Origin of the sequence: Paenibacillus sp. V4I7, from assembly GCF_030817275.1 — a bacterium.
GTDB lineage: Bacteria > Bacillota > Bacilli > Paenibacillales > NBRC-103111 > Paenibacillus_E.
The window spans coordinates 7,393,701-7,451,371 of the sequence record NZ_JAUSZD010000002.1 but is presented as its reverse complement, the minus strand read 5'-3'; the positions used below and the strand labels follow the sequence as shown (position 1 = coordinate 7,451,371).

Sequence of the window (57,671 nt, the reverse complement as noted above, 5' to 3'; positions counted from 1 at the left end):
CCCACATGAATACAGAAACGTTAGAGCTTTTTCGGACGCTGACGGAAATGCAAGCAGCGCCCGGTTTCGAACGAGAAATCCGCAAGTTTGTTCGCGGTGAATTGGAGAAATATACAGACGAGTTCGTACAGGATGGACTCGGCAGCTTGTTCGGTATCCTGCGCGGCGATGAAACAGGCCCTAAGATCATGGTGGCCGGCCATTTCGACGAGGTCGGCTTCCTTGTTAGCGGCATCACGGAGCATGGCACGATCAAGTTCCAGCCTCTCGGTGGCTGGTTCAGTCAAGTACTGCCCGCGCAGCGCGTGCAGATTATGACGGATCAAGGGCCGATCATCGGCGTGATCGGCTCGGTGCCCGTGCACTTGCTGGACGAAGCGGCACGCAGCAAGCCTGCAGACATCAAGACGATGTATGTTGACATCGGCGCTGAAGATAAAGCCGATGCGCAGCGCATAGGCGTTCGTCTCGGGCAGCAGATTGTTCCCATCTGCCCGTTCACACCCCTGGCCAATCCGAAACGGATTATGGCCAAGGCTTGGGACAATCGCTACGGCGTCGGCCTGGCGATTGAGCTGATGAAGGAGCTTCACGGCGGGCCGAAGCTCCCGAATGTCCTGTACGCCGGTGCAACCGTACAGGAAGAAGTTGGCGTGCGCGGCGGACGCACGGCTGCGCATCTCATCCAGCCGGACTTGTTCTACGCGCTGGATGCCAGCGCCGCCGGGGATATGACCGGCGACCGCAATGCCTTTGGGCAGCTAGGGCGCGGTGCGCTGCTGCGTATCTTTGATCCCACGATGATCACCCACCGTGGGATGGTCGAATTCATTCTCGATACGGCGGAGACGCATAAGATTCCGTATCAGTACTTCATCTCTGCGGGCGGAACAGACGCCGGACTGGTGCACGTGCAAGGCAGCGGCATTCCCTCTGCCGTCATCGGTGTCTGCGCGCGCTATATTCATACATCCGCGTCCATTCTTCACGTGGATGACTATGCCGCCGCGAAGGAACTTCTGATCAAGCTCGTGCAAGCGAGCGATCGCACAACATTGAATACGATCCACGCTCAAGCGTAATCGCATTCTTTATTACCTTTCCAATAAGTGTTAGCACGAAAAGTGGTTGAGCAGAATGTATTTCCTGCTCAACCACTTTTTTTGTTTTGTTTCATCGCTACTTTCACTTCAAGTAAATATAGAACTTATGTTCCAATATATGGTATAATTAGCAGAATCATTGGATTATAGAAAGAAGGACGACTATGACGTATACCATTCGTGAGGCTACATCCCAAGATACTAAACAAATTAGCCGGTTTGTTTCAGAGAGTACCGGCAAGGCCATTTCACCTTTACATATTGAAAATAGGCTGCATTTTATGCGTGAGAACCCGGATGAAGCCCTCTATGTGTATGAGGAGAAGAATCAAATTCTCGGTACATTAGGCTTTCGGATTCGCCATGGTGCCGATAAGATTTTGAAATTCAGTGAAATCTCCGTCATTTCTATGGATGAAACGAAGAGCCGGCAAGCAGCCGCAGATAAATTAAAAAGCTATGCCGAGCAGCTAACCAGTACGCATGCCTGCTCCGGTATGTGGTGGATCACTGGATCAGAGAAGAACGATGAGTCACGGACAGCCAATGAGCCATTAGGCTTTCATGAAACGGGTTACCGATTCGTTAAACGATTTCTCTAGAAAATTAGGAATATGCTTACACTAAGGAGTGAAAGACATGTCATCTGGGTTTAACATGGGGCCTTTTCCTGGTGGGAGCGGCGGAAATCTTTTTCTAATAATCTTTATAAGTGTATTCGTTCTCGTCATTGGCACTTTTATCATTCTGATTATTAAATCACTTATGACATGGTCATCCAATAATGCCTCCCCCATCCAAAGCCGGAACTGTAAGGTCGTAGCCAAAAGAATGCATGTCAGCGGTGGCTCCGGAGATTCAAGTGCAAGTACGAGTTATTATGCCACCTTTGAATTCGAAGATCGAAGTAGACTCGAGTTAAGGGTGGGACGGGAACAGTTTGGTTATATCGTAGAGGGTGACCAAGGAACATTAATGTATCAAGGCACAAGGTTCAAGGAATTCTCTCGTCCTCTAATATAAAATTCATAAGGAGTGCTTCATATGACACATCAGTTTGTAAGCATCAAAGGCTTAGAATTGGTCGCCAAAGTTAGGGCTTTCTGCATGGAACTGCCGGAAGCAGAAGAAAAGGTAGATGGCTTCGGTCATATCACCTTCCGAGTGAAAGATAAACCCTTCGTGATGATGGGCGAGACGGATGGTCAACCATCTACAGCTATTAAAACGAACCTGACAACACAAGAGTTCCTTCTTCATCAAGAGGGTACTCCCTTCCACAAAACGCCCTACATTGGACAGCATGGCTGGGTTTCGATTCTAGATACAGACAAGGTTCCTTGGAAGGAAATTGAAGATCTGATAATGGAAGGATATGCCCGGACAGCTCCGAAAAAACTTCTCAGTCAGCTGCAAGCAACTCGGAAATAGCTGCATTTTCGGGTTGTTTCTTGCCATTAACCCGGTTATTCAGCGTCTAGTGCACAAAGTTGACTCCCCAAGTAGCCTAGATCTCTAAGCCTCAGTCAATATTCAATGAGATTCATCGCTTATAAGCTGGAAAGTTCACATTAAAGAGCCGAGTAGATAGGAATGGCGTTAGTTGGATCATGCTGCGGTTGGAAGAAAAGGTTATGGAAGACAGCTTGGTAGAGCTCGCGATATCCACACTCACAAAGTGAGGTCCGCCCTGGATTTACCGGTTCACTTAGCGGCCATAAACAATAAATCAGGATTTCGCCTAAAAATAAAGTATACGGAAGGAATTCAACGAATAACCTGAATTTGTCGGCAAAAATTGGATTTTATCGAATAATCTGAATATTTACAATATTTTAATAATGGGCTATTATAAGAGCAGGCCCACTTGAAGGACAAGCCGCACAGACGGTACGGCACCCTGATAGGAGCCAGGATATTCTCAACTTAGGAAGGGGATAGTCCAATGGACCACGTTAGCGAAACATGCCCACTTTTACTTCAAACGACGGAAGAAAAGGTGCGGGAACGAACTTCGTTCATCGGGCATGTGGGAATCCAACACGGTAAATGTGAATAGCGTTTATTCGAGGAAAGGATCCGTTCGTAAGTAAAGTCGTAATTTGCAACGTTAGTTGATTGAATGGAGTTGTGTAGGTACAATTGAATACCATTATTGATCCTTAGGGACCTCCGGTTATCTTAGATAAGCGGGGGTCTCTATTTGCGTTCACTCCTTACTTTGGCAAAGGGAGCTGAACCGTAAATATGGTCTTCTTTTCCGGCGCACTGACTACGGAAATAGTTCCCTGATGCATTTCGGTAATTTTCTTCACGATAGATAGGCCAAGTCCATTACCGCCAGACGTTCGATTTCTGGATTTATCTGCTTTATAAAACCGTTCAAAAATATGCGCTCGATCCTCCTCCGAAATGCCCGCCCCATTATTCGAAATTCGGATAATCGCTTTTTCCCCGCTGCTTGTGAGATGAACGCCGATCGTTCCGCCATTAGGCGTGAATTTGATTGCGTTATGAATCAGATTGGTCCATACCTGGCTCAGCAGGTCTTCGTCAGCAATCAGTGTAATCTCCTCTAGTTCAACATCCATCTCTATGTCTTTATCCACCCACTGCGGTTCGCAGGCCAGAATATGATTGCGAATTTGCTTATCCAATCGATAACTTTTCGGCTCAAATGGGTGGTGTTGCGATTCTAACGAAGATAGCTTCAGTAAGTTATCGCTAAGTTTGGATAGCCGTGTACTCTCAGCTTCAATGATTTCTAGATAATGCTTACGCTCCGTAGCTGTAATCTGGTCATTCTGTAGAGCGCGGGAGAAGCCGCTAATCGAGGTCAAGGGCGACTGTATTTCGTGGGATACGTTGGAGATGAATTCCTGCCTCATTTTCTCTAACTGCCCTAATTCAACGGCCATGTTGTTGATCGAATCCACCAGCTCCACGAAAGGACCACCATGTGGATTATTATCAACGGACACGTTAAAATCCCCTCTCGACATACTTTGAATCGCCTGAACCATCGTTTGAAAGAAGAGCATTTGCTTACTGCGGAGAAACCTGCCTAGGAAGGCCATGGTTATTCCCCAAAGAAACATGCCACCGAGCGAGTTGATCAATTGGACAACAACCTCGGAAGGGCGCTTGTTTATAGATGTATATAGCCATTCTGTTCCGTAAAAGACTGCCAACCAATAAAGAATAATAAGCACAAAAATGCTTACAGCAGACAAAAAGCCACGTACTCGCTGAGTTTTTGTCATTTTGCTCTTCACTAACCTCTTTCGCTTCTTCATTCTCATGTTCGCAGCACCTCCATCCGGTAACCTAACCCACGAATTGTTGCGATCCGAAAAGCATGCCGCTCCTCGGGAAACCGCTCGCGCAATCGATTAATGTGAACATCTACGGTACGTTCGTTACCTTCGTAATCGAAGCCCCAAATCTGCTCGATCAACTGATCACGCGAGAAGGTTTTGCCCGGGTAGCTCGCCAACTTATAGAGCAGCTCGAATTCTTTAAGCGGTAAGGTGACGCTCTCGGAGCCAACGGTTACTTCGTAGGTTTTGCGGTTCATGCTCAGGTCTCCGACCTGAACCGTTTGGGAAGAAGCAATTTTGTAACGCTTCAGCAGCGCTTTCACTCGCATTGCCAGTTCCACAGGCTCGAATGGCTTGACGAGGTAATCGTCGGTGCCAAGCTCGAAGCCTTTGACCTTCTGCGAGGTTTCACCTTTGGCGGTGAGCATGAGCAGAGGGATATCATAATGCTCCCTGAGCTCTTTGCACAGCTCCCACCCGTCCATATTCGGCATCATGATATCCATGATCACCATGTCGACTTGGACGGTTTCGAGTTGTTTAAGCGCATCAGCGCCGTCCGAGGCTTCGATGACATCGAAGCCTTCTTTCAGCATGAAGACACGGACCAGCTCGCGTATATAAGGATCATCATCTACGATCATAATGGGTGCCATTTGCATCTAGCCTCGCTTTTGGAAATCTTCTTTATTCTTTCTAGCATACAACAGCAAACGGGATTTAGACGAATTCAGATTGCTGCAGCACCGAGTCTTTATTCGGTCGTACATCGTTATCGATGGGATTTGTCACTTGCGGCAGCATCCTTGCCTTACCTAAGAAGAAAGTGATGATGACTCCGGCAAAAACAATGAGACTCCCTACCAAGAATATGCCGCTCAAGCCATGAACAAATACCTGCTGCAGCTCTGCCAAAATGTCTGCAGGCAGCTTCGCTCGCGCATTCGCATCAAGCAGCAGCTGTGGATTGGCGAATTGCCCCAGCTGCTCCGCAGGGATTTGGCGGAACTTTTCGCCCATACCAGAAAGGCCTTCTGCCATTCGATTCGTCATCATGACCCCCATGATGCTCACCCCTACCGTTGCCCCAATAGAACGGAAAAACTGAATGAGCGATGTTACGATACCGCGACTAGTCGCCCCAACTTCACCTTGCACCGCAATGTTTAGTGTGGGCATAATGAGACCCATTCCTAGCCCAGCCACGATCATATAGAGGATGATGAGAAGCTTGGAAGTACCTGCATCCATGGTCGACATGAAGGTGAATCCGATACCTATGAGAATCATCCCCGTACCTATTAAGGTGCGATAAGAAACTTTGCTCGACATCCTTCCGCCCATAATGGCTGATGCCACAACGGATAACATAAGCGGCGTCAAGATATATCCAGCAATCGAAGGGCTGACGCCGATGACGCCTTGCACGAATAAAGGAATGTAAGTAATTGCACCGAACATGCCTACGCTCATCAAGACGGCAATCATGCTGGTGACGGAAATGACTTTATTTTTAAACAAATGCAGGGGGATCATTGGCTCCTTGGCTTTGGTTTCAACCCAGAGGAACAGACCTAGAAGAATGGCACACGCCGAGAAAAGACCGATTATTTGTGGAGAACTCCACGCATAATGCACGCTTCCTGCTGCCTCCGGATCTCCCCCTAGCACCAGACCGAGCAAACCTGAAACAATAGCTCCGCTTAATGTGAGTGCACCCAACCAATCTATGGAGCGTTTCTCGTTGTTCCGGCTTTCTTTAAGTGCTGAACCGATAATCACCATTGCTGCGATACCAAACGGAAGATTCACATAGAAAATCCAGCTCCAGTTCAAATGTTCCACGATAAAGCCGCCGATCGCTGGCCCAATTATACTAGACAAAGCCATTACACCGCCGAACAAACCTTGCATTTTTCCACGTTTCTCTACGGGCATAATATCGCCAATAATCGTCATTGCGATCGGCATCAATGCACCGGCGCCAATACCCTGCAGACCGCGGTAGATGATAAGCTCCGTCATGTTCGTCGCCAGCCCGCATAGCGCAGAGCCAATTACGAAAATACCAATCCCTACGAGGTAAATACGCTTCCTACCATACAGATCCGCCAATTTCCCAAAGATGGGCATACTAGTCGTCGAGGTTAACATGTAGATGGAGAACACCCAGCTGTACATCGCAATCCCGCCCAAATCTCGAATAACGGTTGGCATCGCCGTCGAGATGATCGTCTGATCCAGGGCTCCCAATAGCATTCCGAGCATCAATCCTACTATAATCCACGCTACTTTCTTTGGTTCACTACTCATTGCTAATCGCTCCTTTGCCATTTCAATCGGATGAAATTAGCATAAGGGACATTTATAAACTGAATTTAAACCAGTGTGGGCAATTTATTATGTAAAGGCTTTTATTGGAAAAATTTTTGTGATACATTTTGGGAAAAGGAACTGTTTGGGGGTATATACCTATATGGCCAATCATACATATGCAGATCTCAAAACGCTTCCCACCGGCGAAGCAGAAAAAGCGTTTCAAAATGAAGTCTTCTCCGAGGGATACTCCGGGTTTCGCCGACTGCTAGATGGCATAACGGAGGCGATCAAAACAGCCGGGGATACTGACATCGAAGGCATTGAGATGACCATCGCCAAAGCAAGCCGTCTGTTCCCTGAGCCCGTTATTTTCAGCCCCTCGTGGGAATGCATTTGGCCAGAACTGAATGCTACCTTAGCAGCGAAAAAGCATGTCTTATCTACCATATCCCCAACAGACCGCAAAGGCGAGTGGCAGGTTATTATGGATAACCCTCAAGTCGTACAAGAGGTTGTTTGCTACCCCGGTCTGGAATTCCATGACGCTGCCTATCTGTACGCCTACTTCCGGCCTCAGCTGGAAAAGTCCGAGTATATCCGGCTGCAGAAGATCCAAACGGTCATTCAGGAAATTGGCGGTTGATCTATCCAAAAGGAGAAATGCCATGATTATCATGATCAACGGAGCTTTCGGAGCAGGAAAGACGACAGCCGCCAATGGACTGTTTCCCCTAGTTCCAGGCAGCATGATTTTTGATCCAGAAGAAATCGGTTATATGCTCAGAAAGCTAGTTCCTGTAGAGGAGCGATTAGCCCATGAGCGAACGGATGATTTTCAAGACATGGAGCTGTGGAAAGTTCTCACGGTCAAGACTGCTGCTGAGTTGAAATCGATGTACAACAAGCATCTCATTGTGCCGATGACCATTTATAAACGCCAAAATTTCGACTATATCTATGATGGATTCAAAGGTGTGGACAAGGATGTCTTTCATTTCTGCCTTAGCGCTTCCGCGGAAACACTGCATAGACGTTTAACCAACCGTGGTGATGAGCCGGGGGGATGGCAATTTCAACAAGTGGACAAGTGTGTAGCCGCGTTAAAGGACCCTGTCTTTGAGGATCATATTATGACGGATGAATTGGAAACGGAAGATATTATTCGCATGATTTTAAAGAAAATATCCTACTAACATCTTACTTACGCGAACTTCAAAATGGGGGTTATCTCAGTGGTCGTTTCATTAATAGCAGCAGCATCAATTAACGGCGTGATAGGTATGGATGAGATTATTCCATGGCGCATACCAGGTGAGCAAAAGCGTTTCAAGGAGCTAACTCTCGGAAAATCCATCATTATGGGGAGAAAAACGTATGAGTCTATTGGCAAGCCTTTGCCCCAAAGGAAAACCGTTATCATTTCTAGAACTCAACAAATCACGGAAACGAATTGTATAACGGTAAAATCGCTGAATGAAGCTTATGAGCTGTTGAAAGACGAGGAAGAAATTTTCATCGCTGGCGGTGGAGAAATTTATAAAGAAGCGCTGCCCTCTGCCGACAAATTGTATCTTACGGTTGTTGAGCAAGAAATCGAAGGTAATATTTATTTCCCTGAATTCGAAAAGGAAGCCTTCGACCTGACCTATCATCAGAAAATGGATGGCACCATTCCGTATACCTACTACACGTATGAAAGAAAAAAGTGAATCTACTTACCTTTCCGAGGTTTTAGCAGGAACCATTCCACAACAATGAGATTGATAAGTAAACCGATCCAGATGTTTATTTCTAAAATATCAGCGACCATTTGCTCACGACCGCCTGCGGGAAGATGGAACCCCATCTTAGCGATATACAGCAAAATACAGATTGGGACAATCAACCTTGCCGAAGTGGCGACGAGTGTAACCGCGTAGCTGCGAATCATCCATACACGATGCTCATCGAATTGCCTTTTGACCGCGTATCGGAAGCCTTTCCAGGTTGTAAATAGCCAAAGTAGACTCAACGCGAAAAATGCCATGGCCTTCGTAAAGCTTTCGATATACAAGGTCATAACGAGTCCCAAGAGACCGCCCAGCATAACGCTGATGACATACACACGCCCCAAAGCCCGATGCCATGCCGGATAGTTGGTGCGGAAGCGGTTATGAAATTGAAATAGACCACTAACGAGCGCAACGAATGCGAATCCAATATGTAGAACAAGTACGGTATAGTGTAGGGAAAATGCCGTATTTAGCTTTACTCGGCTGTCGGCCGGATTCAAGGTGACGTAGGGAAATATCGCGGCAATCGCCACACCTATGATAATGATCACAAAGAAAATCCCTAGCTTTTTACTCATATACAGCCCCCGTTTATATTCATCACTCCTTCTGTTATCTTACCTCCCTGGTCTAAAACCCTTCTAAACTAATCCTTAAATAAAAATAAACTCGTAACATTTATTTGAGCTTAGACTTCATCCATTCGCACCAGACCAAGTCTGCGTCTACTTTGAGCGTTGCTTTCTGGATTAGCACATAAAGCCCGAATAGCGGATCATGGATCTCCAATTCCTCAAGAGGTTTAACAGCATCCTGTTTAATTCGTTCGTAAGATTGTGCGAACCGTTCTTTCTTTTCCTGGTAGTATACCTCACGCTCATGAAGTACTTTCCGTGCTTGTTCTTTGTCAACCAGGCCAATACAGAATACTTTCAGTGCCAACTCATCCCTTACAACGGGCTCATCTGTAGGCTCTGCAATCCATTGCTTGAGTGCCTCCCTGCCATTATCTGTTAAGGAATAGACCTTTTTATCCGGTTTATCCGACTGAGGAACATGCACAAATTCAACATACCCCTTCTGTTCTAATTGGGCGAGGAGAGGGTAGATTTGACTATGCTTCGCTTGCCAAAATGGCTGAATGTTTTGCGTTAGTTCATAGCCAGTTCGGGAATTTCTGGTTAAAAGGCTTAGTAAGCCATATGAAAGGGTATTCATAGCCACTCCTTTGTTATGTCATTATTGACATATAGATGCATTGGTAGTATGATGATTTTCATTCAAATTATAGAGAATACTACAGATAAGATCAATGGATAGAGTGGAGGCATTACTTTGAGCAAGGATGAATTACAGCAAGTGCGTTTCTGGCCGATCATGATTGCTATTTTCTTCGGGTCGTTCGTTGCGATCCTGAGTATGAGTACAATTAATATTGCGATACCGATTTTAAGTGATCATTTTCAAACTGACTTAAGCAAAATTCAATGGACAATTACCGGCTTCATGCTCGCTAGCGGAACGATTGCCCCAATTACAGGCTATTTGGGAGAGCGGTTCAGCTATAAGCTTCTATATGCAACGGCACTCGCAGGCTTCACAGTGTTTTCCTTTTTATGCGCGGTCGCTTGGGACGCTCCTTCCCTCATTGCCTTCCGCATTGCGCAAGGCGCCTTCAGCGGACTCATCATGCCGGCGACTATGACCATTGTGTATCAAGTGATACCGCGGGAAAAACAGCCGATTGCGATTTCCCTTTGGTCCTTGTCTGCCATGATGGCACCTGCTATTGGGCCTACCTTGGCCGGATGGCTTTTGCAAAATTGGAGCTGGCATTGGTTGTTCCTCATGAACGTGCCTGTCGGTGTCATTGCCATTTTTCTCGTATTTAAGTTGATTCCTTATTATCGTCTTTCTGTACCGAAAAAGTTTGATCTAATTGGCTTATTAACAGTCATCGTAAGCAGTCTTTCCTTACTCGTCGCTTTCTCTCAAGGTCATGCTTGGGGATGGACGTCAGGTAAAGTTGTTGGCTTGTTCGCGCTTGGTATCCTTGTACTTCTGCTCTTCATTTGGAGAGAGCTGCGCGTAGAGACACCGCTGCTGAATATTCGCGTATTAACGAATTCACGTTATACACTAACACTAATTATTTCTAGTATTGTTACGATTAGTTTGTACTCAGGCACTTTTTTGACTCCTATATTTCTGCAAAATATTCAGCACGTGACGCCGCTTGATACGGGCTTAATCCTGCTTCCTGCCTCACTTGTGATGGCATTAAGCATGCCAATTGTGGGCAAACTATATAGTATTGTAGGTCCGCGTATTCTCATATTTATTGGTATTTCATTAATCGCTATAGGAACATTAACGCTTAGCTGGCTAAGTGTCGATGTATCTCGCGGTTATATCGTGTTCTGGATGATCGTTCGGAACCTCGGGATCGCCTTTGCAACCATGCCCTCAAGTAATGCTGGGATGGAGCAAATTCCGAGAACGCTGTCCGGTCATGCGACCTCGATCAGCAACTGGGTGCGCAATGTGTTCGGCTCCTTTGCCATTGCCCTGTTCACTTCTGTCCTTACAACGCAAACCGCCACGCATGCCAAGAATTTGGCCAGCAGCGGCTTGTCGGATAAGGTACAGATCGGGATGCAGTCATTCACCATGAGTGTGAATGATGTTTACTTGCTTGCCACATTCATCGTGCTAGCCGCGCTGCCGCTCAGCTTGTTCATTGGCAAACAGACTGAGCCTACAGAGAAGCCTACTGCTGCTCCGACTCCCGTCGTTATTCAACCCAAACCAGCTGAATAAGAAGGTCTGTGGCTGACACAGTCTGCCTAGCAACACACTGAAAAAACCTACTGTATGTACATTTCAATAAAAAAAGCGTTACGGACATGGGGCTGCCGCCTCAAACGTCCGTAACGCTTTTTTTACTCAAGATTTATCGACGTAGTTATTCATTACTAACATGGCTGCGCCTACCACGATCGATTTGCTCTTCAATTCGGAAGTCAGGATTTTAAACGTGTCACGAAAAGGTTCCCACACTACCTGCCCGCACTGCTCTTCGATTAAAGGCACAATCTCACTGTAATTTTCCACCAAATCACCACACAGAATGACGGCATCGGGATTGTACATGCAGACGATATTGTTAATGGTTATACCAATGTAAAGCGAAGTTCTGGAAATAATATCTTGGGCCCAGTTCTCTTCGTTTTGTGCAGCAGCAAACAACTGCTGGATATCGGCGGTCTCCTTGATTCGGTTTGCTTCATGCAGAATGGCCGATTCGTCGATATACGTTTGCAGACATCCTCTTTTGCCACATTCGCACATGTTGCCATTCGGATCCAGCGTGGTATGTCCTAACTCCCCGGCACTGTTCGAACCCCCACGAAAAATGTCGCCATCTATAATCAAAGATGAACCGACGCCGGTGCCCAATTCAATCAATGCCGTCTTTCTCGATCCGCGGGCGGATCCTAATAAATACTCAGCAAGGATTTTCACTTTCAAGTCATTGTCAATGACCGTAAGAATGTGCAGCTTGTCCTGGATGAACTGGGCCAAAGGGATATTTCTCCAACCCAATGTCGACGAGTATTGGACGATTCCCCGTTCATGGTCGATCACACCAGGCACGCCGATGCCGATGCCAATGATTTTCGACTTGTCCAAATTTTTATGCGCAATAATCAAGTTGATTGTCTCGGAGATGATGGCGGCCGTAGCTTCAGGGGTTGTTTGCAAAGCGATATGCTCAACTCGCTCCTCATGGAGAAGTTCGCCGCTGAACTCCATGACTCCGAACTTAATCGCCTTTTTACCGATGTCCACCCCAATTGTATAAACCGCCTGGGGATCGATATCTAACATAATCGCCTTACGTCCAACGCCTACCGAGGTTAACGCAGTTTCCCTCACCAATCCTTGTTCACATAACTCACCTACGATACGCCCGACGGAAGTTGGACTCAACTTGGTGATTTTGGTGATTTCCGCACGGGAGATGGGCCGACTCTTTTTAATAATTTCCAAAATCATCTGCTTATTGTGCAGTCTGATAACATCTTGGTCATGCTTCTCAATTTTTTTCATTTGGATTCCTCTTCTTTATTCCACCCATGTTAATAAATCTAATGTTAACCATCCTATACACCGCAGTCAACCATTAGCAACATGATCCCTACCTATATTTTTTATATCTTTAATTTTTTCTATATCGATCTCATTTAACGGATTATGATCCACCCGTACCCCTCTGCCGAAATGAATCTCTTTAACACCAGTCGATTGAAGGAAGGAGGGAATTGCACTTACCGTCAATCCACTTCCGGCTAAAATTTGCAGGTGCGAATGTTCCGTTTGTTTAACAAGCCGGCTTATCTCTTCTTGCGCATCAAGCACGTTTGGCTTTCCTCCAGATGTAAGCACCCGATCAATTTGGCTATAAGATAGAAGTTCCTCTAAAGCTTTCTCCAGGTTGCTTACTTCGTCAAATGCACGATGAAAAGTCACGGATAATCCTTCCGCCTCATCTAACAATCGGCGCAGCGTCTCGTGATCAATCCTACGGTCTGGGGTAAGCGCCCCAAGCACAACGCCATGAGCCCCAATCCGTTTCACTGTCTGTATATCTTTCATCATCACGCCCAGATCTCTCTGGTCATAGCAAAAAGATTGGCTATGCGGGCGAATCATCACTTGAACAGGGATGATCGTGCTATGCATAACCTCGTCAATTAAGCCATAGCTAGGCGTTAACCCACCCTCTAGAATCCCAGTTATGAGTTCGATACGATCCGCACCGCTCTGTTCGGCCAATAAAGCATCCCTTACCGTAGTTGCAATAACTTCCAGCAGCATGATTCTCCTCCTAATATAGGGATCTTTGAGCGTAGCTCAAAGTCTCTCCGCTTAGGGATCTTTGAGCGTAGCTCAAAGTCTCTCCGCTTCACCAATTGAAGTCGTTATCCTTTGACTGCACCCTCTGTAAGACCTGATACAATGTATTTTTGAGCAAAAGCGAACATAATCACAACCGGAATCAAGGATAAAATACCCGCTGCGCTCATTTGTCCCCAGTTAATATCAAATTTTTGCACAAAGCTGCTTAGTCCTACAGGGACTGTTTTGGTGCTTTCACTATTCGTAAACATAACTCCGAAAAACAAATCGTTCCATGCTCCAGTAAATGCGAATACAAGGGTAGCAACAATTCCCGGCCGCATAATAGGCAGAATAATTTTGGTCATCGTTTGAAATTTATTACACCCGTCAATAAGAGCCGCTTCCTCGAGAGATACGGGAATTCTCTGAAAGAAACTGGACATCGTCAGTAAACAAAAAGGAATGTTCATAGCCGTATAGGTAATGATCAACGAAGGCAGCTTATTTAACAAGTGTAACTGACTGAAAGTAATGAAGAGTGGAACTAAAATGACCATCACAGGAATCATCTGAGTAGCCAAAAAGGAAATTAGAAATAACTTCTTGCCTCGAAATGAATATCTGGCCATACTATAGCCACCTAGAATGGATACAAACAACACAAGAATAGAGCTACTCATACTCACAATAAAGCTATTCATAAAATACAGCGGAAAGTTAGAATTCTGGAAAGTGTCTATATAGTTCGAAAAAGTTAAATTTTGGGGCCAAAGCGTTAGCTTCCCGCTATAAATTTCCTGTCTATCTTTTAAAGAAGTAACTAGCATCCAATAAAAAGGAAACAAAGCACCGATTAGGAACAATGTTAACGTAATGACTCGAGAAACCGTCGGGGTTACATTCCGAACATAGGAGATCATTAGAAATCACCTGCATCATCATATTTAGTCGTTTTCAAGAAAATTAACGTATAAAGAATAAGTATCACTAGCATCATAATTCCTAAAGCGGAGGCTTGCCCGTAGTCCGTCGTATAAAAGATTTTATTAAATATATAGGAAGGCAAGTTATGGGAAGTATTCGCTGGACCCCCATTGGTCATGATGTAGATCAAATCGGCTGAATTGAATACCCAAATCACTCGAAGCAGCAATGTAATAATAATCGTCGGTTTGATATAAGGAATCGTAACCCGAAACAGTTTGGTCATTCGGCCTGCTCCATCCATATCAGCAGATTCATAGATGTCTTTAGGTACATTTTGTAGAGCAGCAAGAATCATAATCCCGAAAAAAGGCACTCCATACCAAACCATCGCAGCGATGACTGGGAAAATAGAGACATGTGGAATAGCCAAAAAGGGGATGCCTTTTTCCAGAATTCCGAGGTTCACCAATAAGTAATTAATAAGCCCATTCTGTTCATTAAACAACCATTTAAAAATCATCCCGATTAGAAAAGCAGACACAGCCCAAGGCAGGAAAACAATAGATTGGTAGATATTTTTCCCTTTAAACTGTTTATTTAGCGCTAGTGCCAAAATAAATCCAAGAATGAATTGCAAACCTACCGTTAAGATGACCCAAAGTAACGAATTGCCTAATATTTGAGGGAGATTCTTATCTATCAGCAAAGATCTAAAATTTTCAAAACCTGAAAAGTGGATATTACCCGGTTCAAATAAGACATAATGCATAAAAGCAAGCTTAAGTCCTGATAGTAACGGATAAGCAAAAAAAGCTAGAATAATTAGAACAGCAGGAGTGATTAATAAATAGGGCTCGAATGATTTCCATCGAATTGCTTTTAGCATGCTTTCTCTCCCCGCCTTTTCAATACTTAGAATAGATAACCGGGGATTCATTCGTGTCCCCGGTTATCTGCTTTCTTTTTTATGGATTTTCTTTCATATAAGCTTGTTGTTCTTTTGTTAGAAAATCTGCAAGATGCTTAACAGTATCTTCGAGCGATTGCGCTTTTGTCAAATATTTTTGCGTCTCTTCTACTGCGAACGTTCCCGTGAATTGACCAAGCTTCGTTAAATGGCTCGGAGGGCCTGCAAACACAATGTTGGAATCCGCCATGGAACCAGCATACCCAGCAATAGGACCTTTGCTGAAGAACGGATCTTTCAGGTTTTCTTTGTAAATAGGAATCGTAGAGTTTTTAATGCTGTACGCTAGGTTATTCTCAGGAGAGCTTAAGAATTCGATAAGCTTCCAGGAAGCCTCTTTATTTTGTGATTTGGAAGACATCGCGTAAGCGGCTGTGTAACCCCAGAAAATATAACGTTTTCCGTCATCGGCTTTTGGCATTGGAACTACATTCCATGTGCCTTCTTTCATATTTTTCTGAGCTGTAATAATGACTTCAGGCGTTTGATTTAAAATAGCAGTTTGACCGTTTAAGAATCCTTGAACCATTTCGTTGAAGCCCCAATTGACAGACTCTTTAGGAGCATTTCCGTTTAAGTAAACATCATAAAATTTCTTAAAGGCCGCAGCGCCTTCAGGTTTATACAAAATCGATTTGCCATCCTTATCAAACCAACTGTCAGAGTGGACCGCCGCCATGACATATTCCATTGCTCGAATAACGCCGTTGGCTCCTCCCCTAAAGGAAATACCGTATCTGTTTTTCGCAGAGTCTGTGAATTTTTGCGCTAAATTAAAGTAATCATCCCATGTCGCAATGGTCTCGGGCATATTCAGTTCTTTAAACCAATCGCTTCTGATAAATAAGCCCTGCAGCAAGAATCCATCTGGAATCGCATAGACATTCCCTTTGAATTTGTTTCTCGCTTGTTTGGTTGCTTCCGTCAAATTATTTAATTGATCCCATTTGTCATAAAAGGGCTGCAGGTTCTCGATATACCCAGCTGAAGCCATGGCGACTAAGGAAGTATCATCAATACTCAATACGTCGGGAAGAATCCCAGCTGCACCCATGGTCATCCATTTCTTATTCGCATCATCCCAAGGGACAGACGTATATTCAACTTCAATATTCGGGTTTTTCTCTTTGAAATTGCTTCAGAAGCCCCTGCATAAGCGCTGTTCTTTCCGGGCTTGGAAGCGGATCGAGATACGAGATTTTCGCTTTCTTGCCTGTGGCTTCTTTGGCTCCTGCGGCTCCAGTGGCTTTTGCCGCATCATTCTGCCCGCCATTTGTAGAACATCCTGCTAAGGCAAAAGTAAGTACAAGACTGGTGCATAAGGCTAGAATCGTAGCTTTTTTCTTCATTTTATAACCCCTCCTGTAATTTGATCTATGTTATAAAATCTTGCTGAAGATCGTTTCCTCAACATAATTTAGTAACTAAGCCTGGGTTTCTATATGGTTTCTAAGGTAAACACTGCTTTGTTCGTTCCGATAATCTTACGATTGTCGTTAATCATGTCCGTTGGCGTGAGTTGATACATACGGTCAATCGTCTCTTGGTTACTATAACCAATCTGTTCAAGGATGGATGCCGTAATGAGGGGCCACTCATCCTCAGAACCATCCATCACTTTAAGCGCGACAACCTAGCTGTTCTTTTTTCAATCCAAAGCAGTACACACCTTTAGCTCCGCCCTTAGCGACAATATTGGGATCCATAAGTAAGCTGGAGCAGATTCGATCTGAACCGGCGATCATCTCGTAATGCTCGTTCATAAGAGCGGTAATTCGGATGACGGCGGCTCGAATTTCTAGATCTTCAATCACCTCTGGACAGGCCAGCTTCATGAAGGCAGTTGCTAAATGCTTAAGAGGAATAGCGAACACCGGAAAACCGCAACCATCTGTACCTATGTGGATGTGTTCTCTTGGACATTCAGATAAGTAAGCGAGCGTGTCCACGATCTCGATCTGAGCAGGATGTTCAGGTTCAAAGTAGCCTTCGGTCGGATATCCCATTGTTTTACACAAAGCAAGAATACCAAGATGTTTTCCAGAACAATTATGATAAATCGAACGTTTAGGCTTCTGTGCTCTAAGCATGGCTTCTGAAGCAGGTACACTTAAGGGATAAGTGGGATGACAGACAAGTGCTTCCTCTCCCACTCCAATTTTGGTCAGCATGGATTCCAATGCTTCAACATGGAAGGTCTCCGCACGATGGGACCCGATCATAATAGCCGTTTCTTTATCAGATAGGCCAAACCTTCTATCCGCGCCATGCTTAATGACAGGAATAGCTTGAAACGGTTTTCCGGATGACCTTAAATATGTTAATGATTCTACATCCCCGACTGCATACTTAACTGCACCCGAGATGGAGACTCCGCAAATATGCCCGCTATGCACGCATTCCAACGCACCTCCACGATACTCTTCAACTAATGTTTTATCCATTTTGTCTTCCCCTCTTTTGCGTTTAATTTCATAGTTTACTGTTGTTGCGAGGCTAATTATTCCAATGATGTTATTAAATATTGAATAAAAACAATGAAATAAACAAATTTACAGAAATAATTGATTAATAGTATGATATTTATCTTTTATTTATTCCAGTGATGTTAATAATTAAATATTAACAACTCACCCAATCTATTGTCAAACATTTTTTATTTTTTTGTTATGTTAACTAACAGGTAGCGCTTTCGTAGTGAAGTTTTACAGAATATGACACAATTAAAAAATCAACTCATGTTAACTAAGTTAACTCTAGTATTAATAAGAGTAGACCTAGTTTGTAATATTGATTTAAATCAACTAGGATTCTTGCTATATTAGAAGTAGAAATCCGGCGTAACCTTTTGCCGCCGTTTCAATTTACTTCGAAGAGGATGAGAACATGCGGTGGATTCCCTTTATTGCTTCCCTACCTATCATTTTCCTGCTAGGGGCTGAATCCTCTTCAGAAACCCGTAGTCCAGATATAGAATTGCTGCAATTCCGATCGCAAATGCAAATTAGTTCAAACATTGAACCTATTAACGCCTCTCTTCAGGGTGCAGACCAATTTGAGGTCGCTTGGCGATTGCAGGACTCTTCTCCTCAAAAGCTGTTTATTGCTAATGACAGCTCGGCCTATTACCAGTCCGATGGTCAGTGGAAATCTGTCCTTCCAAGCGGAGAACGGCTGCCGTTTAAGCAAAGCGCTAAGCTCCCGGAGGCATGGGTACCACAGATTTCGCTAAATTTGAAAGCAACCGAGCGCAGCCTGACCCTGCTCGAAGATCAAAAAGCACTCTGGACCTACTCACTTCCTGAGACAAGCCAAATTCGTCCAAGTACCCTTCAATACGATGCGGCTGAGCATATCTATTTTCAAGATAACAGCGGCAGTTGGTATTCGCTTGACCGGAACGGGAAAGAGCGCTACAAGCTGCTTCTGCAAGCTCAGGACAATCAGCTTGTATGTAAGGCTGCACCCTCAGGAGACGCTTTCTGCACATCACCAAGCCTCGGCGTTCTTGCCGTACGCGAAAAAACAAACGCCCCTCGCCTCATCATAGATGGCAAGGAGCGCTTTTTCCCACAACGTCCAGAAATTATTAACGATCACACATTCGTTCCGCTTCGTTCTATCTTCGAGGCTATGAATACAAAGGTAGTCTGGAATCAGGAGACTCAAACGGTAACAGCCGTAAAAGGAAGTCGGACCATCAGCCTGACTCTGGATAGCGAGAAGGCACTGTTAAACGGCAAGAAGATTCAACTTGATGCTCCACCGGTCCTCTATCAAGGAAGCATGTACGTACCGCTACGCTTCGTTGGAGAAGCGCTAGGCGCGACCGTGATATGGGAGAATGCGACTCGAACCATCCAGATTATCAGCTAGACACACATGCGAGTCTGAGGCCATATATAGTTATTGTGCATAGTCTCCAGTATAGTTAATAAGAGACACATCCTACACCCCTTCAATTCTAGACAACTCATTCACAAAAGCCGTATTATCATCCCGCAGACGCATCTCTAGCGTCAATTCCGTGAAATTTTTACGGACCGTTTTCGATTTCACCTGATAGTTCATTTGTCTTAACCTTGTACGCAGCTCTCCTATGGATTCGTCTGTATGACGAATAATCAATAGGTAGGGCTGTTCTCTTATTTTGCACCTGGACAGGAATAGAAGAGCTGCCCCCACAGCGACAGACCCTAGCAGTGAAACCGGGTAGAGCTTCGCCCCAGTCGCAATACCAACCGAAATCGCCCAGAACATGTAGACAATATCCAGCGGATCTTTCACCGCCGTTCGGAATCGTACAGATGCGCTGCCAATATCTGTATTGTAACGTCATTCCCTGTCTGATAATATTTCAAAGATAGATCATGGAGGAGGTATATCTCATGCATTTCCGTCTTCATCGTGTGCTCATTACTATAAGCCTTATTCTGGGGATATTTTGCGTATTCGGCTACCGGAAACTTATGGCAACTGAAGTAATAAACCGAGTATCTTACTTTCCCGCGGAAACGAATCAAGTTCTGAATAACCCTTTTATGGGGTTTGTCATAGATGCAAGATATAATGAAGCCAAGCAACCCTTTCGGCTTGCTTATGCAAATTTGACATGGGCTGACCTGGAACCAGAAAAAGGGAAGTATGCATTTGATGCAATTGAAAAAAAGTTTAAATTTGCATTATGGAAGGACAAGGGAGTATCCCTTATTCTCAGAGTGGTTCTCGATTATCCGAGTCATACACCGCATAAAGATATTCCGGACTGGCTATATAAAGAAATCGGCGAAAAGGGGGTTCAGTACGATTCTGACTACGGGAAGGGATTTAGTCCCGACTATAATGATCTTGTTCTGATCAAAAATCACGAGCGCCTGATCCAAGCATTAGGTAATCGATACAATAATGATCCCCAAATTGCCTTTATCGAGCTAGGCAGCGTAGGACACTGGGGCGAGTGGCATACCAACAATGAAGGAAACTCACCAATCGAATTTCCTAAAGAAGAAGTTACTGATCAATATGTTGAGCATTATTTGCAAAATTTCAAACAAAAACGTTTGATGATGAGAAGACCTCATGAAATTGCATTGAACAACGGGCTTGGTTTATTTAATGACACTTTCGGCTCACATAGCTCAACGATAGACGAATTCCTGAAATGGTATACCTACGGCTATAAGTCTTGGCTTACTCAAAATAATCAGCCGGCCATGCCGGACTTCTGGAAATCGGCGCCCAGCGGCGGAGAGTTTGCGTCTGGTGGAAACTACTTCAATGACGCTCATATTGAGGAAACCCTGTTACAGTCGAAGCTGACTCATGTAAGCTGGCTCGGTCCCAGCGCTCCTTCTCAAGAGCCACCCGGCGGCAGCCTTCAGTCGAATATTGACCGATTTTTGAAAACCATTGGTTATCGGTTTGTTATTGCAAAGGAGTCTCACGAAAAGGAAATTCATGCGGGAAACTCGCTGCATATCAAACTTACCATGATCAACAGAGGGGTAGCCCCCTTTTACTTTGCTTGGCCCTTGGAGCTATCACTAACTGATGAACAGGGAGCCATCGTCTCCCAAATGCGATCAGCAATAGATATTCGCGAATGGCTTCCAGGAGAAAAAGAGGTATCAGGCACATTGCCAATTCCTACGAACCTTGCGCCTGGAAACTATAAGGTCAACGCTGCGATCCTCAACCCGCAAACTGGCAAACCGGAAGTGGACTTCGCTAACGACGGCAGGAGAAGTGACGGCCGTTATTCGCTTGGAACAGTCAGGGTACTTGATTAATTGCATTCATAGAAAATAATCGGCAAACTGTATCGGATTCTGTTTGCAAAGGATTTCATAAATGCGCATAAAATGGCTACGCTGCCCCTGAACGAGAGTGGTTGCAAGGTAATGTCGGGTTTGAACGTCCCCATGCGGTGCTATCTTGCGCGCTCAGGATTCGCGCGCGTTGGATGCAAAGCAAGGTTCGCCGCCCAAGACGTGTTTGTTTGAACATTCGCAGTTGATTTAGCACTACATTTTTGTAGAATTTTTAAAAAAAAGGAAACAGCCTCACCCAAGGTAATAACCTAGGCAAGGCTGCTCTATTCATCCTCATATTCCCAGATGATATGAGGATCAAATAATGTAATGAATTGCCACGCCGTAGCAGCAACTGATGGCCAAGCATGAAACTCATACGGTTCTGGTGCATACCCCTCATTCGTATATACCAAACCGCCGTTTGGATCAGCGTCCTGCAAGGTAAACATCGATTGTAGAAGATTATCCGTATTTACACTTTCTCTCATGAAGAGATTGATGACTCCCCATGTTCCTTCCGTCCAAACGATAGAAGGTGCACCAGGATAAGATTCATCATCTAAATAAGGTTTATACCCTGAAATTGAAGAAGATGTCTGATATGTCATGTTGAACCGATTCCGATCATCACTGAGCACCATTTCTCCATCATCCACTTTAAATTTTGCAAGATATTTTATTGCCGATAACTGGAGATCTTTTCTCCCGATGGAACCAAGAAAGATACCTCCCCAAGAGTTCGTATCCAAAGCCCCTGCGGGATCGTTGATCCCCTGATTAAACCGTTGTTCGTCCGCGTTCCAATGATATTTTAACAAAGCCTCTTCTATTTCTTTAGCTGCGGTTATATAACGTGAATCTCCTGTCAAAGTACCAAGTTTCCTCATAAAAAAGTAACTATCGATGTTATGTTCCGTGGAATACCACTTCACTTCCGGACCGCCGCGAATACTGCCGGTCTTCTTATCTTGTAGTGAGAGTAAGTATTCAGCTATGTGTACTGCAAATTGTCGATACTTTGGATCCTCAAGCCTTTGTTCATACACCAACGTTGAATAACCGACCCATGCCAAGGAACCGCTTCTGATCATTGGGCCAGTCTCACCCACATATGTATCGTAAGACATGTTTAGCGAACCATCCGGCTTTTGCAATTGCTGAAGTGTATTCAATATGGTTGAGGCCCGCTTCCGATCATCTCCCAAAGTAAATGCAATGACAGCCAAGGCATCGTCATAAATCCAACTACGCCTGTGTATTCCGAAAGTATACATGGGATCTTTCATGGGTACATCATAGGATCTGACCAGCGGAAATGCCGGATTATCGGTAGTTCCTACCACTTATCCATCATGAACTCGAACCACTTTGGCTACTTTCTGTCCTTTCCTGACTGGAGGAAAAAATCCGGATAGATCGATACCGAGAAATTCGACAGAATCCCGAGTGGAAAAAGTCCCATCCGCATAAATCGGTACTTTCGTTTGAAGATATGGAATATCAGTAACCGAATAAATCCAAACCTCATACTCTTTTATTTTCTTTTTGGAGGCTGATTTTGTGTAGGAAATGATTTGCTGGTCACCTTGCATCAATGCAATAATAGGCTCTCCGCGAAACGTGACGGTGCCGCTCGTTTCCCAGGTTCCATTCTCTTTTAAAGTGGCAGCGGCTATCTTATACCCCCTGTCTGTTTTGTCGAAAATAGCAATGGAGTAGCTGTTGATCTGACCAGACGATAGTCCTCCCCATTGACCCTTGACCGTTCCTTTATATCCCCGTTTGTATGTTTCGGATGTCGAAACGTAGGGATCCATTTCTTCTGTATAAGGAAGAGTATTTATAGCTACCGTCCCAAAAACATTCCCGACATAATCGTCAAGATAGGTTTGGTTAAATGCTACCTCAGTTGGCTGAGCTTCAGTGTCAAACTGTTTCTTTAACCAATTTAGCGCCTGTTGCTTGGCTGCAGATTCCCTGTCTCCAATAATCGCCGCCTTGCCTTTCACTATTTGAGTTGGGAGAGACGGAAGCATGATCATGAAACATCCAATAAGAAGCATGATCTTGAATGCCAATTGCTTCAACCATTCTCCCTCCCTGCTCATTCAGATACTTGATTCAAAACTAATGGTTTATAGAGATTCTCCCAAAAAGGTCTTTCATAATATAGTACGATTTCTTTAATCTCTCATGATATTGCGGGATATCCCAGTCTGCCCATTGATAACGATACATATCGGAGGAACTGATCTTACTATCGCTTACTTGTGGATATGTATAGACAGATGCTCCACTTCCAAGACTTTCTTTTTGTTGCGTCCTATCTTGTTTATAGGTAACTACCGCCATCTTGATTTCTTTTATAATTTCCGAAGCACCTAGTCCTTTACCCCAGATGTCCCCGATAGTCTCGTGTTTGCTTGGGTCTCTAAAATTAAGCAATTGCCATGGAATTCGTAATTCTAACACATGATCCTTGGCATTCAGAGACACATCCGTTAACGAATTAAAGTTCGGATGATTCGGATTTCCATCCCCTGAACGTAATAACCCAGTTTCATAGCTTTCCAACGGCAATACAATGGACTTCCCGTTTACATTGGGGATCGTCAGCGGTTTGTTTAAGACCAGCTGCATGGTATGGAAAATGCCATTACCCTTATTCTTGGGATAGTCCAGCTTAGGCATCATACCTAGCGTATGCCCATAGGTAAAATAATTCGTATCATAGTAGCTGTCTACCCAAATTCTTGAAGTTTTATCCCCCTTCAGATCAATCACGAAATCTATACCCTCTTCCATCGTGAGATCTGAATCTCCCGGAACACGGTGCTGCCCTTGGTTTGGAATTGTACTGAGCAGCAGCATCGTATTTATTTGTGACCAATCTAACGGCTGTTCAGTTCTATTGAAATCCAAACGGAAATAAACATATCCTTCGTCGCTTGTGACATAAAATTTCTTTAGGGACGCTTGCCCATCGACTTGATTATTAGTTGAACTAGCGGAAGAGCCATTTAATTGGATCGGATTTATTTTCTTGGAGTCCCAGTCGCTAGTCTCACCATCCACATAAATCGACTTATCAACTGGACCCGGTTCAAAACTTAGCAGTCCAAAATGCTGCTCTCCGGTTTGCATATTAGACCAGAATGGACGACGGTCGCTATTATCCAGTTCTTGCGTATTCCATGTTCGCTTAAACCATTCATTCTGCCAACTGAAGAGCAATCCACCGGCCAAACCTTCGTGATTTATATCCTCAAAAAGTCTCGCATCGATATTTCCTTGTTCCGTTTCATCAAGATTCCCCTGATTCCAACCGGCTACATTTCGGTGGGCCATCCCCCGGGAAGAGGGTACTCCAAATTCTGCGATTAAAACAGGTATTTGGTGATTTTGTTTCAGATCGTTTAAATAACCGGAATAATTATTCTTCTCACCGCGAAAATCGATGTAATTGGTATATTTAGGCTCATAATTGAGAAAATCAGGATAATAAGGATAAACGTGATAGGAAGCGAAATATCCCCCTTTATAGCTTGGATTTTCTTTAATGAGATTCGGGTTTATGACAGCCATATCTTCCGTTTCACTAGGTTCCGTGGGGTGTTGCATCAGATCGGTTGTTACCCAATTGGTGAAGCTGATTGGTCTTTGCCACTGATAACGATCCGATTCATACACGGCGATTGATTCCATTTTATCCGCGAGCCAGATCTCAAAAGGTTGTGCGTTTTCTGTCCGAAAAAATCGTCCGTTATAATTCTCCATTCCCTTATGCTTGTTGTTGGTAGAGTCCACTACTGTCGGGTCCCACTCAACACCCAAGATCCAGCCTACGACATAAGGGGAGACATCGGCTTTGTATGCACCGGCGGCATGCCCCGCCCGTTCAGGCAGATTGATTTGTCCATGAATGACATCCACTATATTCTGCATGTCTTTCTTAAAGTCATCCGCTGTATTTCCGATAAATACATCCTTCGACGCAACCATATCCTCTTCATCGACCCATATGCCATGAAACAAATAAATGGGCTGGTTCGCTTTCGAATTGTACTCTAGCAAAGCCTCGTAAAATGCTGGTGGATGCAAGGTGTAAATCCTTATGGAATTTACATTCATATCCCCCATTTGTTTGAACCATCGCAAGTAATCAGCCTTGGCAATCCCCATTTCCCCAGGGAATAATCCCGGTTTGGTAGCCCCTAAATTCACACCTTTAATCATCATATCCTGCCACTCGCCATTATGGTTAATCTGTATGTAGGAACCCCCGACTTTAGCGGGAACTTTAACTCCATCTATGGTTACTGGTGTTATCGTCGATACTGGCTGAACTGATGTTTCAGGTGCTATTGGTCCTGCATATTTATCTCCTCGCAGCACAATATAAGCAAGAACCCCCAGAACAAGAACCAACATAATGACTACCAGTGCATTTTTTCCTTTAAACAACCCCATACCTAAACTTTCCCCTACTTTCTTTTCTCTTTCGATCGTTCAACAAGTCCAGATACCTATGATGAAACGCCCTTTCGCTTCATTTCGCCCCAACCCTGTTTTTTTCCCATTATCGCTGACATGAGTGCTTTTACCCGCCAATATGTCATAATCGGCCGATACCAAAACGCCTCCGACAAAGCAAAGAAAAATAAGCAATTGAGTTCGGATACCCGCTTATGTTTTCCTAGCCTCCATTCCTCAAGAAGCACGGAGCCCATGGACAGGAAAGACCCGTACATAACCATGAACAGAAGTAAAGCCAACGAATATTGAATATTGACTTCCCCCAAGATCCAACCGATAAATACGACAAGATAACCTATCATTTCAATGAGAGGACCAAATAATTCCACGAAAAGGAAATACGGAATAGCAATTAATCCGATCCTCCCATACTTTGGATTCAGAGCCATTTTTCGATGAGCCCACAAGCTTTCGAATAACCCCCGGTGCCACCTTACCCGCTGGTTCCTCAATATTTTTATTTCCTCAGGCACTTCGGTATAACACACTGGATCCGCGACGTATTCAATTTTGGCTCCCCATTTATTCTCGATGTTCATTCTGTGAAGACGAATAACAAGCTCCATATCCTCGCCAATTGTTCCCAGCTTATAGCCACCCGCTTGAATGACTCTTGCTGTTTTGAATACCCCGAATGCGCCGGAAATGATGAGAAGAAGATTATTTTTGCTCAATCCGATTCTCCCCATAAGGAAAGCGCGCATATATTCGATTGTTTGCATAATGACCCAAGGATTCCTGGAAAGCCTCATTTCCTTCATCTGCCCATGAACGATCGTGCTTCCGTTCGCAATCAGCACATTGCCTCCCGCAGCGAGAATTTCCTGTTCGGTATTTTCTATGATCGGCTTCATAATCTTGAGGAAAGAATCCGGTTCCAATATGGTATCTCCGTCAATAGAAGCAAAATACGGATATTTAGAAAGATTAATGCCCGCGTTCAATGCATCCGATTTTCCACCATTTGCTTTGTCAACAAGCAATAATTGAGGATAAATTTCCGACTTATAGACCGCTTTGATCGGTTTGGTTTCGATTCCGTTGCGTTTTTGAAATACTTTATCTTTCAAGGGTACCATTTTAAACCGTTCAATCATTTTTTGCATAGTTTGGTCCTTAGATCCATCATTGACCACGATGACCTCATATTCGGGATAGTCCAATCGTCCGCTTCCTGTGACTAGTGATAGTACAGTACCGATAATTCCAATCTCTTCATTGTAAGCCGAAACCAGAACTGATAAGGGAGGAGTGAACGCAGATTTTTTGACTTTCTTATAAGGCTCTACATTATGAAGGCCACGTTCTCGCTTTAACCGATTGAAAGCTAGAAAGAAAAGGATAAAATAAAAAAAACAAACGAATACAAGATAAAAAAAGATTACTTGATTCACGATCCGGAAGAGAAAAACAGCAAGATCCCAATAATTATTCATAATCCATGCTCCTCTCTAACCATTCCTTAGCAATGTTTCTGGCATAACTGTCAGGGTGTCTCGTGTTAATAGAGTGAAGGATATCCCTTCCATTCTTGTATTTTCGAATGGATTTGGCAGCCTCTGATCTTATGACATAACTTCTATCGCTGATGAACAGCTCTAGGTACTGCAAAAAACGTTCTGTTTTTATATTTCCCATGAGCCTGACATACATCAGTTTTTCCCCCGTGTACTGCGGGCTCTGCCATTCTTCCATTTGGGACTGCTCATCAATAATCTGCGTAATTACGTCAGGAGAGCTAATATAACCAAGGCTCGCAATTGTTTTGGTTGCCCGCACCCTCTTCTCCTGATCGGTTGCATTTAACAAGCTTTCCAGCAATTCTTGAAGTTTCAACGAGCGGAAATTTTTATCTCTAAATACGTCTAACATACTTAACTGCCATTCATAAGGGAGATCATAGAAAATATCTACATAGCTCTCAAAATTATCTGTAGTAATAACCAGGCTAATCATCTCGTTTAACAGAAAAGGAGGAAGCCCCTTCGATTCCTTAAACAGGTCCTGAAGATGGATGTATCCGAAATCGGCCAAAAGGAGATAAATCTGATATCTCTCTTCCGATGAACACTTCTTGCTCTCTAACAGCTTCAATAAATCGTCCTGCATCCTATCAATCTTTAAAAGATCGATAAAATACAGCGTATTCATTCGGGTACTCCATTTGGAATGAAAAAGCCTTTTTCTGTACCACGGAACAAAATATTCCTCGACAAACGGTTTTACCGGATTAAAACTAGGCTCGATTTTGAAATTACTCAGAAAATCGCCGAAAAAGTCTTCAAGGGCTTCAAACTGATAAAGTTCAATTGGGCGACACCGACGGCTTATTAAGGAATAATTCCTCTTCCCAGCGACAAAGTATCCTTGAAGCTCGTTCATGATCTGTTCCAGCCATGCCTTTTTCCGTTTCTGAAACAGGTTGGTCCTTATTTTTCTCAAAACCAAATATATATAAACAAAGCATAGCAGCAGAAAGAAAACGACCGTGAGTGCTATGACAGTGAAGAGATTAATCATCGCGTCCCCCGGATTAATCGTCTTATTCGGGCGCGCAGCTCTTTAATGCTGAATGGCTTGACCATATAATCATTGGCGCCTCTTTGAATCGCCATTGAGATTTCCTCTTCGGAATCCCTGCTGGTTAACATCATGCACAAATACCTGCGTCGGTCGTATTGCGTCCGGATCTTCTGCAGAACCTCCAAACCATCCATCTTAGGCATGATTCTGTCAATAATGAGAAGAAATCGTTCATTCTGGCGATGCCAAGGGTCGTTGAAAAATTCCTCTCCGTCCGGATACGCTCTAATCTCTACCTCAAAATCTTGATCCGCGATATCCTCTAATTGATGCTTCAACATTTCACGAATTAACCTGTCGTCATCAATAATTCCGACTTTCAGCTTCCTCAATGTGATGGAGGTGAAAGTCGCCGTTCCGTCCATAACCCACGCTTTCCTGTCGGCAACAGCCTGATCCTTCGGAAAAGTCATAAGTGTTAAACATTGTTCAATGGTCTGTAAGGGATCCATAAAGTCCAACACCCTAGCCGAGAAGGTACCGCTGATCTCTCCTGCTGTTGTCTGGAAACGGAGCTGAGCAAATCTTTCGATCAACCGGTGCATTAATTTCATAGCGTCTTCTTTGACGGTTTTCGGAAGAACGAGAACAAATCCTTCTCTATGAAATCGATATAAGGAATCCGCAGGTCGGATGCTTTTTTGGATAAATTTCCCTAGTTCCTTCACCAACTGATGTCCTATAGCATAGCCATATGTTTCCTGAACGATAGGGAGATCATCCACCTGTACATAGACCATTGCGAACGGCTCATGGGAGCGTTTCAAATCATTAAGTTGATGCTCGACTTCTTGTTGAAGATTATTGTAATTTTTTATTCCGGTCATCGGATCAATAAGAATCTGATCTAAGATTCGGTTTCGTTTCCTCAAGTTTCTGATCACCCTTGTGACTAATTCAACGGGATCAACGCAGGAACCTATAACATCATCTGCCAAGGCCATACATGCGTAACGTAGCTTCAAATCTTCCTTATCCAAAGATATCAGGATCGGAACATGGTTATCTTGACACAGTTGAACGAATCCATTTAATACATGAACGCCATCATCTGCTATTAGGCTTGCGTTAATAATGACATAATCAGGGTATAACTGATAGAAGAGTTCCGCGGCTTTCGGCTGGTTATCCGATTCGAAAATAACCATCCCGTTTTCTTTCTCCAGATGTTCTTTGTAAAAGGAAAGAAATTCTGGGTCATCATTAAGAACTAGTAAAAGAGGCTGGTTTTCAAATGTTGAATGACTACGGTCTTTTGCTTCATAATTTAGGTTGACATCATTCATGTTTCATTGACTCCTTGACTGGCTCATAATTTTCTCCTAAATACGAAGTACTGTACGATAAATTTATGCCTTTAAATTAAATTTGGAAAGCGGTAAATTTCTCCGACGCTACTACTCGTTCACAGTCAACCCGAACGTAGTCCTTTAGAACTAGTATAACCTATAGAAATGTCGAAAAATAGTGAATTTTGCGTAAGTCTCGCAAAAAAATGACGTTAAAGAAATTTGCTGTGCTGCAAGTTCCTTCCACCAGTATGATTCGATTTTCATAAAAAAAAGCCTTCGGCTCAGGGAATCCATCCCTTTTGCCGAAGGCTTTTCTTTCTTTAACCCAGCACCACGCGGTCATCCGACAACTTGTTACCGCTGATGTGCTCGAACTCACCGAGCAGCTGCTCCACGGTGAGGACCTTCTTCCGTTCCTCGCTCACATCAAGGATGATGCGGCCTTTATCCATCATGATCAGGCGGTTGCCGAGACGAATCGCCTGCTCCATGTTGTGCGTGACCATCAAGGTGGTCAGCTTCATTTCGCGCACGATGTCCTCGGTCAATCGTGTGATGAGCTCCGCGCGCGAAGGATCCAGCGCGGCGGTGTGCTCATCAAGCAGCAGAATCTGCGGCTTGGTGAACGTCGCCATCAGCAAGCTGAGGGCTTGGCGCTCTCCGCCGGAGAGCAGGCCCACCTTCGCGCGCAGACGGCCCTCCAGGCCGATGCCGAGGCGCTGCAGCTGTTCCAGGAACAGCGCGCGCTTGCGCGTGGTGACGCCGAAGCTTAGCCCGCGCTTCTTGCCGCGGGCATACGCCATGGCGAGATTCTCCTCGATGGTCATTCGAGGAGCGGTCCCCGCCATGGGGTCTTGAAAGACGCGGCCGATCCAGCGGCTGCGTTCGTATTCCGGCAGGTGGTGGATCACCTCGCCGTCAATGCGCACTTCGCCGGCATCCGGCGTCATGACGCCAGAGATGATGTTCATCAGCGTCGATTTACCGGCGCCGTTACTGCCAATGACCGTGACGAAGTCACCGGGCTTGAGGGTCAGGTTAATACCGATTAGCGCGATTTTCTCATCCGCTGAACCGGGGTTAAATAACTTAGAAACGTTCGAGAGCTGAAGCATTAACGATCGCCTCCCTTGTTCATTTTCACAGCAAGGGCGATAAGTTCAGCTGAGCGCCGTTTAGCTGTTGCTTTTTGCTTAATGGCTCGTTGCACGGAAGGTAGAACGAGCGCGATAATAACGATAATAGCGGTGATTAACTTCAAGTCTGATGCTTTTAGCCATTCGACTCGCAGTGCCAATGCGACAACGATACGGTACACGATGGAACCTAGTACAGCAGCCAGTGTCGCTTGAAAAACCGTACGAGCGCCAAAAATCGCTTCCCCAATAATAACGGAAGCCAGTCCAATGACGATCATCCCGATCCCCATCGAGATGTCGGCAAAGCCCGACTGCTGCGCGATGAGAGCTCCAGATAACGCCACTAATCCGTTCGATAAGCTAAGGCCTAGAATCGTGGTATTGTCCGTATTTGCGCCGAAGCTGCGGATCATTCGCGCATTGTCGCCCGTTGCTCGCAGAGCAAGTCCCAGATCCGTATGCAGGAACGCATCCAGCAGCAATTTGAATACGATGACAATAATGAGCACAACGGCAATCGGCGACATCGAGGTGAACAACGTATCCACCCCAAGAAGCGAGATGTTAGGTTTGCCCATAATGCGCATATTGATAGAATACAAGGCAATCATCATGAGAATGCCTGATAAAAGCCCATTAATTTTACCCTTCGTATGGAGCAGTCCTGTACAAGCTCCAGCCACAAGCCCGCCTGCAAAAGCAGCCAAACAAGCTAGCAGCGGCGAATAGCCATGAGCAATCATGATAGCTGCAATAGCGCCGCCTGTTGTAAAACTCCCGTCCACCGTAAGATCAGGGAAATCGAGAATGCGAAACGTGATATAAACACCAAGCGCCATCAGGGCATAGAGAAGACCTAGCTCGACGGCACCATTCATTGAATCCATCATGTGAATAACCTCCTACTTTGAAAAAAAGGGGTGAACGAAAGCGACGTTCACCCCTTTTGTGTCTTAATCCTTACTGAATGATGTTTTTCTCTTTATCTTTTACTGCATTTTTCATAGCGTCTGTTACATCAATGCCTTGAGCTTTTGCTGCCTTCAGGTTTAAGATCAGATCCATTTTTTCAGGAACAGTTACTTTCATATCTGCTGGTTTTTTGCCATTCTTGAGAATGTCGACAGCCATTTGGCCAACTTGGTAGCCATGATCATAGTATTTGAAGCCAACTGTTGCAAAAGCACCTTTTTCCACCGTATCACGGTCACTGGAGAAGAACGGAATGTGTTTTTCGTTTGCAATTTGAATGATACCATCCACACCGCTAACGACCGTGTTATCAAGGGTAATCAAGAAAGCATCTGCGCGGCCAACGAGGGATTGTGCAGCTTGTTTTACTTCAGATGTATTAGTAACCGGCGCTTTAATGAGCTTAATACCATGTTTCGTTAAGGTTTGCTCTGCATTTTTGGCCATGATAACAGCGTTAGGCTCCCCTTCGTTAATAACAAGACCAACTGTTTTCACTTTAGGCATGTTCGCAGCAACGAAATCCATCAATTGCGCAACAGCCATTGGGTTCGTGTCCGAAGCTCCGGAAACATTACCGCCCGGCTTGTCCACATTGTTAACAATTTTGGCTGCAAGCGGGTCAGTAACAGCTGCGAAAAGAATTGGAGATTTCTTCACTTGCTGTACAAGAGCTTGTGCGGATGGTGTTGCGATACCAAGCACCAAATCGTAGTCAGCGGAAGCAATTTTTTGAGCAATGGATAAGTTATTCGGTTGATCGCCTTGCGCATTGTTGAAATCGACTTTCAAGTTGGTACCTTCTACGATACCGCCCTCTTTAAGTGCTGCTAGGAAACCTTGACGTGTTGCATCCAGAGATGGATGTTCCACAATTTGGGAAATTGCTACTTTATAAGACTTTTGCGCGGCTGCCGTAGCTGCCGGAGTTGCTGTAGCCGCAGCACTTGCTGCCGGAGCCGGAGCTGCCTTCTGCCCACAACCTGCTACGACCATAAGAGCTGCTGATAAAACGAATGATACGAGTGCTTTCTTCTTCAACATAATTACCCCTCTCTAAGTTCCCATTTATCGCTTGGACTCATTGCTCACTCACCACTTTAACGCTTTTGCGGGACAAAGTTTGAGGATATGAAATACCCAAGGCTCCATATTAATTAACCATAGTTTAAAGGGCTCTTGGGTTTCCGTCAATTGTTTTATCCGTATTTATATGTTTTCTGTAAAGATCTGGAGAAGATTGCTCAGGACTGCTGATGAACATAAAAATCACGAAGCAATTCATCCATCACCCGATTCGTTCGCGCTGCAGTCCGACCGGTACTAGGACTTGTACCAATACCACGCAGCTCGTCAACCACCGATTGAATAAGAGGCTGTTGAACATGATCCGGATACGGAATAGCATACTCCTCGATCTGACCATCTGCCATCACCAAGCGAATATCATCGCTAAACGTCGAAAATGCAATTTTACCAAGATTCCCAGTAATTTCAGTTACGTCGCTGCGCTTGAAAGCATTGAAACTCCAAATCCCAGTACCCATAACACCAGACTCAAATGCATAGGTCGTTGTCACGATATCTTCAACTTGATACTGCCCCGACTGATTTCTGGCAAAACCTTTCACTTCGCCGATTGGGCCAAGTAAATAATCAAGAACATCCAGCGTATGACTCGCCAAATCAACGAATAAACCGCCTCCGGAAAGCTCCGGCCGTATCCGCCACGGCTGCTCCTGTCCATCATCTTCCCTCATGGTTTGGAGAAAAGTCGTCTGCACAAATCGAACCTCACCAAGGATACCGCTGTCAATCAATCTCTTGATCTCAACAAATTTCGGCAAGCCTCTGCGATAATAGGCCACGAATAAAGGTACCTTTGCTTCTTCGCAAGCAGCTATCATTTCCAAACATTCCGCATGATTCCTTGCCATCGGCTTTTCTACATAAACAGGCTTCCCCGCCCGTGCTGCCAGCAGCGCATATTCTCGATGAAAACCTGGTGGTGTCGCCACATAGATCGCATTGACATCCGGATCGTTGACCAGCGCTTCCGCATCATCGTACCAAGCAGCAACTCCGTGCCTTTTGGCGTAATCCTCAGCTAGCGCTCCATCTCTTCGCATTACAGCGACAAGCTCCGAGCCCTCCGCCTTTTGTAAAGCAGGACCGCTCTTGACCTCAGTCACATCCCCACAACCAATAATGCCCCATCGCACCTTATCCATCTTTCTTCCAGACCTCCCAACAGGTCACAGTGATACAAGATTTTATCATACATATTCGACACGAGATCGCCTCCTCCTTGTGACCTTTTCTTATAAAATGCAGCTGACAACATCATTGGTCCAATCGATTTATTATAAATTGGCACTTCTTCTAAGCCATTTGAATGGCTATAATTTATTAAAACCAATTAGGCAGGTGAATATATATGTACATTCCATCACACTTCGAAATAAATGATGACTTAATTACTTACGATATTATCGAGCAAAATAGCTTTGCTACACTGATTTCTCTTCATCAAGGCGGTCCATTCGCAACTCACCTCCCCTTATCATTGGATAAGAATAGAGAATACTTATTTGGACATTTTGCACGCCCTAATCCGCAATGGAAAGATATCGAAAAGCAGGAAGTCTTAGCGATTTTTCATGGTCCGCATTGCTATATCTCTCCCTCTTGGTATGAGACACCCACTACAGTTCCCACTTGGAATTATGCAGCTGTTCATGTATATGGCCAGGTTGAGCTTGTAGACGATGTAAAAGAAGTGATGAGCTCGTTAACTGATTTGGTTTTAAAATATGAAGAACCGGGCAGTTCCTATCAATTAGACCAAGTAGATGCTAGTTACTTAGCAGGTCTGAGTAAAGGTATACAAGGATTTAGAATCAGAATTACTCGCATCGAAGGTAAGGCAAAATTGAGTCAAAACCAGCCAGCAGAACGACAAGAGCTTGTTATAAAACGATTAGAAACAATGGCTGGTGAAGATGAACGTAAAATTGCCTCTCTTATGAGAGATAATCTTAGAGCTTGAACCTCTCTCCTTAAAGTGAACCGGTGAATTTAATAAGGACTCCTTACTCACAGTGTATTGATGTTGTAGGAAGTGCAGCAATTGCTACCTATATCCTGCTTCTCTCGCTTCAATGTTGTAAAATCTACAACAATCGGGATCCCATATAGGCATATTTGCCACAAATGGATCAGAATTGTTGTACAAACTGCAACAACAGCTTGCAAAATAGCCATTGAGGGTGGGAATAGCATTAAAAAAAGCGTTTCAAACCCCGAAGTTAAGGGCTTGAAACGCTTTTCGCCTACTACCAGCTTTCCTATTTTAGGAATGAACCTCGGTAGATGACACGGATGCCAACTGCGAGTGATCTAAAGACGTCTGCACTTGCAGCTGCAGCTGCTGCGTAGCAAACTCGCGGTACATCTCATGGGACTCCAGCAACTGCTTGTGTGTCCCACTGCCCGTCACGACGCCTTTGTCCAGAAAGATAATTTGGTCGGCATCTACTACCGTCGATAAGCGATGCGCAATCACCAGCGTAGTGCGTCCTTGCATCAAATTTTGCAGCGCTTGCTGTACAACGACCTCCGATTTACTGTCCAGACTCGATGTCGCTTCGTCCAGCATCAATATCTTCGGATCCCGCAGCAGGGCTCGCGCAATGGCGATCCGCTGCCGTTGTCCACCTGACAGCTTGATGCCGCGTTCACCGACCTCGGTCTCATACTTCTGCGGAAGGTCCTCGATAAAGTCATCGGCATATGCCATCTGTGAAGCCCGCTTCAGCTCCTCCAGCGTCACTTCATGCTGCAAACCGTAACAGATATTGTCCCGAATCGTGCCTGCAATCAGCGGGCTCTCCTGCGAAACATAGCCAATCTGACTCCTCCAAGAGATGAGCGAGAATTGATCAATTCGGTCAGCCCCCAACGCGACTGAACCTTTTTGCGGCGTATAAAATCTTTCCAAAAGAGAGAACATCGTCGTCTTACCGCTCCCGCTCGGTCCTACAATTGCCGTTACTTTGCCTGCTTCCATGGTGAAGCTGACATTTTTCAGAACAGACTCCCCTTCTTTGTAGCTGAAAGATACCTGATCGAAGTGAATCGACTGCGAAGCATTCGTGACGTGTACTCCAGCATGCGGATTCTCTTCTTCGTAGTCGAGTACCTTGAGGATCGTATCGGTCGCCCCCATCGCCTTCTGTACCTGATTGAAAAACTGTGTAATTTGCGTAATCGGCGCTACAATTTGGAACAAATAGAGCATGAAGGCAACGAGCTGACCAGCTGAAATAGCCCCGGAGGCAACCTGCATGCCGCCATACCCGAAAAGCACGACAAACAGCATTAGCATGACAAAGGTGACCAGCGGTGCCATTAATGCTTGAATTCGGCCCTCTTTAAGCCCGAATTTGAAAAGCCTTTGAATCCCTGCAGCACCTTCTTTATACTCAACTGGCTCGGCATTGGCTGCCTTTACTAAGCGCATTTCCGATAGCACTCGATTCAGCACGGAGGTGAAACCAGCTGTCTCGGCTTGCATGCCTTTGGATATTTTGTACATTTGCCGCCCCAGCGGAAAAAGAATGACGAAGGCTATCGGGAATACGCTGAACATGATGAGCGTCATTTTCCAATCCATAAATAGAAGAACGACAATAGATCCAATGATCGAGATGATCCCCGTGACGAAACCCGCCATATGCTCGGCAATGAGTCCCTTAATGACCGCCGTATCATTCGTCATCCGAGAGATGGTATCTCCCGTCTGATGGCTATCATAGTAGCTAATCGGCAGCACGAGCAGCTTCTTCCACAAACGATCCCGAATGCCTGCCACAACGCGCTGTCCCGCAAAGTTCAGTAAGTACACCGAAATCCCGGCAGCTACAGCCGATGCAACAAAAGCGATGGCCATACCGCTAATTTGTGCCCAATTCAGGGAACTAATCGAGAAGCTATCGACGACATTCTTCGTAAACAGCGGGATCACCAATCCCACCAATGTTGAAATAATGCTTAACCCTAATGCTATGCTTAATACGAGCTTAGGCGGGTTAGCTTGTGCGAGCAACCGAGCGAATCCGCGCCAGTTGCTCTTAACCTTAGGCTCTTCTTTCCTTGTAGTTGCCATCTATCTCTACTCCTTTACCGATTGGATGTTCATCCGTCTCTCTGGTATGATTCCTTACCTAGGTATCATACACTTCTATTTTAAACGGAATATAAACAAGATCCCATCGGCCCTCAGGCGGAGAAGCAGCCTCCTATTTCTTTGCGCTCTCGCGATAGTAAGCTACTGTTTCGGTAAGTGCTGTACACAGCGGCGTCGGATCGAGGTCTGACATATTTTCGCCGTCTGCCCAACGGTGTACCCCTGCCTATTTGGCATCGTTTTCATGGGATGATTACGATTCAGTTGCTATCTGCCAGATCACACCGAAAGGATCTTCCAGACGACCGAACACCGTCCCCCAGAACATGCGTTCGAAAGGCATTTTCACAACGCCACCCACAGATAGTCCATCAAATATACGGCGCGCTTCTTCTTCGCTCTTAAATTCCAGCGTCAAATCAAGTCCTTGGCCTCTATCCACCGTATCCTTACCTGAATCAGCCATGAAGAAACGAAGGCCAATAGCCTGCAGCTCTAGATGCATGACGCGATTCTTGATCGACTCATCCACATCCGGCATATCTGCGAACGTACGTAGGCTAACTATTTCCCCGCCTAGCGCCTTCACGTAAAAGTCAGCTTGTTTTCTTGCATCACTGCTGTAAATGTATGGAGTTAACGTTGCCATGCTGCTTCCCTCCTAATTGGTTATGTACCTAGCTGGTTCCAGTCCGAGTATGTCAGATCTTCTAGTCCTCTTTCAATTTATATACAACTTTTCTTGATATAACTTCATCTTATTATCATTTCCCAATTGAAGGAAGAGCTTACTTTTTTCATCATTTTGTAACGCAGAATGGGACTATCTACTGGCTGGGAGATCGGCCTTTCGTCCGCCAAGAGACCAAGGCAGGAGCTGTCGTCATTCCTTAGCAGAGTCCAAACTTTGTTTTTCACTGTTTCTTCTATACAATGAATGGGTAAGAACATTCTACCTACAGATTCACTGAGGAGGTAATTCGATGAATAATTTTACATTTCATAATCCAACCACACTGCATTTCGGTCAGGGACAACTGGAGAAATTAACAGCTGAGGTACCTAAATATGGCAAGAACGTGCTGCTCGTCTATGGCGGCGGGAGCATTAAGCAGAATGGCATCTATACGAACGTCATGCATCTGCTGAAAGGTTTGGATGTAAATATCTTCGAACTAAGCGGTGTAGAGCCTAACCCGAGACTAACAACTGTTCATCGAGGTGTAGAAATGTGCCGCAAGCAGAACATTGACCTCATTCTCGCTGTCGGCGGTGGCAGCGTTATCGACTGCGCAAAAGCAATTGCTGTAGGAGCGAAGTACGCGGGTGACTTCTGGGATATCGTTACACGGAAAGCTTCTGCAACGGGTGCGCTGCCCTTGGGAACTGTTCTCACAATCGCAGCAACGGGCTCAGAAATGAACTCCGGTTCTGTCATTACGAACTGGGAGACGAAAGAGAAACTCGGTTGGGGCAGTCCGTTCGCATTCCCTAAATTTTCGATTCTCGACCCAGCTCACACGATTTCCTTGCCAGAAAATCAGACCGTATATGGCATGGTTGATATCATGTCTCACGTGTTTGAACAGTATTTCCATCATACGACTAATACACCATTGCAGGATGGCTTCTGTGAAACAATCCTTCGTACGGTGATCGATACGGCTCCGCGCTTGCTGCGAGATCTTGATGATTTGGAAGAACGTGCAACGATTCTATATAGCGGTACAATGGCGCTTAACGGTGTCCTGAGCATGGGCGTTCACGGCGATTGGGCGACCCATAATCTCGAGCACGCCGTGTCTGCCGTTCACGATATTCCGCACGGCGGCGGCCTAGCAATCCTCTTCCCGAACTGGATGACCTACACACTCAATGCCAACGTGGCGCGGTTCAAACAGTTCGCACAGAACGTCTTTGACATTGATGCGATAGACAAATCGGATCGCCAAGTTGCGGAGGAAGGCATCGCCGCTCTTCGTGAATTCTTCGCCTCCATTGGCGCTCCAAGCCGACTGTCCGATTACGACATCGACGACTCGACAATTGAGCTCATGGCCGATAAAGCCATGGTTTACGGGGACTTTGGCAACTTTAAGAAGCTGACACGCGAAGATGTTGTGAACATTTATCGGATGTCATTGTGAAATTAGGAGTGAGCTGACAGTATTGTCAGTTCACTCTTTTTTCTTTCCGGGAAAAAAGCTGCAAATCATTTACAGACAGGATTTCATATGAAATACTTAAAGGGAAATTATCCCTTTTATGGAGGTTGAGTTGATATGAGCGAGGTTCGTGCGTCAAGTCCGATTAAGAATCGAATTAGCAACGCCTTTATTCCTGTTCGGAATATTGAGAATGCGCGGGATTGGTATTGTAAGTTACTTGGTGTAGCTCCAGACGGGGATATCTTGTTCGGACACCTCTACGCTCTTCCCATGGATGGAACATCCCTTGTGCTTGATCAAATGCCCATGTGGGGTGGCAACGAGCCCGGTGGTCCCCCAACTTATCAAACACCTGCTTTTATGTTTCAAACGGAGAATATTCAAGCTTCTTATGAATTCATGAAAAATAACGAGGTGGAGCTTGTTACGGAGATCCAAAATGAGCAATGGTTCGCTTTTCGAGATCCGGACGGTAACCTGCTTATGGTTTGTAAATAACACGTAATAACTACTGAATACTTAAAGCGACGAGGATCATACTATATCCATGAAAAAACTTACTTTTACAGCCGATCAATTGGTCAGTTCCACCACGGCTTCCAAAAAATTTGGCGAGCTGCGTAGGAAGGCGAAGGATCTACCCCAATTCATAACAGAGAATGGTGTTGTCGATACGGTAATGGTTGGGTACCCTTACTTCGAGCAAATGTTTGAACGACTGACTCAGCTAGAACAACAAGAGGAAGAGCGAATCCTGAATGAACGAATAGATCGAATCACGCAAGACCCTGCCTCTATTTTGATTTGGAAAGAAATCCGCAAAGAACCACACGAAGGAGCGATTGGCTATTCGTTTTGATGTAGGAGCAGCTCAGGAGTATTGGCAGTTAGATATTTCCGTATTAGATGAAGTCAATCAAGCAATCGATGAATTGAGTTACCGAGCGAATGAGGTTGGCGAAGAGCTTAGCCATTATTCAAATTCAAACCCTAAATTCACAGGTTGCAAAGAGATTTACCTACAAGAGGCTGGCATCCGAATTGTTTTCAGGATAACAAACGATATCGTAGAAATTCTGCGTGTGGTCCCTGTTTCTAAAATAATGACAGCTGAGGCCCCTAATTATAAGGCATTGGACCATTTTCCAGGCAACCATCGAAATGAATTCATTTTAGCTATCCAAAAATGGAAACAAGAATATGAACTGCAATAAAAGGCACATACCTGGTTAAAGCCATTCAAGAAATTCAAGGCGATTGCCGAATGGATCATTCAAATAGAATCGTTTTACTCCCTCATCGTCTCTTGCATCATCTGGAATGGTTTGTATGTTATGATTCGCCAAATATCTCTGCAACTCGTCTAATTGGCTTACCTGAAATGCGGGATGAGCTTTTGTAGCAGGAACAAAATCCTTTTGAACCCCGATGTGAACCTGATGAATACCGCATTGAAACCAAACACCGCCGCGTTTTCTTAAGTTTTCAGGCTTCGGGATTTCTGTCCAGCCTAGTAATTTTGCGAAAAAATGTCTCGCCTCATCCTCACAGCCTTCAGGAGCCGCTAATTGAATATGGTCAATCCCATAAAATGAAAAGTTCATACATAACCCCTCCAAGAGAAATTTCATGCAGTGAAACATGGTTTCAATTTAATTTTATCAATAACTTCCTATAAATTCCACTGCTTATTCGTAATTAATGAGTTAGGGGAGCATAGGTAGCTAGATATCTCATTTCATTGGAAATATCCAATAGATTTCTATTCATGCTATGGAAATCGCACTTTCATTGGAGATATCCAATGGAAGGGCATTGATTTCACCCTAAATTGCTCTTTTAAGACACTTCTATTGGAAAAATTCCAATAGCATACTTATCTTATCAACCTGAATCAGAAAAACACTGTAAAAACTCCAATGGAATCCATTGATTCTCAACAAATTCCTATTGAAAAAAAGCGAAGATCCCTCTAGGGTTCTTCGCCTTTTCTTGTGCTTCGCTCTAATAGCGCTGTGCCTGGAGCACAGTGTAATCGCGCCACTCTTCTGGCAGCAGACGTTGATAAAGCGGCTGCAGGTAGCGGTCGTCGATCAACAGTAGAACGCCACAATCCGTTTCCGAGCGGATCAAGCGTCCGCCGGCTTGCTGCACTTTGTTCATGCCTGGGAACACATAGGCATACTCGTAGCCGTTTTTGCCGGTACTTTCCATGTACGCTTTGATAAGGTTACGTTCAGGCCCCAGCTGCGGCAAACCGACTCCGACGACGGCCACGCCTTTTAGCCGGTCTCCCACAAGATCAATGCCCTCCGAGAAGATACCGCCCATCACAGCAAAGCCCACAAGCGTCTTCTCCGTTCCCGCTTGAAACTCCGCCAGAAAGTGCTCCCGCTCCTCCTCCGACATCTTCGTCTGCTGTACGAGAACTCGGAGCTGACTTCTCGGCTCCTCTTCTGGAAGCATGCCCTTTTCCTGTTCACCTACGAGGTCAGTGAAAGCCTCATATACGCTGCTCATATAAGCATACGAAGGAAAAAATACCAAATAATTACCCGATCGCTTCGCCATCTGCTCATACAGCGAGCGGGCAATCGGCTCGCGACTGCGCTCGCGATCCTGGTAGCGAGTTGATAGTGGCTGAACGAAGACATCCAGCTGCTCTTTGGAAAAAGGGGACGCCACCGTCACGGAATAGTCGTCCTCCCCAGCCCCTAGCGTGTCCATGAAGTAGGACAGCGGCGAGAGGGTCGCCGAGAAGAACACATGCGACCGATACCCCTTGCCCATCTGCCGAAGCAAATGGGAGGGATCAAGGCAGAACAACTTCACGCTGACCTCGTTCCGTTCACTTGCCATGAACGTCACATACCGTTCATCGTACGTTTTCGCAATGCGCACAAAATTTTGTGCGCCGAAGTAAGCCTCCAGCAGCAGTGGTGTTGTAGGGGGTGTGGCTCCTGCCCCAGCCAGCTCTTTTTCCGCTGCTGAAATAAACACGTCCAGCAGCCCAATCAATGGCTCCGGCAGCTCCGGTTCCACCTGCATCTGGCGATCCCCGATCTGCTTACGCATCGCAATAAAGTACTGATTAATGGCCTTGGCCGCATCATGCAGCTCAGCTCGAACGCCCTTGAACTCCCGCTGCAGCTCAAGGAAATCCGATTTATTTAAAACGCTGGAGTACATCTCCCGCGCACGATCCACTAGATTATGAGCTTCATCCACAAGCAGCGAGGTTTGCCGCTTCTGTTCCTCGAACAGCCTTTTCAGATTCACACGAGGGTCGAAAATATAATTATAATCGCAAATGACTGCATCTGCCGCATAAGCGACATCAAGTGAAAACTCAAAAGGACACACCCGATGCTTTCGCGCATACGACTCAATGACTGTACGGGTCATAATAGTCTCATGTCTCAGCAGATCGAGCACGGCTTCATTAATCCGGTCATAATAGCCGTCGGCGAACTCACAATGCTCCTTCGAGCACCGCACTTCCTCCTTAAAACATACTTTCTCCTTCGCCGTTATCGTGACGACATGCAGCTGAAGTCCCCCAGCTTGCAGAAGAGAATAAGCTTCTTCCGCAGCAGTACGGGTAGTCGTTCTCGCCGTTAAATAAAAAATCCGCTGCAGCAGTCCCTCACCGATCGCTTTGACCGAAGGAAATAGGGTCGACATCGTTTTCCCGATGCCTGTTGGTGCCTTGGCGAACAGCTTCCGCCTTTCGTTTATTGTTTTGTACACCGCACCGGCCAGCTTACGCTGCCCTTCACGATAATTGGGGAATGGGAAAGACAACTCCTTGATGCTCTGATTCCTGCGCTGTTCATGCTCATTTCTCGCCTGTGCATAAGGATAATACCGTTCCACTACGTCAAACATGAACTGCTCAAGCTCTTCGGATGACACTTCCTCAACAAATCGCCGAATCTCTTCCGTATCAATCTGCATATACGTGAGTTGAATTCGCATACGGCTTAGCCCTCGATCTTTGGACACCATATAGGCATAGCATTTCGCTTGTGCCCAATGAACCGGATAGGAATTCTCCTCGATCTGCCCAATATCGGATGAGGTTGATTTGATTTCGTCCACTGTAACCGTTACGCCATCCGCATCCAGGAGAAGCCCGTCACAGCGGCCATCAATGACAAATAAAAGATCCTCATAGGGGATCTCTGCTGAAACATAAACCTCATGCTGGTCCAACTCGCCGTATTGCTTCTGTACTTTTTGGTGCGCTTTGGTCCCTTCTGTCAATGACCGACTTGTCCGAAAACCTGACTCAATACTGCCGCTGCTAAACACATATTCCACCAAAGAGCGCACGGAAATGTTGACGTTAGGGATCATCTCTATTTTTTTCTCCGTCCTAGAACATTTGTTCCTTATTGTAGCATGCACCAGTACTAAATAGCTACTTTTCCCTCTATAATTGGAAGTATGTTAAAATCATTACAATCGATTATTTTTTACCATTTAGACTCATGAAAGGGCACCTAGCATGTTCTATTTCAGTAAGTTTTTCCTCAAACTGCTGCGCATGAATAACAAGTTTATTTTCAGCGTAGCCATCGTGTTTATCGTACTATCTTCCGTGAGCTTTTACCTATTGGAAAAAGAAACGTTCGGCAGCCTTTTCAATAGCTTGTGGTTTGTCATGACGACCGTAACGACAACAGGCTATGGGGACTACTTTCCGAAAACCGTGGCAGGTAAGTGCCTGGGCATGGTTCTCTATATCTTCGGAATAGGCCTGATCTCCGTCACCATCAGCAAAGTCATCGACTCATTATTCGTATACAGACAACGAAAGGAAGAAGGCAAAATGAGATATCAAGGCGAGCAGCATTTTGTGATCGTAGACTGGAGTAAAAACGCCGAGTTGGCGATTCAAGAAATTCTGAACTCGGACTCGGAGATTGAGGTCGTCCTCATTGATACACTGGAGAAGACTCCTTTCGTTCATGACCGGGTTCATTATATCCAAGGCAATCCTGCCCTCGTTGATACACTGGAAATGGCCAATATGAGCAAAGCACGTTCTGTATTCATCTTTGCCAATGAAACGACCGAAGACCAGGCGATGCTGCGCGATCCCTCCTTCGTTGACGGCAAAACGCTGCTTGTCGCCACGACCATTGAACGGAATTACCGCAACGTGCACTCCATTGTAGAAATCAAAAATCGCGAAAACATGCAAAACTTCCTGCATGTCAACGTGAACGAGTTCATTTTTCCCTCCGAGACGATCTCGCAGCTTGCGGTTCGCTCAGCCTTTTCTCCAGGTTCCTCCCGTATTGTGTCACAGCTTCTAACCAGACAATCGGGCGACAACCTTCATGTTCTTGGCAAAAGAAAATCGTGGAATACCTACCGTGACGCTTTCGAGCAACTGCTCCAAGAAGGCGCGACACTGATCTCCGACGGCGATCAGCTGAATATCAACCGCAAGCTGGATCAGCTCATTCCGGAAGACGCTCGGCTATTCATCATCTGTGATATTGATACATTCGAACACATCTCTACTCGCACATAGCACAAAAAAGGACACCACTCTCTGTAAATGATGAGAGTCGGTGTCCTTTCAAATTTACCCCTTCGGCTGAACCCAACGAAACGGTGTCGTATTAAAAAACAAGTTCGGATTGACCTGCACATTGTGCGCCCAGAAGGCAAAGTGCAAATGCGGTCCGGTCGAGAACCCAGTCGTGCCGACGAGCCCAATGATATCGCCCTGCTTGACCCGATCCCCCGTTTTCACGCGCAGCTCTGAGAGATGGGCGTACTGCGAGAAAAGCCCCATTCCATGGTCAATATAGATGGCATTGCCGGTCAAATACAGGGTTTCCGCCAGCGCGACTACCCCGTCGTTCGTAGCTTTGATCGGGGTGCCTTCCTTCGCGGCCAGATCAATGGCCATATGAGAGCTGTCGTATTTACCGTTCACATAACGGGTGTGCCCATACGGTGTCGTCAAAATCCCCTCGACGGGCTGCACGAACGGCCCGCTGAACAGAAATTCCGGCGCGGACTTACTTCGCGCCAGATCGATCTTCTTCTGGTCGGCTGCAATGCGACCCGTGTCCTGCTTCATGCTTTCCATCTGAGCCGTTACCTTCAGATACTGCGTATCGAACTTCTTCGGTTGAATGGTTAGCGTCTGATCACCGATCGGATAGTTCCCCGGCTTTGCACTCATCGTAATCGGCAAATACGTAAAGTATCCCGTTCCATAGGGCTGAAGGGTATATGTTTTATTCAACCAAGTGATACTCCCTGGTTCGTTATGACGTACCAACACAACATCCCCTGGAGCTGCGCTATCCGGAACAAGCTTCCATTTCGAACTGATAACCGCTTTGGCATCATCCTTGGTTCCGTAGAGTGCCGATTCCATCTTCAATTGCTGCAAATGATTTTTCTCTTTCTGAATGGCCTCTTTGACATCTGCCGTCATACCGTCCACCCAGGTCTGTCCACCATCTGCCGTTACGAGCAGCGGGTTTTTACTATCCTTCGTACTGGCGAGAAGCACCCATCCGATGCGAGGCGTCAGGAATTGCGATTGCTTCACTTGTAACGAGGCATTGCCCATTGTAACCGTAAGCGGTTTTGGGCTGTCCTGACCGACCGAACCTGAACTTGCCTCTAGGTTAAGCAGCTCCATGATCGGTCCGCCTAATGGCATGGTGCCTCCTGCTTCCTCGGTGGTGATGTCTGTTCCCAGCGCTTCTTGCCACTGCGCCCCACCATCCTCAGTTCTCGCGATCCCATCTGCATATTTCACCCAGCCGCGATCAAAGTCGAGCATACGGAATTCCACAGCCTCTCGCGGTGGTGGCGTTGGCAGCGGTGTTGCTACTACAACAGCAGGCGTATTGTCTTTCCAAGAGAATGGGGCACCGAATGGCGATTTACCAACCAAAATCACCACACATGCGGCAAGTAAGCAGGCGCCGGCCAATAGCGGCCATTGTCGACGTTTTCTTGATTTCACTGACATTTTTCCTCCCCGCTTACAAGTAAGTTGTTTCTTCTATGCTTGTTTTACGTTAATAGGAACACAAAAAACCCGAAGACATCCGTGCCTCCGGGTTTCGTTATATTAAATTTGCACGCCCTTTTTGAGCGCTTTCTGATCCGTATTCGTGTTATTAACTAAAGGAAGTAACTTGACACTTCGAACCATAGTGGACTGACATAAATGACAAGTCGGCACGTGATCGAATGCAAAATTATCTCGCATCCAGCCTTTACAGCCTTCTTTTTCACAAGACCATACCGTCACATTTTCTAGAGGCATCTCTTCAAGCGACTTTTTTCTGGAATACATGGATAAACCTCCTTAGAGTTTTACGTTAGTAAAACTAGCTTGGTAAGCATTGACGTAGTGTTTTGCTATTTGCAAAACGTTCTTCGCCCTCATAAGCTAAATTGAAAAAGACTGCCATTACACAAGTAAAGGCAGTCTTTTTAATTATATTACAGTTTTACAACGTTTTCTGCTTGTGGTCCGCGGTTGCCTTGAACAACGCTGAACTCAACGTTTTGGCCTTCGTCCAAAGTTTTGAAACCGTCGCCTTGGATTGCGGAGAAGTGAACGAATACATCGTTGCCGCCTTCAACTTCGATGAAACCGAAACCTTTTTCTGCGTTAAACCATTTTACTGTACCAGTAGCCATGAGAAATACCTCCAAAAATTATTAACATGTTTTTTATTCTTCAAAGAGAAAAAATTCACACATTGTAAAAGGTTCACTAACAAAAATGAAAACCCTTTACAATATGTGAATTCAGGTTCTTTTTGTCGATTGGATTTATCATACCATACCTACCATGAAAACGCAAACCATTTCCAGTTAATTTATTACAAAGTAACCGCTTTCCTCAAGAAATGGGCGAATCGCAGAGGATGTTTTTTAACCCCTACTTAAGTCTAGGTATTCACTTAGCCTCTGGACCGTGTGCCGTATGAAGCAGGGGAACTATACTGAAGATATCGATTCTTAGGAGGGTTTTCATTGTGTACAGCATAAGTGTTCAAATCATATTGTCCGTTTGTTTATTATTCGTTATTTTCACCTGGATAGGCAGTGTCAAAGCGTCTCGATTGCTATATAACCAGAGTCTGGAACGGATGCATCGCAAAGCAAGCAAGCTCCTTTTCTGGTCATGGTTTCCGGCTATTCCAGCTGCCATTATCATTGGAGCAATTGTCTGGATGCAGCAATCCATGGATCCGGTCTTCTGGCAGGACCGCGTGTTTATTCAAGCGCCTCTGGTAATTCTTCCTATTCTAACCATATGGTTCGTATCGGTTCCTAAACTGATCAAACTGCGTTCCTTAACGAAGCAAAGCTTAGCCGAAACTGGTGCCGCAATAGAGCCAACTATTTACCATAGAGCTGCTAGCCCCAGTCTCATTATTCCTTTTCAAATGACGGCTCTAGGCGCGTTAACCGCATTATATTTTTCACTCGTACCTCCAGTTCCATTTCGTTGGTTGGAAATTTCCATACCTCTGGCTGCCCTTGTACTCGCAACGGTTGGGCTATGGTGGAGACACCAGATTCGCTTCAAACAGGTAAGTAAAATGGAAGTATACGTCATTCCAATCTTATGGAAACGCGCATTAACGATGGTAGGTGTTTTGGCTATTGTGGCGGGATCTGGATATTACTTGTTTATGTTGGCGATGAATAACAGTCAATTACCAGCGGAAATTGATATGGCTAGTGGTACTCACGATTATGACGCTCAGGCAGTAACGGCGAATATGACTCCGCATAATCACGGGAAAGAGGGAATGAGCGGCTCCTCTGCCAAAATGGTGTCTGTTACTGACCTAACAGGTCCGCGCGAAGGGACGCCTGATCGTCATTTTACACTTACAGCGCAGAAAAAGACGGTCACACTTAGCTCCGGCAAAACCGTGGATGCTTGGACGTACAATGGGCAAATTCCAGGGCCGGAACTGCGTATGAAAGAGGGAGAGCTAATCGAGGTCACTTTGGTCAACGAGGATATCGAGCATGGTGTTACCGTGCATTGGCATGGTTTAGATGTGCCGAATGCCGAGGATGGCGTTGCTGGAGCTACGCAAAATGCGGTTATGCCGGGCGAGACCTACACGTATCGCTTCCGCGCAGAGCAAGTGGGCACTTTCTGGTATCACTCCCATCAAGATTCACAAGAAGCCGTTAGTATGGGGCTTTTCGGAGCGTTAATCGTTGAACCGAAGATGGAAACCATACAGCAAGTGAAGGACATCACGGTCATGACACATCGCTGGAAAGGCACTTTCGCCATTGGCGCGTCAGATCAATTAGAACGCATGACGATCGCGCCAGGGACGCCTGTCCGCATGAGACTTATTAATACAGACGATTGGGTGCAGCAAACATACACCCTTGTCGGCACTCATTTTGAGGTGGCAGCCATTGATGGAACGGAACTAAATAAGCCAGGTGTGTTAACTAATACGCATTTGGTTGTGACTACAGGTGGTCGGAATGACATCACGTTCATCATGCCAGAGCGTCCTGTGTACCTGAATGTCGGCGGTAACCGCAGCAGCGGCATCTTGATGTCACCGGATGGGAAGGGTGAAATTCCTGATCTGCCACAAACCGTTGCTTTCGATCCCCTTCAATATGGTAGCCCGACCTCGACACCCTTTGATGCAAGCAGCCGTTTTGACAGAGATTTCACCTTGATCTTGGATAATAAACTCGGATTCTATAATCGTAATCTGGATTTCCTTTATACATTGAATGGCGAAGTATTCCCGAATACACCAATGCTCATGGTGAAAGAAGGCGATCTGGTCAAAACAACTATCGTTAACCGCGGAAACGTCGACCACCCGATGCACTTACACGGTCATCATGTGCTGGTGCTATCTCGTAACGGTAAGCCTTCCACGGGCAGCCCTTGGTGGTCCGATACGCTGGCTGTACTGCCGGGAGAAACTTACGAAGTGGCTTTCGTTGCTAATAACCCTGGACTATGGATGGATCATTGCCATAACCTCGTACATGCCGCAGCAGGAATGACGATGCACCTGATGTATGAAGGCGTAACGACGCCATTCTCAGTAGGAAGCGGTACGATTAATCATCCAGAATGATGGACTCCGTTTTCATAAAAGAGGGAGGGGATGTCAGGATAGGTAACACAGACTGTTGACAAAATGACCTGTATCCGTTTACGCTAGAGGAAAGCAGGAACTGAATACTACCCATTTCGTATAACCTTAATAATTGGATTAAGGGTCTCTACTTAGAAACCGTAAATTTCTAGCTACGAAAAATGTGCGCATGACAGGCATATTTTTCGCGGCTAGTTTTTTTGTGTCCATTGCTTCATACAATAATAGGAGTAGGAGGTTTATAACGATGCCAACCATTCTAATTAAAGATGCGCAAATTGTGACTATGAACAGCAATGGAGATATTATTACAGGGGATATTTTCATCGAAAATGACCGAATCACAGCAATTGGACCGGATTTGAACCCCGCACAGGTAGATAAGGTGATTGACGCCAAGCACCGTACGATCATTCCAGGCTTCATTCAAACCCATATTCATTTATGCCAAACCCTATTCCGCGGCAAGGGGGACGATTTGGAACTAATGGATTGGTTGAAAAAGCGGATATGGCCGCTAGAAGCCTCGCATGATGAAGAGTCGATCTATTATTCCGCCATGCTTGGCATCGGCGAGCTGATTCAAAGCGGTACCACGACGATCGTCGATATGGAGACGGTACACCACACCGACTTTGCTTTTCAAGCCATCGCGGAGAGCGGCATGCGCGCTTTATCCGGCAAGGTGATGATGGACAAAGGGGACGAGGTTCCTTTTGCTTTGCAGGAGAAGACCTCCGAATCACTCCAGCAAAGTGTCGACTTGCTCGAGAAATGGAACGGCCACGACGATGGCCGCATCCAGTACGCATTCTCTCCACGATTCGTCATATCGTGTACGGAAGAACTGCTGCGTGAGGTTCGCAGCTTATCGGAGCAGTACCAAGTGAAAGTGCACACGCACGCATCTGAGAATCTCGGCGAGATCGAGATTGTGCAGGCAGAGACTGGCATGCGCAACGTCGTCTACCTCGATCATCTCGGTTTGGCGAATGAGCGCCTTATTCTGGCGCACTGCATTTGGCTTGATGAGGAAGAGAAGCGCATTATCCATGATCGAGGCGTGCATGTGAGCCATTGTCCCGGCTCTAACCTGAAGCTTGCTTCAGGCATTGCCGAGACGCCCGACATGCTGAAGCTCGATATCTCCGTCAGCCTAGGAGCAGATGGCGCGCCGTGCAATAATAATCTCGATATGTTTAACGAGATGCGTTTGGCTGCGCTTATCCAGAAGCCAATACACGGGCCGACGGCCATGAATGCGCAGACGGTCTTCCGCATGGCGACCATTGGGGGCGCCCGCGCGGTCGGCATGGAGAAGGAGATCGGCAGCCTCGAGGTCGGCAAGAAGGCCGACCTCGCCATTCTCGATCTCAACAACTTCCACACGTATCCGTCCTTCGACGTGGATCCGATCTCTCGCATCGTTTACTCAGCGACGCGAGCTGACGTAGAAACGACGATCATTAACGGTCGTATCGTCATGGAAAACCGCATCATGCGGACGATTGATAAGGACATCGTCCTGCCCGAAGCGAACCGCTCCATCCAGCGGCTGCTCAAGCGAGCCAACCTGCGCTAAGCGGCGGCTAACGCATACAGGCCTGCAATCTAACTAGCGCAGCATGCTAGTTGGATTGTAGGCTTTTTTGTACTGCTCTTTAGCTGTTGATCGGATCACACCGAATAATGTGGGGAGAGATTGATTGGAGTAATTAGCTCCGAGACGGTGTTTAGATCACTTGGAGTAGCCAGCACTGTTTCTATATCTAGATAAATTGGAGCAGCCAAAGGTCAATGTCATTAAGTTAAGGCGAAAGGCCAAAATCAAGAAAAAGAGCAGGTTATCGAAAAGATAACCCGCTCTTTTTTTACGTCCAAAAGAAAAAAGAACTTGACAAGCAGTTGGAAATGTGTGGCGAAGCCCCTTGAAAAAACGAGGAGGTTACGCCAATGGATGAGTACTCGAATTCGCTAAAAGAAACACTGACATCCCTCATACGAGAAATGTCAGCTGCACCAGCACCTTTTGTCAAAAACCCCGAAAAAGATTTTACCCGAAAGAAAAAGCTTCCCTTTGAAACGGTTATGCAACTCCTGATCTCAATGGGGGGCAACAGCTTATATAAGGAACTCTTGGAATCGCAGGGCTATGACGTAAATACCGCAACCACCTCTGCATTTGTCCAACAGAGGAATAAAATCCTGCCATCTGCTGTGGAATTCTTGTTTCACGAATTTACGCAATCGTATACCGATATCAAGGACTACCGTGGGTATCGATTACTTGCCGTTGACGGTTCGGATTTGCATATCGCAACTGACTCTGCGGACACGGACACCTATTTTCAAAATCAACCGAACACAAAAGGCTATAACCTTCTGCATTTGAACACAGCCTATGACTTGTGCAATAGACTTTACGTGGATGCGATTATTCAGCCACGAAGGTTGAGCAATGAGGGAAGGGCGCTGGCTGCTATGGTTGACCGTTCCCCCATCAAGGGCAAAACCATTGTTACTGCCGATAGAGGTTATGAAAGTTACAACAATTTCGCTCATATTGAACGAAAAGGGTGGAATTATGTCATACGGGTAAAGGATTTGGATTCCAGTGGTATTCTTTCGGGTTTGTGTTTGCCCTCTGGCGGAGCGTTTGATCTGGACGTTCATCTGACACTCACCAAAAAACAAACCAAAGAGGTCAGGGCTCATCCCGAGATTTACAAGTTCGTCCCTTCCACGTCTACCTTTGATTTTTTGGATTTGCATGAGAACTTGTTTTACCCGATTTCCTTTCGGGTTGTTCGTTTCGTCTTGCCAAATGGCGCTTATGAAACCGTCATTACGAATCTTTCTGCCGCTGATTTCCCACCCGATGAAATCAAGTCCATTTACAACATGCGATGGGGCATCGAAACCTCTTTCAGGGCATTAAAATACACGGTAGGTCTGACGAATTTTCACGCAAAGAGACAAGAGTCCATCACCCAAGAGATTTTCGCAAGAATGATCATGTACAATTTCGCTGAAATGATTACCTCGCACGTAGTCATTTCCCAAATGGATAAACGGCACCAATACCAAGTCAACTTCACAGTTGCCGTTCACGTTTGTAGACATTTCCTGCGCTCAAGGGACGATGAACCCCCGCCCGATGTTGAAGCACTGATTCGCAAAAACATTTTGCCGATTCGACCCATCCGCCCAGGACAGCAGAATACGCGCAAAATCCGCTACAAATCCGTTGTTAGCTTCGTCTACAGAGTAGCATAATTCGTTTCACATGAACATTTTTTTAAGCGGAAAGTTCATCCGCTTTGTTTGCTGTACGCTTTTTCCTTGCTGGCGCAAGAAAACAAACGGCACAGGGCTTTTCCCATCCGTTTTGGATTCTATTTTTATTCACGGTCTTGTCTTTGAGCCTAACTTAATGACATTGAGCCAAAGGTTCCCCCTTTTCACGATTGCTCATATAGTAGTACTAATATGTTCATTGAAAGGGGACCATCCATTGGATCGAAGACGAGATTCCCTCACCCTTGCCCGATTGTCGCAAACGTTGCCCCATGTTGTCACAATTGTTAAAGCAGCCGGGGCAGTCGGTGATATTCAAACGAATTCAGTCACGAATCGTGTCTATTTTGTTCATAGTGAAAACCAAGTAGGCGTCCTTGATGGGAAGACCAATCGGGTCCTCCGAAATGTGAAGGTTGGTGATGGCACCAATTTCCTCGCGGTGAATTCTCGTACCAATCGGATCTACGCCACGAACTTCCGGGATGCTACCGTTTCCGTGATCAGCGGAAAATCAAACAGCGTACTGACGGCTGTGCCCGTCGGACAGCGCCCTTTTGGCCTTGGTATCCACCAAGGCAGTAATCGAATCTATGTAGCCAATCTAAGCGGGACGATTAGCGTCATAGACGGCAGCACCAACCGAATCCTCAAGACGTTGAGGGTTGGCGGATCACCAGCGCTTGTGTCCGTTAATGAACGGACGAACCGCATTTATGTCACGAATGTAAGCATTGATTCGGTTCATGTGATTGATGGGAGGACACTTCAAGTCCTTACGACGATCAAAGTAGGTCGTAATCCCATTATTACACCAGCTATTAATAGCGTTACCAATCGTATTTACGTGGCTAACAACCTGAGCCGTTTTGCTTCTTTGATACAGGGCCGCACCCTAGGGAAAAGCATTCCCATTCAACTAGGGAGCCGGCAAAGCGAAATCACTTTGAACCCGCTGACGAATCGCATCTATATCACAAGCGCGCAGCAGGAAGGCGGAGGCAAGCTCTTCGTCCTTAACGGACAAACGAATAGGATCATAAAGACTTTAATGATCCCGACATTTTCATCGATTCTCGTCAATCCGCTCACGAACCACTTTTTCGTCGGGGATTCCGAAGGAAGAAATTTATTTGTTTACAATGGGCGAACCAACACGCGTTTGACAACACTTCGCACGGGGAATTCAGCGGGGAATATGGCCTTGAACATACGAACGAACCGCATCTATGTCGGAAATACGGGCACCATTACCGTTGTTCAAGACGGCATATAACCAAAAAGCCTCCAAGCCCACGAGCGATCCGTGGACATGGAGGCTTTACTATATGATCACTCGAATGAAGCACGAAGGTCGCTATTTTTCCGTTGAACAGACTTCATTAAATCGGCATTAACTTCTTTCTCGTCCGCCATGCTAATCAGCGCATGAACATCCTTCGGCAAGCATTTCCCGCCGTACCCGCGACTATCCTCATACACGAAGGTATGGCTGCGACCGATTCTAGGGTCCTCGAGCCAAACTTCCCGCAGCTCATTGTAATCAATCCCGTGTGCTCCGGCAATATCATAAAACTCATTGCAAAACGACACTTTAAGCGCAAGGAAGCAATTCTCCATATACTTCGCCATTTCGGCTGTGCGGGCATCCGTCCGTCGGATTCTCACTTCTGCGTTGTACACTTGCTGATAGGCGCGGATCACATGGCTAACATCCTCAGATTCGCCTCCAAATGTAAGCCACGTCCGATGACTCAAATCCGAAAAGGGGTGATCGACGGTTTCTCCATAGTATTCCGGTTGGAACACGATTCTTTTCCCCGTTCGTTCCTTCATAGCGTCGGTGAACCCTACGGGAACAGTCGAGCGAATCACAATGACTTTGGCTGTCAGCCACACAATCACTTCTTCCACGATGGACGTGTCGCATTTGCCGCTCGGGAGTGAGGGGGTTGGAACACAGACGAAGACGACATCCCTTTTGTTTACCTCCGCTTGGCTGCCCACCTGCATAGGTGCATCGTATACCGCAGCGTTTGGAAACAACGCATGTATGGCCTTCCCAACATGACCGTATCCAACAATTCCTATGTTTATCGTCATTCAGTCCTCGCTCCTTATGCTTAGCCATTCGAAATTCTTAATGCTGCTATCACGCAGCCACTTTCTCTTCTTCTACCTGCTCCTGTTCATGACGCTTCTTCTGAACCGCAAGCAAGATGAATACCAAGAAGTAGTATCCCCAGTATCCGACGAATTCTTCCAGTGAAGGGTTCTGCGTATAGCCTAGGAAAGCTTTGAAGAAAATGCCAACTTGACCGCTAATAAGCGGCTCTTTACCCATGTCACGAAGATACTGTACACCATCAATTGGATGCTCCGGCATAAATCCCGTTATATTATAAATTTCACCGATTTGGTGTCCCGCCGTTCGATATAAGCTTCCAATAATACCTAGATCCTGCATGATTCCGATGGCTTGCACGAACAAACCCGCAGAAATCATCATCAGAAACACACTGGTGATGCGAAAGAACGTACCCAGCCGAATTTTCTTCGTCCCTTTGAAAAAGAGCAGGCCAATGACGAAAGCCAGAATGAGTCCAAACAGTGCTCCCCAGCTTTCGAGTGCTTTCTGTATATTTCCTCCCGTAATGGCGGCAAAGAAGAAAACCGTCTCCACGCCTTCGCGCACAACGACTAAAAACGAGTGGATGACCATATTAATGGCGCCGCCAATGGTTAGAATATGTGCAACCTTGCTCTGAACCTTCCCTTGCAGTTCACTATTTTGTTTGCCCATGAACATGATCATATGCGTCAGCAGCCCGGTAGAGACGAGCATGATACCGATTTTCAAGTAATTTTGGCTGCCCATACTGGCAAATCCGGTCAATAAAACCTGGAAAGCCAGGGCCAAGCCATAACTCACGATCAAAGCCAAAAACACACCAACCCACACCCATTTATGCCAGTGCACGGCATCAATACGAGTTAAATACGTAATGATTACACCAACAATGAGAATGGCCTCAAGCGCCTCACGAAACGTAATGAGAAATGCCTGTAAATCCATAATCTGCCCCCTGTTCTCTTCCTTGCTCCTGCATGCTGAAAGACACTTGCGCCTACTAGGCACAAGTGTCTTCGCTATGAACGAAATGATTAACGAAGAATAATGATTTCACCGTTTTGGTAAAATACGCGTTTGCCGAACAACTCAGCCACCGCACGTAACGGGATGAATGCACTGCCGTTTACGATAACAACCGGTTGATCAAGTTTCACTTTGTCGTTAACCACACCATTTTGTACAACTTGATCGGATCCTAATGCGATTTCAGTTTTCTTGCCATCTTTTGTGATGACAACGGATTTAGATGCATCTACCCATTCAACTTGCGCATAAACAGCTTGTGCAACTACTCGAACCGGTACCAATGTGCGACTGCTTTCTGCGTTGATGAAAGGAGCATTTTCAGCTGTGAAAGCAGCTCCATCCACTTGATAATCCTTGCTGCCAATTTTCAAACTGGAACCATCTTTACCCACCAGGAACTCTAGAACTTGGAAGCCATACTCTTGTGCAGCAGCCAGATCAGATGCGTCTACAGCGTTTGAGAATTTCGTTGCTACTTCAAGAGCAGCCGCATACTTCTCTTTACCTAAGAAAACTTCTTGGCTAGCAAGGAACATGTTGCCTTCTGCCGCATATCCGCGTGCACCTTGCAGGTCGCCAGCTTCAAGCTTCGTGAATGCTTGCTTCACATATTCGGATACTTTACCGATCATTGTACGGTGTAACGCATTTTGGATTTCATCTTTTTTGATTTTGCTTGCATCGCCGGATGCGAAGGCATCTTTCACGAAGTTAGCGTCAGCGATACTGCCGCCTCTGAGGTACGTGTATACCGGCATGTAGAAGAAGTAAGCTTCTGTGATAGCTGCAGGTTGGTCAGCAGGAGCCTTAGTGGCAATGCTTTCTGCGTATGTAAAAGCAGCAAGTGTATAATTTTTGATCAATGTTTTGTCAAGGAACTGGCGGTGAACATTGAAATCATTCAAGTTGTTTTCATTAATATCTTTTTGGATAAGTTCAATGGTTGTTTTCAACAATGATTCCATATTCAAGCTATATTTGGCATCGCGTTTCACTACGTTTGGTTGCAGCGCGCCTTCATAGATTTGAACCACTTTATCGAAGGCGGCTTTTGCTCCGGCAACATCACCTTTGGTCAAAGCAGGACGTACTTGGTTGCTCATCAGATCACGAAGTGCGAAGAAGAAATACCATTGCAAGCCTTTGTCGATAGCTTGTTTCGCTTGGCCAACTTGCAAATCGCCTTTAATCGCGCTGTCCAATACAAGTGTGATGTTCGCATCAATTTTAGGATCATCTGCTTTGATGTTCACATCAAGACGTTTAACATCTGTTTGGAATTTATCTACATATAATTTCTGAACATCAGCAAGTACCGTTTTGTCTGTAAAAAGTGCTTTAATATCCGTAAAAGATTGAAGTTTTGCTGCGATCGTTTGATCTTCTGTAATTTGGAATTTACTTTCTGCAAAAGCAACGGAAGTAACTGTAACCACGCTGGATAAAGCTAATGAAACACTTAAAGCAACAGCTAAAAATTTACGCATAATAAGTTTCTCCTCTATTCATCTCATATTTTGTAATTTACTATTAAATCCACTTTCTTTTACGAGCAAACCATACGCCCCCGCCCAGAAGAACGATAACCCCTCCGATAACAGCGATACTGATAAAGGGATTCGTTTTATCGGAACGCTCCATAGGTGCATGTGCGGACGCTTCTTTCGCCGAATCCGCTTGTTTTGCATCTGAACTAGTTGCTTCAGATGCTTTAGCTGGCGCTTCTACGGTCGCTGAAGGCTGGGCTGCTTCCGTAGTTGGTGCTGGACTAGCACTAGCCGTTGCACTAGGCTCAGGGGACTTCGTCTCCACTGCTGCAGCTGCATCGGGTGCCTTCGTCTCTGTCGGTTTAACCGTTGACTCTGGTTGATCTGGCTTGACCCCTGCCTCGTTCTTAACCGGCGCAGTTGTTGCCCGCGGCTTGGGAACGGGAGTAGACTCACTTGGAGTGGCAGGCTTGACATAAGCCGTGTAAGGGAATAAAGGCTTCACCTTACCATAGATAAAATTGACCTTTTCCTTGAAGACATCTGGTTGTACATCCTTCTTC

Annotated in this window: 55 protein-coding genes and 1 riboswitch (1 of these 56 only partly in view); of the genes, 20 read left to right on the top strand and 35 right to left on the bottom strand. The window is 45.6% G+C overall.

The window, feature by feature from the left end:
- Positions 1-5: 5 nt before the first annotated feature.
- The 4 genes from QFZ80_RS34850 to QFZ80_RS34835 all read left to right on the top strand — a co-directional run bounded on the left by QFZ80_RS34850 (position 6) and on the right by QFZ80_RS34835 (position 2,534).
- A complete protein-coding gene (locus tag QFZ80_RS34850) occupies positions 6-1,082 on the top strand; it encodes a M42 family metallopeptidase (RefSeq protein ID WP_307550726.1) in 1,077 nt (358 codons plus the stop codon).
- 185 nt (positions 1,083-1,267) lie between these two features.
- A complete protein-coding gene (locus QFZ80_RS34845; RefSeq protein ID WP_307563292.1) occupies positions 1,268-1,705 on the top strand; it encodes a GNAT family N-acetyltransferase in 438 nt (145 codons plus the stop codon).
- A gap of 37 nt (positions 1,706-1,742) precedes the next feature.
- Positions 1,743-2,126 (top strand): DUF2500 domain-containing protein, encoded by a 384-nt coding sequence (locus QFZ80_RS34840; RefSeq protein ID WP_307563290.1) that lies wholly within the window; start codon positions 1,743-1,745, stop codon positions 2,124-2,126.
- A 21-nt stretch (positions 2,127-2,147) separates the two neighbouring features.
- Positions 2,148-2,534 (top strand): MmcQ/YjbR family DNA-binding protein, encoded by a 387-nt coding sequence (locus tag QFZ80_RS34835; protein WP_307563288.1) that lies wholly within the window; start codon positions 2,148-2,150, stop codon positions 2,532-2,534.
- Positions 2,535-3,319: 785 nt separating this feature from the next.
- On the opposite strand, the gene QFZ80_RS34830 is transcribed toward QFZ80_RS34835, so the two are convergent.
- From QFZ80_RS34830 to QFZ80_RS34820, 3 genes are all read right to left on the bottom strand, one after another.
- Positions 3,320-4,405 carry a sensor histidine kinase gene (locus QFZ80_RS34830; RefSeq protein ID WP_307563286.1) on the bottom strand — a complete coding sequence of 362 codons (1,086 nt, stop codon included), beginning with the start codon at positions 4,403-4,405 and terminating at the stop codon, positions 3,320-3,322.
- Entirely contained in the window at positions 4,402-5,079 is a 678-nt protein-coding gene (locus QFZ80_RS34825) for a response regulator transcription factor (RefSeq protein WP_171643870.1), read from the bottom strand. The genes QFZ80_RS34830 and QFZ80_RS34825 overlap by 4 nt, the downstream gene beginning before the upstream one ends.
- Positions 5,080-5,143: 64 nt before the next feature.
- Entirely contained in the window at positions 5,144-6,736 is a 1,593-nt protein-coding gene (locus QFZ80_RS34820) for an MDR family MFS transporter (protein ID WP_307563284.1), read from the bottom strand.
- 163 nt (positions 6,737-6,899) lie between these two features.
- On the opposite strand from QFZ80_RS34820, the gene QFZ80_RS34815 reads away from it, so the two are divergent.
- The 3 genes from QFZ80_RS34815 to QFZ80_RS34805 are packed head-to-tail and all read left to right on the top strand — an operon-like array spanning position 6,900 to position 8,451.
- On the top strand, positions 6,900-7,385 hold the full coding sequence (locus QFZ80_RS34815) for a hypothetical protein (protein WP_307550738.1): 486 nt from the start codon (positions 6,900-6,902) through the stop codon (positions 7,383-7,385).
- A gap of 22 nt (positions 7,386-7,407) precedes the next feature.
- Positions 7,408-7,935, top strand: coding sequence for a DEAD/DEAH box helicase family protein (locus tag QFZ80_RS34810; protein ID WP_307563282.1), 528 nt, complete (start codon positions 7,408-7,410; stop codon positions 7,933-7,935).
- A 39-nt stretch (positions 7,936-7,974) separates the two neighbouring features.
- Entirely contained in the window at positions 7,975-8,451 is a 477-nt protein-coding gene (locus QFZ80_RS34805) for a dihydrofolate reductase (protein WP_307550742.1), read from the top strand.
- A gap of 2 nt (positions 8,452-8,453) precedes the next feature.
- Here the strand turns inward: QFZ80_RS34805 and QFZ80_RS34800 are convergent, their stop codons facing one another.
- Both QFZ80_RS34800 and QFZ80_RS34795 read right to left on the bottom strand, forming a co-directional pair.
- A complete protein-coding gene (locus tag QFZ80_RS34800; protein ID WP_307563280.1) occupies positions 8,454-9,092 on the bottom strand; it encodes a DUF2306 domain-containing protein in 639 nt (212 codons plus the stop codon).
- 100 nt (positions 9,093-9,192) lie between these two features.
- A complete protein-coding gene (locus QFZ80_RS34795; protein ID WP_307563278.1) occupies positions 9,193-9,732 on the bottom strand; it encodes a PadR family transcriptional regulator in 540 nt (179 codons plus the stop codon).
- A 117-nt stretch (positions 9,733-9,849) separates the two neighbouring features.
- Here QFZ80_RS34795 and QFZ80_RS34790 point away from each other — a divergent pair, with 117 nt between their 5' ends.
- Positions 9,850-11,334, top strand: coding sequence for a DHA2 family efflux MFS transporter permease subunit (locus QFZ80_RS34790; RefSeq protein WP_307563276.1), 1,485 nt, complete (start codon positions 9,850-9,852; stop codon positions 11,332-11,334).
- Between the two features lie 126 nt (positions 11,335-11,460).
- Here QFZ80_RS34790 and QFZ80_RS34785 read toward each other — a convergent pair whose 3' ends face one another.
- The 8 genes from QFZ80_RS34785 to QFZ80_RS34750 all read right to left on the bottom strand — a co-directional run bounded on the left by QFZ80_RS34785 (position 11,461) and on the right by QFZ80_RS34750 (position 17,757).
- Positions 11,461-12,627 carry an ROK family transcriptional regulator gene (locus QFZ80_RS34785; RefSeq protein ID WP_307563274.1) on the bottom strand — a complete coding sequence of 389 codons (1,167 nt, stop codon included), beginning with the start codon at positions 12,625-12,627 and terminating at the stop codon, positions 11,461-11,463.
- A gap of 66 nt (positions 12,628-12,693) precedes the next feature.
- Complete coding sequence (locus QFZ80_RS34780; protein WP_307550752.1) at positions 12,694-13,395, bottom strand: copper homeostasis protein CutC; 702 nt, start codon at positions 13,393-13,395, stop codon at positions 12,694-12,696.
- Between the two features lie 104 nt (positions 13,396-13,499).
- Entirely contained in the window at positions 13,500-14,099 is a 600-nt protein-coding gene (locus QFZ80_RS34775) for a carbohydrate ABC transporter permease (RefSeq protein WP_307437366.1), read from the bottom strand.
- A 239-nt stretch (positions 14,100-14,338) separates the two neighbouring features.
- Positions 14,339-15,232, bottom strand: coding sequence for a carbohydrate ABC transporter permease (locus QFZ80_RS34770; RefSeq protein ID WP_307550756.1), 894 nt, complete (start codon positions 15,230-15,232; stop codon positions 14,339-14,341).
- A gap of 79 nt (positions 15,233-15,311) precedes the next feature.
- Positions 15,312-16,424, bottom strand: coding sequence for an ABC transporter substrate-binding protein (locus QFZ80_RS34765; RefSeq protein WP_307564312.1), 1,113 nt, complete (start codon positions 16,422-16,424; stop codon positions 15,312-15,314).
- Complete coding sequence (locus QFZ80_RS34760; protein ID WP_307563272.1) at positions 16,420-16,662, bottom strand: hypothetical protein; 243 nt, start codon at positions 16,660-16,662, stop codon at positions 16,420-16,422. The genes QFZ80_RS34765 and QFZ80_RS34760 overlap by 5 nt, the downstream gene beginning before the upstream one ends.
- A gap of 89 nt (positions 16,663-16,751) precedes the next feature.
- The gene (locus QFZ80_RS34755) at positions 16,752-16,931 is read right to left on the bottom strand and encodes a hypothetical protein (RefSeq protein ID WP_373460298.1); all 180 of its coding nucleotides are present in this window, start codon (positions 16,929-16,931) and stop codon (positions 16,752-16,754) included.
- A gap of 1 nt (position 16,932) precedes the next feature.
- A complete protein-coding gene (locus QFZ80_RS34750; protein ID WP_307563270.1) occupies positions 16,933-17,757 on the bottom strand; it encodes an asparaginase in 825 nt (274 codons plus the stop codon).
- Positions 17,758-18,199: 442 nt separating this feature from the next.
- On the opposite strand from QFZ80_RS34750, the gene QFZ80_RS34745 reads away from it, so the two are divergent.
- Positions 18,200-19,189: a copper amine oxidase N-terminal domain-containing protein gene (locus QFZ80_RS34745; RefSeq protein ID WP_307563268.1), complete on the top strand. Its 990-nt coding sequence runs from the start codon at positions 18,200-18,202 to the stop codon at positions 19,187-19,189.
- Between the two features lie 72 nt (positions 19,190-19,261).
- Here the strand turns inward: QFZ80_RS34745 and QFZ80_RS34740 are convergent, their stop codons facing one another.
- On the bottom strand, positions 19,262-19,600 hold the full coding sequence (locus QFZ80_RS34740; RefSeq protein ID WP_307550763.1) for a hypothetical protein: 339 nt from the start codon (positions 19,598-19,600) through the stop codon (positions 19,262-19,264).
- Between the two features lie 101 nt (positions 19,601-19,701).
- Between QFZ80_RS34740 and QFZ80_RS34735 the strand changes: the two genes are divergently transcribed.
- Positions 19,702-21,102: a DUF4832 domain-containing protein gene (locus tag QFZ80_RS34735; RefSeq protein WP_307550765.1), complete on the top strand. Its 1,401-nt coding sequence runs from the start codon at positions 19,702-19,704 to the stop codon at positions 21,100-21,102.
- A 305-nt stretch (positions 21,103-21,407) separates the two neighbouring features.
- On the opposite strand, the gene QFZ80_RS34730 is transcribed toward QFZ80_RS34735, so the two are convergent.
- The 10 genes from QFZ80_RS34730 to QFZ80_RS34685 all read right to left on the bottom strand — a co-directional run bounded on the left by QFZ80_RS34730 (position 21,408) and on the right by QFZ80_RS34685 (position 33,879).
- Entirely contained in the window at positions 21,408-22,412 is a 1,005-nt protein-coding gene (locus QFZ80_RS34730) for a hypothetical protein (protein WP_307550768.1), read from the bottom strand.
- A 57-nt stretch (positions 22,413-22,469) separates the two neighbouring features.
- Positions 22,470-23,213, bottom strand: coding sequence for a hypothetical protein (locus tag QFZ80_RS34725; protein WP_307550770.1), 744 nt, complete (start codon positions 23,211-23,213; stop codon positions 22,470-22,472).
- Between the two features lie 40 nt (positions 23,214-23,253).
- Positions 23,254-25,596 (bottom strand): hypothetical protein, encoded by a 2,343-nt coding sequence (locus tag QFZ80_RS34720; protein WP_307563266.1) that lies wholly within the window; start codon positions 25,594-25,596, stop codon positions 23,254-23,256.
- Positions 25,597-25,652: 56 nt separating this feature from the next.
- Positions 25,653-27,098: a glycosyltransferase family 2 protein gene (locus QFZ80_RS34715; RefSeq protein ID WP_307563264.1), complete on the bottom strand. Its 1,446-nt coding sequence runs from the start codon at positions 27,096-27,098 to the stop codon at positions 25,653-25,655.
- Complete coding sequence (locus QFZ80_RS34710; protein WP_307563263.1) at positions 27,091-27,813, bottom strand: HEAT repeat domain-containing protein; 723 nt, start codon at positions 27,811-27,813, stop codon at positions 27,091-27,093. The genes QFZ80_RS34715 and QFZ80_RS34710 overlap by 8 nt, the downstream gene beginning before the upstream one ends.
- Before the next feature lie 365 nt (positions 27,814-28,178).
- Positions 28,179-29,531: a response regulator gene (locus QFZ80_RS34705; RefSeq protein ID WP_307550777.1), complete on the bottom strand. Its 1,353-nt coding sequence runs from the start codon at positions 29,529-29,531 to the stop codon at positions 28,179-28,181.
- 326 nt (positions 29,532-29,857) lie between these two features.
- Positions 29,858-30,652 carry an ABC transporter ATP-binding protein gene (locus tag QFZ80_RS34700; protein WP_307550779.1) on the bottom strand — a complete coding sequence of 265 codons (795 nt, stop codon included), beginning with the start codon at positions 30,650-30,652 and terminating at the stop codon, positions 29,858-29,860.
- The gene (locus QFZ80_RS34695) at positions 30,652-31,566 is read right to left on the bottom strand and encodes an ABC transporter permease (protein ID WP_307550781.1); all 915 of its coding nucleotides are present in this window, start codon (positions 31,564-31,566) and stop codon (positions 30,652-30,654) included. The genes QFZ80_RS34700 and QFZ80_RS34695 overlap by 1 nt, the downstream gene beginning before the upstream one ends.
- 70 nt (positions 31,567-31,636) lie before the next feature.
- The gene (locus tag QFZ80_RS34690; protein ID WP_307563261.1) at positions 31,637-32,692 is read right to left on the bottom strand and encodes an ABC transporter substrate-binding protein; all 1,056 of its coding nucleotides are present in this window, start codon (positions 32,690-32,692) and stop codon (positions 31,637-31,639) included.
- 200 nt (positions 32,693-32,892) lie between these two features.
- Positions 32,893-33,879, bottom strand: a complete 987-nt coding sequence (locus QFZ80_RS34685; protein ID WP_307563259.1) for a Gfo/Idh/MocA family protein — start codon at positions 33,877-33,879, stop codon at positions 32,893-32,895.
- Between the two features lie 206 nt (positions 33,880-34,085).
- On the opposite strand from QFZ80_RS34685, the gene QFZ80_RS34680 reads away from it, so the two are divergent.
- Complete coding sequence (locus QFZ80_RS34680; protein ID WP_307563257.1) at positions 34,086-34,697, top strand: FMN-binding negative transcriptional regulator; 612 nt, start codon at positions 34,086-34,088, stop codon at positions 34,695-34,697.
- A 303-nt stretch (positions 34,698-35,000) separates the two neighbouring features.
- Here the strand turns inward: QFZ80_RS34680 and QFZ80_RS34675 are convergent, their stop codons facing one another.
- Together QFZ80_RS34675 and QFZ80_RS34670 are read right to left on the bottom strand one after the other, a co-directional pair.
- A complete protein-coding gene (locus tag QFZ80_RS34675; protein WP_307563255.1) occupies positions 35,001-36,815 on the bottom strand; it encodes an ABC transporter ATP-binding protein in 1,815 nt (604 codons plus the stop codon).
- Positions 36,816-37,089: 274 nt separating this feature from the next.
- Positions 37,090-37,485, bottom strand: a complete 396-nt coding sequence (locus QFZ80_RS34670) for a VOC family protein (protein WP_307550785.1) — start codon at positions 37,483-37,485, stop codon at positions 37,090-37,092.
- A gap of 334 nt (positions 37,486-37,819) precedes the next feature.
- Between QFZ80_RS34670 and QFZ80_RS34665 the strand changes: the two genes are divergently transcribed.
- The 4 genes from QFZ80_RS34665 to QFZ80_RS34650 all read left to right on the top strand — a co-directional run bounded on the left by QFZ80_RS34665 (position 37,820) and on the right by QFZ80_RS34650 (position 40,218).
- On the top strand, positions 37,820-38,983 hold the full coding sequence (locus tag QFZ80_RS34665) for an iron-containing alcohol dehydrogenase (RefSeq protein ID WP_307563253.1): 1,164 nt from the start codon (positions 37,820-37,822) through the stop codon (positions 38,981-38,983).
- A 135-nt stretch (positions 38,984-39,118) separates the two neighbouring features.
- The gene (locus tag QFZ80_RS34660) at positions 39,119-39,502 is read left to right on the top strand and encodes a VOC family protein (protein WP_307550788.1); all 384 of its coding nucleotides are present in this window, start codon (positions 39,119-39,121) and stop codon (positions 39,500-39,502) included.
- A gap of 49 nt (positions 39,503-39,551) precedes the next feature.
- Positions 39,552-39,863, top strand: a complete 312-nt coding sequence (locus QFZ80_RS34655) for a hypothetical protein (protein ID WP_307563251.1) — start codon at positions 39,552-39,554, stop codon at positions 39,861-39,863.
- The gene (locus QFZ80_RS34650) at positions 39,847-40,218 is read left to right on the top strand and encodes a hypothetical protein (RefSeq protein WP_307550790.1); all 372 of its coding nucleotides are present in this window, start codon (positions 39,847-39,849) and stop codon (positions 40,216-40,218) included. Before QFZ80_RS34655 ends, QFZ80_RS34650 begins: the two co-directional genes overlap by 17 nt.
- A 15-nt stretch (positions 40,219-40,233) precedes the next feature.
- Here QFZ80_RS34650 and QFZ80_RS34645 read toward each other — a convergent pair whose 3' ends face one another.
- Together QFZ80_RS34645 and QFZ80_RS34640 are read right to left on the bottom strand one after the other, a co-directional pair.
- A complete protein-coding gene (locus tag QFZ80_RS34645) occupies positions 40,234-40,608 on the bottom strand; it encodes a VOC family protein (RefSeq protein ID WP_307550791.1) in 375 nt (124 codons plus the stop codon).
- Between the two features lie 400 nt (positions 40,609-41,008).
- Positions 41,009-43,363: an ATP-dependent DNA helicase gene (locus QFZ80_RS34640; protein ID WP_307563249.1), complete on the bottom strand. Its 2,355-nt coding sequence runs from the start codon at positions 43,361-43,363 to the stop codon at positions 41,009-41,011.
- A 151-nt stretch (positions 43,364-43,514) separates the two neighbouring features.
- Between QFZ80_RS34640 and QFZ80_RS34635 the strand changes: the two genes are divergently transcribed.
- Positions 43,515-44,549 (top strand): potassium channel family protein, encoded by a 1,035-nt coding sequence (locus tag QFZ80_RS34635; RefSeq protein ID WP_307550795.1) that lies wholly within the window; start codon positions 43,515-43,517, stop codon positions 44,547-44,549.
- A 54-nt stretch (positions 44,550-44,603) separates the two neighbouring features.
- On the opposite strand, the gene QFZ80_RS34630 is transcribed toward QFZ80_RS34635, so the two are convergent.
- The 3 genes from QFZ80_RS34630 to QFZ80_RS34620 all read right to left on the bottom strand — a co-directional run bounded on the left by QFZ80_RS34630 (position 44,604) and on the right by QFZ80_RS34620 (position 46,696).
- Entirely contained in the window at positions 44,604-46,016 is a 1,413-nt protein-coding gene (locus QFZ80_RS34630; RefSeq protein ID WP_307550797.1) for a M23 family metallopeptidase, read from the bottom strand.
- A 102-nt stretch (positions 46,017-46,118) separates the two neighbouring features.
- Complete coding sequence (locus tag QFZ80_RS34625; protein WP_029199449.1) at positions 46,119-46,346, bottom strand: cold-shock protein; 228 nt, start codon at positions 46,344-46,346, stop codon at positions 46,119-46,121.
- Positions 46,347-46,495: 149 nt separating this feature from the next.
- Positions 46,496-46,696, bottom strand: a complete 201-nt coding sequence (locus QFZ80_RS34620; protein ID WP_307550799.1) for a cold-shock protein — start codon at positions 46,694-46,696, stop codon at positions 46,496-46,498.
- Between the two features lie 341 nt (positions 46,697-47,037).
- Here QFZ80_RS34620 and QFZ80_RS34615 point away from each other — a divergent pair, with 341 nt between their 5' ends.
- From QFZ80_RS34615 to QFZ80_RS34600, 4 genes are all read left to right on the top strand, one after another.
- The gene (locus QFZ80_RS34615) at positions 47,038-49,143 is read left to right on the top strand and encodes a multicopper oxidase family protein (RefSeq protein ID WP_307563247.1); all 2,106 of its coding nucleotides are present in this window, start codon (positions 47,038-47,040) and stop codon (positions 49,141-49,143) included.
- A gap of 96 nt (positions 49,144-49,239) precedes the next feature.
- Positions 49,240-49,339, top strand: a riboswitch (purine riboswitch).
- Between the two features lie 72 nt (positions 49,340-49,411).
- Positions 49,412-50,746 carry a 5'-deoxyadenosine deaminase gene (locus QFZ80_RS34610; protein WP_307563245.1) on the top strand — a complete coding sequence of 445 codons (1,335 nt, stop codon included), beginning with the start codon at positions 49,412-49,414 and terminating at the stop codon, positions 50,744-50,746.
- 371 nt (positions 50,747-51,117) lie between these two features.
- On the top strand, positions 51,118-52,440 hold the full coding sequence (locus QFZ80_RS34605) for an IS4 family transposase (protein WP_307563244.1): 1,323 nt from the start codon (positions 51,118-51,120) through the stop codon (positions 52,438-52,440).
- 238 nt (positions 52,441-52,678) lie between these two features.
- Positions 52,679-53,737 (top strand): YncE family protein, encoded by a 1,059-nt coding sequence (locus QFZ80_RS34600; protein ID WP_307563242.1) that lies wholly within the window; start codon positions 52,679-52,681, stop codon positions 53,735-53,737.
- 56 nt (positions 53,738-53,793) lie between these two features.
- Here QFZ80_RS34600 and QFZ80_RS34595 read toward each other — a convergent pair whose 3' ends face one another.
- From QFZ80_RS34595 to QFZ80_RS34580, 4 genes are all read right to left on the bottom strand, one after another.
- Entirely contained in the window at positions 53,794-54,564 is a 771-nt protein-coding gene (locus QFZ80_RS34595; RefSeq protein WP_307563241.1) for a Rossmann-fold NAD(P)-binding domain-containing protein, read from the bottom strand.
- A 49-nt stretch (positions 54,565-54,613) separates the two neighbouring features.
- Complete coding sequence (locus QFZ80_RS34590; RefSeq protein WP_307550807.1) at positions 54,614-55,537, bottom strand: FTR1 family iron permease; 924 nt, start codon at positions 55,535-55,537, stop codon at positions 54,614-54,616.
- Between the two features lie 89 nt (positions 55,538-55,626).
- The gene (locus tag QFZ80_RS34585; protein ID WP_307563239.1) at positions 55,627-57,108 is read right to left on the bottom strand and encodes a copper amine oxidase N-terminal domain-containing protein; all 1,482 of its coding nucleotides are present in this window, start codon (positions 57,106-57,108) and stop codon (positions 55,627-55,629) included.
- Positions 57,109-57,151: 43 nt separating this feature from the next.
- Positions 57,152-57,671, bottom strand: the 3' portion of a protein-coding gene (locus tag QFZ80_RS34580) for a hypothetical protein (protein ID WP_307563236.1). The gene runs 497 nt beyond the window's last position; only the last 520 of its 1,017 coding nucleotides appear in the window; the start codon falls outside the window, past its right edge; its stop codon occupies positions 57,152-57,154.

Bases quoted from the DNA above. Each gene is read 5' to 3' on its own strand.
- QFZ80_RS34680 (WP_307563257.1), top strand. From the start codon at position 34,086: ATGTACATTCCATCACACTTCGAAATAAATGATGACTTAATTACTTAC.
- QFZ80_RS34825 (WP_171643870.1), bottom strand. From the start codon at position 5,079: ATGGCACCCATTATGATCGTAGATGATGATCCTTATATACGCGAGCTG.
- QFZ80_RS34710 (WP_307563263.1), bottom strand. From the start codon at position 27,813: ATGAATACGCTGTATTTTATCGATCTTTTAAAGATTGATAGGATGCAG.
- QFZ80_RS34660 (WP_307550788.1), top strand. From the start codon at position 39,119: ATGAGCGAGGTTCGTGCGTCAAGTCCGATTAAGAATCGAATTAGCAAC.
- QFZ80_RS34630 (WP_307550797.1), bottom strand. From the start codon at position 46,016: ATGTCAGTGAAATCAAGAAAACGTCGACAATGGCCGCTATTGGCCGGC.
- QFZ80_RS34775 (WP_307437366.1), bottom strand. From the start codon at position 14,099: ATGAGTAGCTCTATTCTTGTGTTGTTTGTATCCATTCTAGGTGGCTAT.
- QFZ80_RS34760 (WP_307563272.1), bottom strand. From the start codon at position 16,662: ATGAAGAAAAAAGCTACGATTCTAGCCTTATGCACCAGTCTTGTACTT.
- QFZ80_RS34785 (WP_307563274.1), bottom strand. From the start codon at position 12,627: ATGAAAAAAATTGAGAAGCATGACCAAGATGTTATCAGACTGCACAAT.
- QFZ80_RS34635 (WP_307550795.1), top strand. From the start codon at position 43,515: ATGTTCTATTTCAGTAAGTTTTTCCTCAAACTGCTGCGCATGAATAAC.
- QFZ80_RS34830 (WP_307563286.1), bottom strand. From the start codon at position 4,405: ATGAGAATGAAGAAGCGAAAGAGGTTAGTGAAGAGCAAAATGACAAAA.
- QFZ80_RS34655 (WP_307563251.1), top strand. From the start codon at position 39,552: ATGAAAAAACTTACTTTTACAGCCGATCAATTGGTCAGTTCCACCACG.
- QFZ80_RS34750 (WP_307563270.1), bottom strand. From the start codon at position 17,757: ATGGATAAAACATTAGTTGAAGAGTATCGTGGAGGTGCGTTGGAATGC.
- QFZ80_RS34605 (WP_307563244.1), top strand. From the start codon at position 51,118: ATGGATGAGTACTCGAATTCGCTAAAAGAAACACTGACATCCCTCATA.
- QFZ80_RS34780 (WP_307550752.1), bottom strand. From the start codon at position 13,395: ATGCTGCTGGAAGTTATTGCAACTACGGTAAGGGATGCTTTATTGGCC.
- QFZ80_RS34795 (WP_307563278.1), bottom strand. From the start codon at position 9,732: ATGAATACCCTTTCATATGGCTTACTAAGCCTTTTAACCAGAAATTCC.
- QFZ80_RS34645 (WP_307550791.1), bottom strand. From the start codon at position 40,608: ATGAACTTTTCATTTTATGGGATTGACCATATTCAATTAGCGGCTCCT.
- QFZ80_RS34670 (WP_307550785.1), bottom strand. From the start codon at position 37,485: ATGGCAACGTTAACTCCATACATTTACAGCAGTGATGCAAGAAAACAA.
- QFZ80_RS34590 (WP_307550807.1), bottom strand. From the start codon at position 55,537: ATGGATTTACAGGCATTTCTCATTACGTTTCGTGAGGCGCTTGAGGCC.
- QFZ80_RS34705 (WP_307550777.1), bottom strand. From the start codon at position 29,531: ATGAATGATGTCAACCTAAATTATGAAGCAAAAGACCGTAGTCATTCA.
- QFZ80_RS34665 (WP_307563253.1), top strand. From the start codon at position 37,820: ATGAATAATTTTACATTTCATAATCCAACCACACTGCATTTCGGTCAG.
- QFZ80_RS34745 (WP_307563268.1), top strand. From the start codon at position 18,200: ATGCGGTGGATTCCCTTTATTGCTTCCCTACCTATCATTTTCCTGCTA.
- QFZ80_RS34845 (WP_307563292.1), top strand. From the start codon at position 1,268: ATGACGTATACCATTCGTGAGGCTACATCCCAAGATACTAAACAAATT.
- QFZ80_RS34695 (WP_307550781.1), bottom strand. From the start codon at position 31,566: ATGATGGATTCAATGAATGGTGCCGTCGAGCTAGGTCTTCTCTATGCC.
- QFZ80_RS34850 (WP_307550726.1), top strand. From the start codon at position 6: ATGAATACAGAAACGTTAGAGCTTTTTCGGACGCTGACGGAAATGCAA.
- QFZ80_RS34820 (WP_307563284.1), bottom strand. From the start codon at position 6,736: ATGAGTAGTGAACCAAAGAAAGTAGCGTGGATTATAGTAGGATTGATG.
- QFZ80_RS34685 (WP_307563259.1), bottom strand. From the start codon at position 33,879: ATGGATAAGGTGCGATGGGGCATTATTGGTTGTGGGGATGTGACTGAG.
- QFZ80_RS34675 (WP_307563255.1), bottom strand. From the start codon at position 36,815: ATGGCAACTACAAGGAAAGAAGAGCCTAAGGTTAAGAGCAACTGGCGC.
- QFZ80_RS34715 (WP_307563264.1), bottom strand. From the start codon at position 27,098: ATGAATAATTATTGGGATCTTGCTGTTTTTCTCTTCCGGATCGTGAAT.
- QFZ80_RS34730 (WP_307550768.1), bottom strand. From the start codon at position 22,412: ATGAAAGATCCCATGTATACTTTCGGAATACACAGGCGTAGTTGGATT.
- QFZ80_RS34720 (WP_307563266.1), bottom strand. From the start codon at position 25,596: ATGGGGTTGTTTAAAGGAAAAAATGCACTGGTAGTCATTATGTTGGTT.
- QFZ80_RS34840 (WP_307563290.1), top strand. From the start codon at position 1,743: ATGTCATCTGGGTTTAACATGGGGCCTTTTCCTGGTGGGAGCGGCGGA.
- QFZ80_RS34640 (WP_307563249.1), bottom strand. From the start codon at position 43,363: ATGATCCCTAACGTCAACATTTCCGTGCGCTCTTTGGTGGAATATGTG.
- QFZ80_RS34700 (WP_307550779.1), bottom strand. From the start codon at position 30,652: ATGCTTCAGCTCTCGAACGTTTCTAAGTTATTTAACCCCGGTTCAGCG.
- QFZ80_RS34595 (WP_307563241.1), bottom strand. From the start codon at position 54,564: ATGACGATAAACATAGGAATTGTTGGATACGGTCATGTTGGGAAGGCC.
- QFZ80_RS34800 (WP_307563280.1), bottom strand. From the start codon at position 9,092: ATGAGTAAAAAGCTAGGGATTTTCTTTGTGATCATTATCATAGGTGTG.
- QFZ80_RS34810 (WP_307563282.1), top strand. From the start codon at position 7,408: ATGATTATCATGATCAACGGAGCTTTCGGAGCAGGAAAGACGACAGCC.
- QFZ80_RS34735 (WP_307550765.1), top strand. From the start codon at position 19,702: ATGCATTTCCGTCTTCATCGTGTGCTCATTACTATAAGCCTTATTCTG.
- QFZ80_RS34815 (WP_307550738.1), top strand. From the start codon at position 6,900: ATGGCCAATCATACATATGCAGATCTCAAAACGCTTCCCACCGGCGAA.
- QFZ80_RS34835 (WP_307563288.1), top strand. From the start codon at position 2,148: ATGACACATCAGTTTGTAAGCATCAAAGGCTTAGAATTGGTCGCCAAA.
- QFZ80_RS34625 (WP_029199449.1), bottom strand. From the start codon at position 46,346: ATGTATTCCAGAAAAAAGTCGCTTGAAGAGATGCCTCTAGAAAATGTG.
- QFZ80_RS34610 (WP_307563245.1), top strand. From the start codon at position 49,412: ATGCCAACCATTCTAATTAAAGATGCGCAAATTGTGACTATGAACAGC.
- QFZ80_RS34585 (WP_307563239.1), bottom strand. From the start codon at position 57,108: ATGCGTAAATTTTTAGCTGTTGCTTTAAGTGTTTCATTAGCTTTATCC.
- QFZ80_RS34690 (WP_307563261.1), bottom strand. From the start codon at position 32,692: ATGTTGAAGAAGAAAGCACTCGTATCATTCGTTTTATCAGCAGCTCTT.
- QFZ80_RS34620 (WP_307550799.1), bottom strand. From the start codon at position 46,696: ATGGCTACTGGTACAGTAAAATGGTTTAACGCAGAAAAAGGTTTCGGT.
- QFZ80_RS34770 (WP_307550756.1), bottom strand. From the start codon at position 15,232: ATGCTAAAAGCAATTCGATGGAAATCATTCGAGCCCTATTTATTAATC.